This window comes from Erysipelatoclostridium sp. MSK.23.31 (assembly GCF_019125875.1).
Taxonomy (GTDB): Bacteria; Bacillota_I; Bacilli_A; order Erysipelotrichales; family Coprobacillaceae; genus Thomasclavelia; species Thomasclavelia ramosa.
In genome coordinates, this window is the sequence record NZ_JAHOCB010000034.1 from 1 (window position 1) to 40,384 (window position 40,384).

Annotated in this window: 44 protein-coding genes, 6 tRNA genes and 1 pseudogene; 43 read left to right on the forward strand and 8 right to left on the reverse strand. The window is 29.7% G+C overall.

Features of this window, described 5'->3' with window-relative positions; translation table 11 throughout:
- The first annotated feature begins 96 nt into the window (after positions 1-96).
- The 4 genes from ssb to KSU54_RS13635 all read left to right on the forward strand — a co-directional run bounded on the left by ssb (position 97) and on the right by KSU54_RS13635 (position 3,493).
- Positions 97-552, forward strand: coding sequence for a single-stranded DNA-binding protein (gene ssb, locus KSU54_RS13620; protein ID WP_117792056.1), 456 nt, complete (start codon positions 97-99; stop codon positions 550-552).
- A gap of 778 nt (positions 553-1,330) precedes the next feature.
- A complete protein-coding gene (locus tag KSU54_RS13625; protein WP_226814533.1) occupies positions 1,331-2,095 on the forward strand; it encodes a DNA adenine methylase in 765 nt (254 codons plus the stop codon).
- 122 nt (positions 2,096-2,217) lie between these two features.
- Positions 2,218-2,400 carry a helix-turn-helix domain-containing protein gene (locus tag KSU54_RS13630; RefSeq protein ID WP_233523610.1) on the forward strand — a complete coding sequence of 61 codons (183 nt, stop codon included), beginning with the start codon at positions 2,218-2,220 and terminating at the stop codon, positions 2,398-2,400.
- A 43-nt stretch (positions 2,401-2,443) separates the two neighbouring features.
- Positions 2,444-3,493, forward strand: a complete 1,050-nt coding sequence (locus KSU54_RS13635) for a tyrosine-type recombinase/integrase (protein ID WP_117792088.1) — start codon at positions 2,444-2,446, stop codon at positions 3,491-3,493.
- 239 nt (positions 3,494-3,732) lie between these two features.
- Here KSU54_RS13635 and KSU54_RS13640 read toward each other — a convergent pair whose 3' ends face one another.
- A complete protein-coding gene (locus KSU54_RS13640; protein WP_054322534.1) occupies positions 3,733-4,884 on the reverse strand; it encodes a DUF871 domain-containing protein in 1,152 nt (383 codons plus the stop codon).
- A 143-nt stretch (positions 4,885-5,027) separates the two neighbouring features.
- Between KSU54_RS13640 and KSU54_RS13645 the strand changes: the two genes are divergently transcribed.
- A complete protein-coding gene (locus tag KSU54_RS13645) occupies positions 5,028-6,674 on the forward strand; it encodes an MraY family glycosyltransferase (RefSeq protein WP_226814534.1) in 1,647 nt (548 codons plus the stop codon).
- Between the two features lie 58 nt (positions 6,675-6,732).
- Here the strand turns inward: KSU54_RS13645 and KSU54_RS13650 are convergent, their stop codons facing one another.
- Together KSU54_RS13650 and KSU54_RS13655 are read right to left on the reverse strand one after the other, a co-directional pair.
- Positions 6,733-7,482 carry a MurR/RpiR family transcriptional regulator gene (locus KSU54_RS13650; RefSeq protein WP_117792060.1) on the reverse strand — a complete coding sequence of 250 codons (750 nt, stop codon included), beginning with the start codon at positions 7,480-7,482 and terminating at the stop codon, positions 6,733-6,735.
- Positions 7,483-7,550: 68 nt separating this feature from the next.
- Positions 7,551-8,771, reverse strand: coding sequence for a neutral/alkaline non-lysosomal ceramidase N-terminal domain-containing protein (locus KSU54_RS13655; protein ID WP_117792062.1), 1,221 nt, complete (start codon positions 8,769-8,771; stop codon positions 7,551-7,553).
- Positions 8,772-8,936: 165 nt separating this feature from the next.
- Between KSU54_RS13655 and KSU54_RS13660 the strand changes: the two genes are divergently transcribed.
- The 5 genes from KSU54_RS13660 to KSU54_RS13680 are packed head-to-tail and all read left to right on the forward strand — an operon-like array spanning position 8,937 to position 13,596.
- Positions 8,937-10,280, forward strand: coding sequence for a PTS sugar transporter subunit IIC (locus KSU54_RS13660; protein ID WP_117792064.1), 1,344 nt, complete (start codon positions 8,937-8,939; stop codon positions 10,278-10,280).
- A 21-nt stretch (positions 10,281-10,301) separates the two neighbouring features.
- The gene (locus KSU54_RS13665; RefSeq protein WP_054322538.1) at positions 10,302-11,000 is read left to right on the forward strand and encodes a carbohydrate deacetylase; all 699 of its coding nucleotides are present in this window, start codon (positions 10,302-10,304) and stop codon (positions 10,998-11,000) included.
- Between the two features lie 9 nt (positions 11,001-11,009).
- Positions 11,010-12,359 carry an acyclic terpene utilization AtuA family protein gene (locus KSU54_RS13670; RefSeq protein ID WP_117792066.1) on the forward strand — a complete coding sequence of 450 codons (1,350 nt, stop codon included), beginning with the start codon at positions 11,010-11,012 and terminating at the stop codon, positions 12,357-12,359.
- 2 nt (positions 12,360-12,361) lie between these two features.
- Positions 12,362-12,661 carry an AtuA-related protein gene (locus KSU54_RS13675; protein WP_117792068.1) on the forward strand — a complete coding sequence of 100 codons (300 nt, stop codon included), beginning with the start codon at positions 12,362-12,364 and terminating at the stop codon, positions 12,659-12,661.
- Between the two features lie 2 nt (positions 12,662-12,663).
- Entirely contained in the window at positions 12,664-13,596 is a 933-nt protein-coding gene (locus KSU54_RS13680; RefSeq protein WP_054322529.1) for a 3-hydroxyacyl-CoA dehydrogenase family protein, read from the forward strand.
- Between the two features lie 135 nt (positions 13,597-13,731).
- Here KSU54_RS13680 and KSU54_RS13685 read toward each other — a convergent pair whose 3' ends face one another.
- Complete coding sequence (locus KSU54_RS13685) at positions 13,732-14,271, reverse strand: plasmid recombination protein (protein WP_158561786.1); 540 nt, start codon at positions 14,269-14,271, stop codon at positions 13,732-13,734.
- Between the two features lie 96 nt (positions 14,272-14,367).
- Positions 14,368-14,547, reverse strand: a complete 180-nt coding sequence (locus KSU54_RS19315) for a PF20097 family protein (protein ID WP_335755767.1) — start codon at positions 14,545-14,547, stop codon at positions 14,368-14,370.
- Positions 14,548-14,915: 368 nt separating this feature from the next.
- Here KSU54_RS19315 and KSU54_RS13690 point away from each other — a divergent pair, with 368 nt between their 5' ends.
- From KSU54_RS13690 to KSU54_RS13730, 9 genes are all read left to right on the forward strand, one after another.
- Entirely contained in the window at positions 14,916-15,791 is an 876-nt protein-coding gene (locus KSU54_RS13690; RefSeq protein ID WP_217749065.1) for a PRD domain-containing protein, read from the forward strand.
- 3 nt (positions 15,792-15,794) lie between these two features.
- Positions 15,795-17,180 (forward strand): PTS transporter subunit EIIC, encoded by a 1,386-nt coding sequence (locus KSU54_RS13695; protein ID WP_117792075.1) that lies wholly within the window; start codon positions 15,795-15,797, stop codon positions 17,178-17,180.
- A gap of 3 nt (positions 17,181-17,183) precedes the next feature.
- Positions 17,184-17,684, forward strand: coding sequence for a PTS sugar transporter subunit IIA (locus KSU54_RS13700; protein WP_117792090.1), 501 nt, complete (start codon positions 17,184-17,186; stop codon positions 17,682-17,684).
- Positions 17,685-17,689: 5 nt separating this feature from the next.
- The gene (locus KSU54_RS13705; RefSeq protein WP_117792077.1) at positions 17,690-19,132 is read left to right on the forward strand and encodes a glycoside hydrolase family 1 protein; all 1,443 of its coding nucleotides are present in this window, start codon (positions 17,690-17,692) and stop codon (positions 19,130-19,132) included.
- Positions 19,133-19,704: 572 nt separating this feature from the next.
- Positions 19,705-19,905, forward strand: coding sequence for a hypothetical protein (locus KSU54_RS13710; protein WP_117581849.1), 201 nt, complete (start codon positions 19,705-19,707; stop codon positions 19,903-19,905).
- 858 nt (positions 19,906-20,763) lie between these two features.
- A complete protein-coding gene (locus tag KSU54_RS13715) occupies positions 20,764-21,231 on the forward strand; it encodes a PTS sugar transporter subunit IIA (protein ID WP_003537226.1) in 468 nt (155 codons plus the stop codon).
- 15 nt (positions 21,232-21,246) lie between these two features.
- Complete coding sequence (locus tag KSU54_RS19320) at positions 21,247-22,116, forward strand: PRD domain-containing protein (protein WP_003537228.1); 870 nt, start codon at positions 21,247-21,249, stop codon at positions 22,114-22,116.
- An 81-nt stretch (positions 22,117-22,197) separates the two neighbouring features.
- Complete coding sequence (locus tag KSU54_RS13725; protein WP_003537230.1) at positions 22,198-23,589, forward strand: PTS transporter subunit EIIC; 1,392 nt, start codon at positions 22,198-22,200, stop codon at positions 23,587-23,589.
- A 3-nt stretch (positions 23,590-23,592) separates the two neighbouring features.
- Positions 23,593-25,071: a family 1 glycosylhydrolase gene (locus tag KSU54_RS13730; RefSeq protein WP_003537231.1), complete on the forward strand. Its 1,479-nt coding sequence runs from the start codon at positions 23,593-23,595 to the stop codon at positions 25,069-25,071.
- Positions 25,072-25,169: 98 nt separating this feature from the next.
- Here the strand turns inward: KSU54_RS13730 and KSU54_RS13735 are convergent.
- A tRNA-Lys gene (locus tag KSU54_RS13735) sits at positions 25,170-25,245 on the reverse strand.
- A gap of 177 nt (positions 25,246-25,422) precedes the next feature.
- Positions 25,423-26,283, reverse strand: coding sequence for an SPL family radical SAM protein (locus KSU54_RS13740; RefSeq protein WP_008791054.1), 861 nt, complete (start codon positions 26,281-26,283; stop codon positions 25,423-25,425).
- 131 nt (positions 26,284-26,414) lie between these two features.
- On the opposite strand from KSU54_RS13740, the gene KSU54_RS13745 reads away from it, so the two are divergent.
- The 24 genes from KSU54_RS13745 (at position 26,415) to KSU54_RS13860 (ending at position 39,726) form a co-directional block, all read left to right on the forward strand.
- Positions 26,415-27,281, forward strand: coding sequence for a hypothetical protein (locus KSU54_RS13745; RefSeq protein WP_217760791.1), 867 nt, complete (start codon positions 26,415-26,417; stop codon positions 27,279-27,281).
- A gap of 102 nt (positions 27,282-27,383) precedes the next feature.
- Positions 27,384-27,459: transfer RNA gene (locus KSU54_RS13750), tRNA-Asn, on the forward strand.
- A 1-nt stretch (position 27,460) separates the two neighbouring features.
- Positions 27,461-27,536 (forward strand) — tRNA-Glu (locus KSU54_RS13755).
- Positions 27,537-27,540: 4 nt separating this feature from the next.
- Positions 27,541-27,616: transfer RNA gene (locus tag KSU54_RS13760), tRNA-Val, on the forward strand.
- A 15-nt stretch (positions 27,617-27,631) separates the two neighbouring features.
- A tRNA-Thr gene (locus KSU54_RS13765) sits at positions 27,632-27,707 on the forward strand.
- An 8-nt stretch (positions 27,708-27,715) separates the two neighbouring features.
- Positions 27,716-27,799 (forward strand) — tRNA-Leu (locus KSU54_RS13770).
- 95 nt (positions 27,800-27,894) lie between these two features.
- Positions 27,895-28,212, forward strand: coding sequence for a transcriptional regulator (locus KSU54_RS13775; protein WP_008791056.1), 318 nt, complete (start codon positions 27,895-27,897; stop codon positions 28,210-28,212).
- Positions 28,213-28,560: 348 nt separating this feature from the next.
- Positions 28,561-29,967: a hypothetical protein gene (locus tag KSU54_RS13780; protein WP_217746573.1), complete on the forward strand. Its 1,407-nt coding sequence runs from the start codon at positions 28,561-28,563 to the stop codon at positions 29,965-29,967.
- Positions 29,968-30,441 (forward strand): hypothetical protein, encoded by a 474-nt coding sequence (locus KSU54_RS13785; protein ID WP_009009637.1) that lies wholly within the window; start codon positions 29,968-29,970, stop codon positions 30,439-30,441.
- Between the two features lie 182 nt (positions 30,442-30,623).
- Positions 30,624-31,319 (forward strand): hypothetical protein, encoded by a 696-nt coding sequence (locus KSU54_RS13790; RefSeq protein WP_117582735.1) that lies wholly within the window; start codon positions 30,624-30,626, stop codon positions 31,317-31,319.
- A gap of 129 nt (positions 31,320-31,448) precedes the next feature.
- On the forward strand, positions 31,449-32,336 hold the full coding sequence (locus KSU54_RS13795; protein WP_117582736.1) for a ParA family protein: 888 nt from the start codon (positions 31,449-31,451) through the stop codon (positions 32,334-32,336).
- A gap of 41 nt (positions 32,337-32,377) precedes the next feature.
- Positions 32,378-33,223: a ParB/RepB/Spo0J family partition protein gene (locus KSU54_RS13800; RefSeq protein WP_226814623.1), complete on the forward strand. Its 846-nt coding sequence runs from the start codon at positions 32,378-32,380 to the stop codon at positions 33,221-33,223.
- Positions 33,224-33,279: 56 nt separating this feature from the next.
- Entirely contained in the window at positions 33,280-33,516 is a 237-nt protein-coding gene (locus tag KSU54_RS13805; RefSeq protein ID WP_217746574.1) for a hypothetical protein, read from the forward strand.
- Between the two features lie 15 nt (positions 33,517-33,531).
- The gene (locus tag KSU54_RS13810; protein ID WP_217746575.1) at positions 33,532-33,696 is read left to right on the forward strand and encodes a hypothetical protein; all 165 of its coding nucleotides are present in this window, start codon (positions 33,532-33,534) and stop codon (positions 33,694-33,696) included.
- Between the two features lie 14 nt (positions 33,697-33,710).
- Positions 33,711-34,058 carry a hypothetical protein gene (locus KSU54_RS13815; protein ID WP_217749030.1) on the forward strand — a complete coding sequence of 116 codons (348 nt, stop codon included), beginning with the start codon at positions 33,711-33,713 and terminating at the stop codon, positions 34,056-34,058.
- Positions 34,059-34,077: 19 nt separating this feature from the next.
- Entirely contained in the window at positions 34,078-34,398 is a 321-nt protein-coding gene (locus KSU54_RS18975) for a hypothetical protein (RefSeq protein WP_226816626.1), read from the forward strand.
- Between the two features lie 274 nt (positions 34,399-34,672).
- Positions 34,673-34,879 carry a hypothetical protein gene (locus KSU54_RS13825; protein WP_201899534.1) on the forward strand — a complete coding sequence of 69 codons (207 nt, stop codon included), beginning with the start codon at positions 34,673-34,675 and terminating at the stop codon, positions 34,877-34,879.
- Positions 34,879-35,082: a hypothetical protein gene (locus tag KSU54_RS13830; protein WP_217746761.1), complete on the forward strand. Its 204-nt coding sequence runs from the start codon at positions 34,879-34,881 to the stop codon at positions 35,080-35,082. The genes KSU54_RS13825 and KSU54_RS13830 overlap by 1 nt, the downstream gene beginning before the upstream one ends.
- A 15-nt stretch (positions 35,083-35,097) precedes the next feature.
- Positions 35,098-35,256 (forward strand): hypothetical protein, encoded by a 159-nt coding sequence (locus tag KSU54_RS13835; protein ID WP_195992966.1) that lies wholly within the window; start codon positions 35,098-35,100, stop codon positions 35,254-35,256.
- Between the two features lie 36 nt (positions 35,257-35,292).
- Positions 35,293-35,589: a hypothetical protein gene (locus tag KSU54_RS13840; RefSeq protein ID WP_226814569.1), complete on the forward strand. Its 297-nt coding sequence runs from the start codon at positions 35,293-35,295 to the stop codon at positions 35,587-35,589.
- Between the two features lie 159 nt (positions 35,590-35,748).
- A complete protein-coding gene (locus KSU54_RS13845; protein ID WP_196004513.1) occupies positions 35,749-36,009 on the forward strand; it encodes a hypothetical protein in 261 nt (86 codons plus the stop codon).
- Between the two features lie 372 nt (positions 36,010-36,381).
- Positions 36,382-37,449, forward strand: coding sequence for a PHP domain-containing protein (locus KSU54_RS13850; protein ID WP_217746739.1), 1,068 nt, complete (start codon positions 36,382-36,384; stop codon positions 37,447-37,449).
- Between the two features lie 3 nt (positions 37,450-37,452).
- On the forward strand, positions 37,453-38,940 hold the full coding sequence (locus KSU54_RS18980; RefSeq protein ID WP_368735803.1) for a Spaf_1101 family AAA-like ATPase: 1,488 nt from the start codon (positions 37,453-37,455) through the stop codon (positions 38,938-38,940).
- A 12-nt stretch (positions 38,941-38,952) separates the two neighbouring features.
- The gene (locus tag KSU54_RS13860) at positions 38,953-39,726 is read left to right on the forward strand and encodes a hypothetical protein (RefSeq protein ID WP_217746738.1); all 774 of its coding nucleotides are present in this window, start codon (positions 38,953-38,955) and stop codon (positions 39,724-39,726) included.
- Positions 39,727-40,070: 344 nt separating this feature from the next.
- Here the strand turns inward: KSU54_RS13860 and KSU54_RS13865 are convergent.
- A pseudogene (locus KSU54_RS13865) lies at positions 40,071-40,384 on the reverse strand (DNA ligase); the annotation flags it as partial.

Consider the following 40,384-nt stretch of genomic DNA (forward strand, 5'->3'; position numbering starts at 1 on the left):
ATATTTGTTTTAACTCCTAAAGAAATAGATGCTTTATATGATGCAATAAGTCATGCATGTAAATGATGGAATAGTGCAGAATAAGAAAGGGATAAGATGGTTAATAGAGCAGTCCTGGTAGGACGAATGATGAGGGATCCTGAACTTAGAAGAACACTTCAAGGTGATGCGGTTACTTCTTTTACTTTAGCGGTAAATCGTAATTTTACAAGCAGAGATGGTCAACAACAGGCAGATTTTATTAATTGTGTTGTATGGCGTAAGTCTGCTGAAAATGTTGAAAGATATTGTTCTAAGGGAAGTTTAGTTGGTGTTGAAGGAAGAATACAGACACGCAGTTACGAAAATTCTCAAGGTCAAAAGAAATACATTGTAGAAGTTATTTGCGACGTAGTTCAATTTATGGAAACTAGAGCAGTAAATGAAGAACAGTCAAAAAAAGATATTTATCAAACTGATTATAATGAAAATAGTTTATTGCGTGACCTTGAAAAAGAATTTGATAATTCTTTAAATACTTTTGAAATATCAGAGGATGATTTGCCATTTTGATAATTTATAATAGTATTATTTTTTAAAAGACAGTAATTTCTGAATATAATGTTGTAATAAAAAAGCTAGGGAAATAGGTGAAAATCAACAATATTTTGGTTAGTAAAAGTAATGTTTATATCAAAATATTAGAAAATGAAAGTGAAAAAGATAAAATGATAAAAAAGAGGCAGTTTGCCTCTTTTTGTGATAAATATAGTAAAAAAATTGCACCTTTTAATTATAAAAACAGACATGCTATGCTTTTTATATAGTTCAACTCAATATGTATAAAGCAAATTGGAGAGCAGTCAAAAAAGACATTTATTAGTCTGATTATAAAGAGAATAATTTATCGCATGATCATGAAAAAAGTTTGGTATTTCTATAAATACTTTTGAAATAGTAGGATGATTTGCTACTAATAATTTATGATAGTATTATTAATGATTAAAAATAGCGCACCAAGGTTTATTTTAAACATATTAATATATTTCCGCTGCTGCAGTAGTATGGGGTGAATAATATTCAAAAAATACTCACTTTTTCGAAAAAAAATTGTGCCTTTTTGAAATGAAGGATATGTTAAAATTAGTATAGTTAAAATTATGTAAAGAGACAGGGAATGAGAATGTCTCTTTTTATTTTAACTGAAAATAATAAATGTTAAGGGGTGAGAACGTTGTATGGAATTAAGTTGATGCCATAATATATTTGATTTTTGTTACGTATATGGTTATAAAAAAACAATTTTACATTAAATTATATTTTAAATGTATAATTTATGTGTTCGGTGGAGGTGGTTTGTTTGAATTCGTTTATTCCATGGATAGGTGGAAAAAAATTGTTACGTAAAGAAATTATAAAACGTTTTCCAAATGATGGTTTTGCAAAATATGTTGAGGTATTTGGCGGAGCAGGATGGGTGCTTTTTGATAAAGACCAAAGTAAAAAACAACTTGAAGTGTTCAATGATATAGACAGTAATTTAATAAATTTATACAGGTGTATTAAGTTTCATGCTGATGCGGTACAAAAAGAACTTGACTGGATCTTATCATCCAGGGAGATATTCACAGATTATAAAACGATGATAGATAACAATATCGGTACAGATATTCAAAAAGCTGCAATGTATTTATATCTGGTGAAAGTATCATATGGTGCGGGTCGTAGAAGATATGGTGCAAAAACAGGGATAAATAATACTAAAGAGATTCTATTAGAAATACAAAAAAGATTGTCTGCAGTTATTATAGAAAATAAGAGTTATGAAAAAATTATAAAAAGCTATGACAGTGCTGATACACTATTTTATCTTGATCCGCCATATTACAAAGCAGAACGGCATTATGATTTACAATTTACTGTAGAAGATCATGAAAAGCTTGCAAAAATATTAAAGGAAATTAGAGGGAGGTTTATTTTATCGTATAATAATGATTCATACATTAAGAAATTATATAAAGGTTTATATATCGAAGAAATAGAAAGAAATAATAATCTTTCTAACAAAAATGGTAAATATAAAGAATTAATCATAAGAAATTATAAATGTCAATAAAAATTACGTAATACGTAATTTTTTTTCGTTTTTCTATCCTGGTATAAAATAATGATAGAATTATTCCAGGGTGCATATGGGTGATTAAAATCTATTTATCAAAACTGCTGGGTGAGAGAAAAATGAGTCAGGCAGAACTTGCTCGTAGAACAGGAATACGACCGGCTACAATAAATGAAATGTATTGGGAGTTTGCAAAGAGAGTAAATTTGGAACATATAGATCTTATCTGTAAAGCGTTAGGGTGTAGGATTGAGGATTTCATGGAAGTTGTATATGAAAATAATGATGAAAAAATTAATTGAATGTACTCTGGAAATGAGTACTTTTTTTGCAGGAGGTAAAGTAATGAATAAAATAAAATTTAACGAAATTATTAATGAGTATTTATCTTTTAAAAGGATGTATGTTAGACATAATACTATGATTAGCTATGAGGAAAGGATAAATAATTACATATTGCCCTATTTTGCTGATTGTGACATATTTTCAATAACCAAAGAAGATATCATAAATTGGCAAAAAGATTTGTTTGAAAAAGGTGTGTCTATTAAATACATAAATAAAATTCGACCAGTGCTGCATAATATATTTTCTTATTTATGTGATTATCATGGCTGCGATAATAATCCTGTTACTCATGTTCCTAGGTTGAGGGATAATTCACCGTATGAAGAGATGGATTTTTGGGAGTTTGAAGAATTTAAAAAATTTGCTAAATCAATTGATGATCCACTTTATTATAGGTTTTTTATGTTTTTGTACTATACAGGTGCTCGGAAAGGTGAGGCAAGGGCAATGACATGGAAACAAATAGATTTTAAAAATAATTTGATTACTATTTCCAGAAGTTTAGAACGAAGAAAAGATAAAAATGGAAATTATATAATTAATAGGCCTAAAAATGGTCATAGCAGGACTATAATGTTAAACTCTGAATTAAGAGATGTGCTATTAACGTATTATTCAGAACGGAAAAGACATTTTGATTTTGATGAAAAAGAGTATTTGTTCGGAATAAAAAAACCATTGGCGGACTCTACAATAGAAAACAGGAAGAATAAGTACTGTGATAAATCTGGTGTTAAGAAAATAAGGATACATGATTTCAGACATAGCAACGTTTCATTGCTTGTTTCGTTGGGGGCAGATATATGTGTTATCTGTTCTCGTCTGGGACATAAAGATAGAAATCAGACACTTAACAGATATTCGCATATGTTTCCTAGTAAAGAAGGAGAAATCGTGGATAAAATTGATAATCAAGCTAGTATATATAACTCATATTCCGTAACATTGGCAAATATTATAGTAGATTTTTTAGAGAAAGTAAATCAATTGAAAAATCTTGAAGAAAAAGATATAATTATGATAAGGCAAATAAAGAAAATTATATAACATGTTTTAGTACATAACATGATGGAATAGGTGTACCACATTCTTGATCGGAAGTTTTGCTTTGATATGATATAAAGTAAATAATAATACCAGATAAAATGATTAAACATGCAATAATATAAATCTTAGATTTTTTCATAATGGGAAAACACCTCCTCTTTATTTTATTGTACATGATTTAAGATAAAATATATAGAAAAAGGTATAATCCTTAGAAAAAAGATTATACCTTATGTCAATTATTTTAATAATTTAAAATGGTGTCCTGGAGCTACAAAATCTAATAACATTAATTCTTCTGGTTTGATAGTTGCAACTAAGTTACGTTCACCATCATTAGGAATTTCAGTTAAAACAATTTCTAATTCTCCACGATAGTGAGCTAAATTATCATTAACAACTAATACATCTCCACGAGTAAAGAATTTTTTACCTGGATCTCTATAAGGAATAGATTGAGATGTAATATCTTTTTTCATACCAGGAGCAATAGAAGCATCTTGTACACTCTTTTGAGCTTTGAACCAAACACGTGGCATAGAAGAACGTAACATAAATGTAGAATGATCATAACGATCCCAATGAGGTGCATAATCATACATAATCATTTTTTCATTATCACTGATTCCTTCAGCTTCATCAACTTTAAGTTCAATAGCTTGTAAGTTAACATTTGCTAAAGCTTCAAGTTCTTCATCACTAGCAGGGTAGTTACCAATTAAGATGTCATCAACATCACCAGTTGCTAATAAATAACGAGCTTGTAAATCAATTGGTAAACCTCTCATGATTTCTACAGTTGGTAAACCACAGAATACTTGCCATGGCCCAATAGTATTTTCATTATTACTAGAAACAAAGGCAGCAGTATGTAAGTTTAATTCTTTCCAATAACGGTTATACTCCATAAATAAATCAAAATCTAAACCAGTATAACGTTCTGGGAAGAAATTATGGCACATAACCATTTGATCCTTGTTTCCACCTCTATTAATTAATAATTCAACACCCATATCCATACTTGCATTAAATTCAATTTTAATACCATATGGGTTACGAGTTAATTGGATATCACCTTGAGTACCAAAGTTACCATCCATTCTAATAATATCCAGTCCCAAATCAGCAAAAGGTTTTAAGTTATCAGGTGTAGCACCAATAATCTTGAATACTTCAGGATTAGTATCAGCGGCAACTTCAAAACCTAATTCATGAGCTTTAGTCATAAAACCTTTAAATTCAACTAAGTATTCTTCTCTCTTATCTTCAGGAATAGATAAGAAACATGTGAAAATTCTGCTGTATCCTAACTTAGCAGCTTTTTCCATGTATGTGTATACCTCTTCCATTGGTGATTTATCAGGGTATACTGAAATTCCAAATTTGTGCATATTCGTTTTCCTCCCTATTCACATTCATATTATAACAGTAATACTAGAAATAATTAAGTAAAAAAAGGTTTTCTATAAATTTCTTTGTATTTGTAATATAATACACTAAAGGAAGGAGCATTGATATAAGTTTAGTTATATGTTTGTCGTTTATTGTCACATTTATATTAAGTCTTATTCTTGTTCCAATAGTCAGTAAAGTTACTAAAAATCTTGGAATTATAGCTCATACAAATAAACAAACAATTCATAAAGGAGTTATTGCAAGAACTGGTGGTTATGCAATTTATGTCAGTTTTCTTATAGGTGCAATGATTTTCTTAAAAACAGATATTAAAATTAATTCTATATTAATAGGTGGATTTATTATCTTTTTAACAGGATTCTATGATGATATTCATGATATATCACCAAAACTAAAAATGCTTGGACAAATTATTGCAGCTTTAGTAGTTATTTTTTATGGTGGGATTTCTTTAAAAGGATTTACGTTACCATTTTTACCTGATACAGTATCTTATATTATTGCAATTATCATAACAATTGCTTGGATTGTTGGTATTACCAATGCAGTTAATTTAATTGATGGATTAGATGGATTATGTGGTGGTATTTCTATCATTGTGTTAGTAACAATCTCATTAACATCTTTAACATATGGAAGAACAGATATTTCATCGTTATCATTATTATTAGCAGGAGCTATTGGTGGTTTCTTAGTTTATAATTTCCATCCTGCATCGGTATTTTTAGGTGATTGTGGAGCTTTGTTTATTGGATATATGATAGCTGTTATTTCTTTACTTGGATTTGGTTATAAGAGTTCTTCATTTTTTACACTAGGAGCACCAATTATTGTGTTAATGGTTCCTATTATGGATACAATTATTGCAATTGTACGTCGTAAAGTTCATCATAAGAGTTTTAGTGAAGCAGATCGAGGACATTTACATCATAAATTAATGTTTTCATTAGAATTGGGACAAACAAAAAGTGTTCTCATCTTATACTTCGTGACTTTCTTATTTTTACTTTGTTCTTATTTATACTTATATGATCGTATAGCAGCATCTATTCTATTTATAACTTTGATGGTATTATTTGAAATATTTGTTGAAGCAACAAGTATGATAGGTCGTAAATATAAACCTTTATTAACAATCGCAAATATTTTTATTAAAAGTGAATATTTGCCATCTATTAAAGATAGTAAACCATATCGTAGAGTGATTAAAAAAGTAAAAAAACAATACTTAGCTATTATTGTTTTAATATTTGCGATTGTTTTTTCATTAATCTTTATTATTGATAATAATCGTACTTCAAATATTAAACAAACTCCACCAAAGATTGTTTATGAAGCAAGTGAAAATGAAACAAAACTAATGAGTAATATTTACAATCAATTAACAACTGCTATTAACTCAAATGACAGAGAAAATATAGGAGAATTAGTTGGAACTTATTTTGTTTGTGATTATTATACTTTAACAAATAAGTCACTAGATCAAATTGGTGGTGTTAATTATTTCTATAGTGATAAAAAAGATGATTTTGAAACATATGCAAAAAATGATTATTACAAAGAAGTTAATACATATATAAATAATAAAGAAAATACTCAAGAAGTTAAGAGTTATAATATTATTTCATATGAACAATCATCTAAAGCTTTGAAAGGATTAGATGATTATAATTATTATGATTTAACAATTGAAATCAATTTTGGAGAATATAACTCAATTATTAAAAGTGAAACATTAACAACGACAGTATCACTAATAGAATAACAACAACGTTTTAGTGTTGTTGCATTAGAATAATAAAAGATGACGCATTGTCATCTTTTTAAATATGTTCAGTTATCTCAGATGTTAATAAATCAACATATAAGAAGAAAATAATTTGATTTTCTAAATAAACTCCAAAACCTTGGTTAGTTGATGAAGGAAGCCATACGTAATTATCAGATAATTTCTTTAAAGATAATTTATCATTCATTGTAATAATTGATAAATTGAATTGTTTCTCTTGTTTTTCAGATTTAATTTCATTTTTGATTGCTTCTAAACCATTACCATCATTTGAAAATGCGATAAGAATATCATTTTCTTGGATAATATTAGGAAGTTCATGAATTTCATCTTGACTTATATACATTGCTTTTTTATGAATTTTAAATAAGTTAAATTGTAGCATCTTTGAAGGTAAAGCACTTTTATGATACCCAATAATAATAATAGATTGAGCATTAATGATATCATGAGCTAATTTAGCAAGTTGAGAATAATCAAGAGAGTGTTTGATGATTTGAAAAATTTTAATATACATATCAATAGAAGAAACATTGTTTTCTTGTTTATCAATAACTTGTTTTTCATTTCTAAAAACATCAAACTTAAATTCATTAAAACCATCATAACCTAGTTTTTGACAAAAACGTGTAATTGTAGATTGAGATACATGATGATTAGTAGATAAATCAGTGGCTGACCTTCTTAAAATAAGATCAGGATTATTATAAAGTAAATTGTATATAACCAATTCTTTTTTTGTAAATGTTTCTTTTTTTAACTTCATTTTATCGAAAGGATTCATTTTTATCACACTCCATTAATCATTATTATAAAGAAAAAAACTCTTTCATGAAAGAGAAATAGAGTTTTTTAAATTAATTTCTTTGTTTCATTAATAACCCCTTGAATAAAAAGATCAGCATTTCCTTTTTCTAAACGAGAAATATATGTTTCGAAATATTGACCATAATCTTCTTTACATACAAAATAATTAGAATAATTTTCACAATAACCCAAAATAATAACAAGATGATTTGGAAAAGCTTCACGTATTCTCTTACCTAAGATTGCTGTTATATCGCCAGGTAAAGATATAAAAATAAGTGAACCAAGATGAATAATATGACTTGTTAAAGTTAATGTCATAGGACTTTTTTGAATTTTATATTCTAGATTGTGTAGTAAAGAACTGGCTATTTTTACAGATTGAGCATCTTTATTTTCATGAATTGTTTGTTTTAAAGATGGAATAATATTTCTTAAAAAATCATCATCTCCATGATATGTATAATCTGCTTGAAAAATCGAAGAATCAAAATGATTGATTTCAACCTCAAGTATTTCATTATGCATCATTTGTTTTATAATATCATTTGATACTCTATAAAGTTCATCAATACTACTTAATTCTCTATAAAAACGTGTTGAAACATCACCACAGCATCCATTAATAATCATACAAGGATATTCATAAAGTTCTTGATATTTTTTTCTAATTTGTCCTAGTAAATCTGCTGATAATAAGAAATCACTGCCATTTAATATTGTAGGATGACAAGCTAGAGAAATTAATGAAAAAATATTTATATTAGTTTTAGAATTAATAAAATCCATAACATAGATACTCTTATCTGAATAGCCATTCATTGTATTTCGATTACCATAAAGACCTTGAATATATGTTTTTTTAATCTTTAAAGTTGCATCTGTTAGAGTATGTAAAGCTTCTTCAATACTAGAAATGAATTGTGGGATAAGTTGATCATGTAACTCTTTTTCAACATTTGTTTTTTCAAAAAAAGATTGAAAATAAGCAGGTGCTGAATGTGTATGTATACAGCCAATTATTATATTATTTAAGGGTATATTATATTTCTTTGAAATAGCATTTTTTACTGGGATAATCACACTATTTTCAATAATTAAAGAATCTAATATTGACATAATCATGATTTGATTATCAAAAGATAAAACCGTTGTATTTATTTCAATGGGATCTAAGACTCCTTCTGATTTTTTTTTGCGACTATATCCAGCTATTGTTACACTATGAGTAGGTGTAATATCTTTTTTATTGTATCCTATTTTCATTGTCATCGACCTCCACACATAATATAACACATATTCTCAAAAAAATGAACGATTATTCAAAAAATACTTTTTTCTCTTGCATAACCATTCATTTTATGATACGCTATATTTGCTAAATGAAACCGGTTAACAAAAAAAGACATTCGAAGCGAGAGGAGAAAAATTATGGATACGAATTCAAAAGGATTTATGGCTAAATTTCAAGCAGTATTAGAAAAGTATGTCGTTCCTGTTGCAACAAAGATTTCACAACAAAGACATCTTGCAGCAGTACGTGATGGTTTAACAGTCTTAGTTCCAGTAACAATTATTGGAGGATTTGCAGTATTATTAGCAGCACCACCAGTAAGTGCAAGCATGGAACCAACAAATTTCTTATTTCAATTTTTATGTGCATGGCGTGATTGGGCAGCAGCTAATTCAGCTTTACTTATGACACCTTATAACTTAACAATTGGTTGTATATCAGTTTATGTTGTATTGGGTGTCGCATATCAACTATGTAAAACATATAAAATGGATCCAATTTCAAACTTGATTTCAACATTACTTGTATTCTTATGTATTTCAGGTGTTCCACAAGCATATGTAAGTGGTGAAGCTTCAGTAACAGCTATCCCATTAACAAACTTAGGAGCTGCAGGGATGTTTACAGCTATTATTATTGCATTAGCAGTTATTGAAATTACACATTTATTTATTGCTAAAAAATGGGTTATTAAGTTACCTGATTCTGTACCACCAAATGTTGCAGCACCATTTAACGTATTAATTCCAGGTATTGTGAATTTATTATTATTTATGTTTTTAGATAATATATGTGTTTCAAGTTTAGACACAAATATTCCAGGGCTAGTATATACAATGTTCCAACCATTGATTTCAGCAACAGGATCTTTACCTTCAATTTTATTAATCAATGTATTAATGACAATTTTCTGGTTCTTTGGAATCCATGGGGGTAATATGGTTGGTGTAGTTGTTACACCACTAACAACTTTAGGATTAACTTTAAATGCTGAAGCATATGCAGCAGGTGAAGAATTACCAAGTATTTTTGCGGGAGCAGTTAATGGTGTTTATGGTGGATGGATTTCATATTTTGCAGTTGTTATTGTTATCTTATTATTCTGTAAGTCTTCACAGGCTAAATCAATTGCAAAAATTGCGTCTGTACCATCATTCTTTAATATTAATGAACCATTAATATTCGGTTTACCAACAGTTTTAAATCCATTTACATTAATAACTTTCTTAATTTGTAATAATCTTAACTTTACGATTGTTTATTTATTAATGGATAGTGGGTTCTTAGGAAGATTCTTTGTTCAATTGCCTTTTACAGTGCCAGGACCATTACAAGCATGGTTGGCATCAATGGATGCAAAATCAATTCTTGTTTGGTTAGCTTTATTAGCATTAGATATTGTTATTGCACTACCATTTATTAAAGCATATGATAAACAATTATTAGCATCAGAAAGTGCTGGAGAAATGAGTGCAGAATAATCTGCACTCTCTTTGTTTATCATGAAAGTTATTATTAATGCTGATGATTTTGGTTATACAAAGGCAGTAACTGAAGGAATCGTTGAAGGATATAAAAAAGGAATTGTCAGATCAACTACAGCTTTATGTAATATGGAATATGTTGAATACGGAAAAGATTTAATCAAAGACTTACCGGATCTTGCTGTAGGGGTACATCTTACATTAACTTTAGGTAAATCATTAACACAAAATAAAACATTAACAGATGAAGATGGTAATTTTTATAAACCTGCACAATTAATTCATCATGTTTTTGATATTGAAGAAGTGTATCAAGAGTTTAAAGCTCAAATAGAAAGATATATAGAGATTTTTGGACATCTACCTAGTCATTTAGATAGTCATCATGGTATGCATGATTTTAAAGAAAACTATATTGCGACAAATAGACTCGCTAAAGAATATCAACTACCAGTAAGAAGATATAGTGATTATCTTTTTATAAATGAATTTATAAATGATAATGTTTCAATTGAAGGTTTGATTCAAATACTTGAAAAATATCAAAATCAAGATATTGAAATCATGACTCATCCAGGAAATTGTGATTTAGAGCTTTATCAAAAAAGTTCATATTCATTAGATAGAGTTAAAGAATTATCTATATTATGTAGTCCAGGAATAAAAAAATATATAAAAGATAAAGATATAACAATAACAAACTATATACAAAATTGAGGTGTAAAAATGAAAAAAATAAGAATTGGATCAGGAGCAGGATATGCTGGAGATAGAATTGAACCAGCTATTGATTTAATAGAAAGAGGAAATCTTGATTATATTATTTTTGAATGTTTAGCTGAAAGAACAATTTCTTTAGCACAAAAAGCAAAACAAAAAGATTCTCAGTTAGGATATAATGATTTGTTTGAGTATCGTTTTGGTAAAATCTTAGATGCTTTAAAACAACATTCAGTTAAGGTTGTGACAAATATGGGAGCAGCTAATCCAAAAGCAGCTGCATATAAATGTCAAACCATGGCTCAAGAAAAAGGTTTGAGCCATCTTAAAATTGCTTATGTTGAAGGTGATGATATTGGTGATAAACTCAATAAATATTTTGATTATCAAGTTATCGAAACAGGAAAAACTTTAAATGATATTGATGGAGAGATATTGTCAGCTAATGGTTATATTGGTATTCAAGGAATTGTTGAAGCATTGAATAATGGTGCAGATATCATCATTACAGGTCGAGTGGCTGATCCTTCACTTGCATTAGGACCACTTGTCTATGAATTTAATTGGGCAATGGATGATTATGAAAAACTTGGCAAAGGAACTTGGATTGGACATTTATTAGAGTGCGCAGGACAAGTAACAGGTGGATATTTTGCTGATCCTGGATATAAAGATGTTCCAGAACTTTGGAATCTTGGTTTCCCAATTATTGAAGTTGAAGAAAGTGGCGATGCTATTGTAACAAAATTACCAAATACAGGGGGAATCGTTACTACTGAAACTGTAAAAGAACAAACTTTATATGAAATTCAAAATCCTAAGGAATATTTTACTCCAGATGTTATTGCGGATTTTTCTAAAGTACAGGTACATCAATTAGAAAAAGATGTTGTTCAAATTAGTCATGCAACTGGACATAAAGCAAATGGATATTATAAAACAAGTGTCGGATATCATGATTGCTATATTGGAGAAGGCCAAATCAGTTATGGTGGATTAAATGCACTTGCTAAAGCAAAATTAGCTAAAGAAGTTTTAGAACATCGTTTTGAAATGATTGGATTAAAATATGAAGAAGTGAGATTTGATTTTATAGGAATGAATTCTCTATATAAAGATAGTATTTCTAGCTGTATTAATGAGTATACACCAACAGAAGTCAGATTAAGAGTTGCTGCAAGAGTCAAAGATATCAAACAAGCAGAATTGGTAGGAAATGAAGTCGAAGCATTATATACTAATGGACCATCTGGTGGAGGAGGAGCAGTTAAGAATATTAAAGATATTATCAGCATTGCTTCTATTTTAGTGCCAGTAGAAGATTTTCATATTACAGTAGGATATTTGGAGGTGTAAACATGAAACTAAAAGAAATTGCACATTCAAGAACAGGAGATAAAGGGAATATATCTGTTATATCTGTTATTGCTTATGATGAAAAAGATTATGAATATATTAAAAAAAATGTCACATCAACAAAATTAAAAGAATACTTTAAAGACATTGTTCATGGAACAATCACTAGATATGAAATTGACAGTATTGCAGCTTTGAATTTTGTTATGGAAGATGCATTGGGTGGCGGAGTCACAAGATCTCTTGCTATTGATATGCATGGAAAAACTTTAGGCAGTGCATTATTAGAAATGGAGATTTAAGTATGAATATAAATAAGATAGTTATTGCTGGTGCAGGAACTATGGGATATTCTATGGCACAAATCTTTGCTCAATTTCATTATCAAGTCATGATTTATGATTTTAGTGATAAAGCTATAGAAAATGCTAAAAAACGTATCAGTGAAAATATAGATATATTAATAGATGAAAAAGAAATCACAAGTCAACAAGGTCAAGAGATAATGAGTTATTTATCATATACCACAAGTAAAGATTGTTTTAAAGATTGTGATTTGGTTGTTGAAAACATTATAGAAAATGTAGATATAAAAAAATCATTTTATAAAGACATATCTCAAATTGTCTCTGAGAATTGTATACTTGCTACAAATACATCAGGTATTTCTATTAATGAACTTGCTAGTTCAGTGAATAAACCAGAAAGATTTATTGGGATGCATTGGTTTAATCCTTGTCATTTGATTTTATTAATTGAAATCATAAAGGGAGATAATACGAGAGACGATATCGCACAAACAATCTATCAATTAAGTTTAGATATTCATAAAAAACCAGTTATTGTTCAAAAAGATGTTTTAGGTTTTGCTGCTAATCGTATACAGTTTGCTGTTTTAAGAGAAGCATTATTCCTAGTAGAACAAGGTGTTATATCTAAAGAAGGTATAGATGATGTGATGAAATATGGTCTTGGCTTCAGATATGCTTGTTTAGGTCCTTTGGAAGTTGCAGATCTTGGAGGATTAGATACTTTTTATCATATTAGTGATTATTTGATGCAAGATTTATGTGATAGTCATAAAATACCAAGAAGCTTAAAAGAACATTTTGATAAAGAAGAATACGGTGTAAAAGCTAAAAAAGGTTTTTATGATTATCAAGATGGAAACGATTTAGAAGTTGTACAACAAAGAGATGAAAAACTTCTTAAAGTTTTTGAAGCGTTATATAAATAGAAAACACAATAATAAGAACTTATGCTTTTTTCATCGTATTTTTTCCTTCCTATAAAGATGAAGAAAGCTAACTATATATAAATCGTCCTGGCGTATTGTAATTGATTTATTTAACTGTCGATTATACATATTTTTTTAGTCTGAATTTATGTCTGCCCAGTTTCTGTATCCCGTTTGCTCGATTGCTTTATCGTTGGATACACGAATTTCTAATCCTCGTTTGTTGACTATGGAAAACGGGACATAATCAAGGTGCATATGAACAGTGCCTATTTCATCATGATGAATATACGCCCCGAATACTTTCATTTGAGGATTACTGTCGATAAATTTTTTTAAAAATTCAGTATAGATTTCATTGGAAATATCACCTCTGATAGCATTGCTGATATTTCCAATCGATACTACGAGTTCATGAAATAGCTTTTCCTGTTTTGAGTTTGCTATCTTTGAGTAGTAGTCTTTTATTTTTCGATCGTTACGTTTCTGCTTGGCGTTGTATTTTTTGAGTGATGAATCAAAAAGCATGTGATAGATACTTCGAATATCTTCATCAAGCAGCGTAACATTTAAAAACGTCAGATCATGGTTGACGTTTTTTGTCGTTTCCTTTTGTGTTCGATTGTTGTGTTTTTGATTACCTAAGCCTTTTGTAATCGACATAGAAAATTCCATATTCATTCCTCCTTTATTAATAGTAATTTTTTTATTCTGCAATGAAACGATAAGGTAGAACATCAACGATTCGATTTTAGCATAATGGAATTTATACTAACAATCATCTTCATTTATAATTATAACTCTACAATCCGCACATCTATATGCTGTTAATTGTAGTATATTCCATCCTTTTTTTAAAAGAACTTCATATTCTTTTGGGTGATTTCTCCACATATGGGTTTTTTTGCCTTCCGGAGTCCATGTATAATCCCATTTTGTTAAATAATACAAAGATAAATTGTTACAAGATAGTATTGTTATTTCAAAGAGTATAAAGGTTTCTGGAAGCTCGGAAAATAAAGAAAAGGCGGATGATAAATATCTGAAATCTATTCTTGAGGACTTTTTGAAAAACAGTTTAGAACAGTAGAATGAATTATAAGGAAAGGAGATTTACAGCCTTTCACTTGTGAATTGAAAAAATATTTTCTTGACAAAAGAAACCGTTTACGATAATATTAAGTTGTAAACAGAAGAATTATATAGACTTGTTACTTAATCTATGTTATTAAGGCAAATTCTAGTATGGGTTATATGAAAAATTAACCTGTATTTGAATTTGCTTTTTTCTGTTTTATAAGGTGAAAGGGGTGTTAGCTATGAAATATGAAGATAAACAAATTTTAGTTGTTAAAAGTATTATTAATAATAATATTGTAATTGTTAGGGACTTCAACGGCCGAGAAGTCATAGCAATAGGCAAGGGATTGGGATTTAAAAAACATAAAAATGAGTTTGTTTATCCTCATGAAGTCATGAAAACATACGTTTTAGTTGGTAAGACAGTCAATGGGATGTTTACTTTGTTTGAAGAAGTACCATTCGATGTTATAGAAATAGCCCAAAAAATAATTGATTATGCCTCAAATCAGCTTGGAATCACATTTAATGTGAATTTATTAAGTGGTTTAGCAGATCATATTAACTTTAGTATAATGCAATACAAAAAAGGATTACAGACCTCTAAACTTGTGAATGAGGAAGTCAAAAGATTTTATAAGGAAGAATATCTTATAGGAATATATGCAGTTAATTTAATTAATGAAAAATTTGATATTCAGTTACCAAAAGGTGAAGCAACATCTATTGCTTTTCATTTAATAACTGCTACTGAGAATAAATCGAACCATCAAGCATTAGTAATTATGCAAGGTGTATCAGATATTATTAAAATAGTTGAAAAGCATTTAGGAAGTCAATTGAATGAAGATACATTTATTTATTCAAGGTTTGTCATTCATTTAAAATTCTTTTTAGGAAGTATTCTCAGTAACCAAATTGAAAATATAAATCTTGAACTTAATTCTATTTTTGTTCGGTTAAATACAAAGTATAAAGAAGTTAGAATATGCATTCAAGAAATCACAAAATATATTTTAGAGCATTTTCATTATCATTGTAGAGATGAAGATTGCATTTATTTAATGATTCATATCGTAAGACTATATGAAAGAAAAGGCTATAAGGAGGATTAGCAAATGAGTAGAATTAATTACGATGAATTAGCATCAAATATTATAAAAAATATTGGCGGTGAAGAAAATGTAAAAATGGTGACACATTGTGTAACAAGATTACGTTTTTATTTGAAAAATATAGATACTGCAAAAGATGAAGAAATTAAACAATTACCAGGTGTTTTAGGAGTTGTGTTTGGAAATGGGCAATATCAAGTGATTTTAGGAGAACATTTATTTCCGGTTTTTGATGCAATTATAACAAAATATGCTATAGAAACTGAAGAGCCAATTAATGAGAATCTTGATGGTGATCTTATAAATGAAAAAAGAAATTTAAAATATTACTTTGAAAAAGTGATTACTTTTATGTCACAAGCATTGACACCATTTATCACAGTGGTTTATGGTGCTGGGATGTTAAGAGTTGTATTATCTTTAATATCGTTTTTTGCTCCTGAAGTGGACAAAAGTTCAACATATCAATTATTTAATTATATGGCATTAACTCCATTTTATTTTATGCCTATATTAGTTGCATATGGAACTTCAAAAGTCTTAAAATCAAACCCAGCATTTGCTATTGCTATGGCAGCTTCATTATTGTATCCAGATTTTAATTCTTTGATGGCAGCAGGTGAGCCGATTTCAATGTTTAGTATACCTGTTCATTTAGGAACATATGGAAATACTTTATTGCCAGGTATTTTTGCAGCAATTTTGTGTGCATATCTTGAAAAGTGGTTTTATCGTATTATTCCCGGTATGCTAAAATCTGTATTTGCACCATTGTGTATATTTTTGGTTGGTTTTCCAATTACAGTTCTTGTGTTAGGACCAGCTGGTTCAGTGGTTGGATCTTGGATTGTTACTGGAATTGTATGGTTACAAGCACATGCCGGTGGTATGGCTCCTGGTATTATTGCTGCAACTCACCCATTCCTGGTTATGATGGGAGTTAATATGTTAATGGTAGGACCAATGACAGAGTTATTGGCACGTGTTGGTTTTGACAGTGTATTTAGACCAGGTTGGATCATTCATAACGTTGCTGAAGGTGGAGCATGTATGGCAGTTGCTTTAAGAACAAAAAATAGTGACTTGCGTACAACTGCAATTTCTGCAGGTGTAGGAGCATTTTTGTCAGGGGTAAGTGAGCCGGCATTATACGGTATTAATTTACGATTAAAGAAACCAATGATTGGGTTAGTTTTAGGTGGATTTGTAGGTGGTAGTGTCGCAGGTATTATGGGTGCAAAAGCATTCTCTATGGGATATTCAAGCGTATTGGGAGTTGTTATTTTTGAACAAACAATTTTTGCTATTATTGCTGGAATTGCAGCAGCATTTCTTGTTTCATTCTTTATCACACTTGTCTTATATAACGGTAAAGAGAAAGGTGAGTAAATGATGTTCTGTTTTCAAAGAAAAAAAGAATATTTTCCTAATCATAGCATTGCTGCTGTGACTACTGGGCAACTCATTCCTTTAAGTGAGGTTAAAGATCAGGTTTTTTCACAAAGAATGATGGGAGATGGTATAGCAATTATTCCAGATGGTGATTATATTGTTGCTCCATGTGATGGTGTAATAAAAATGATTTATCCTACTTTGCATGCATTTGGAATTGAAAATAATGATGGATTGGAAATACTTGTTCATATTGGAATAGATACCGTTAACTTAAAAGGACAAGGATTTAAAAAATATGTTAAAGAGGGACAAAGAGTCTCATTAGGGGATAAAGTCATATCTGTTAATAATTATCAGTTAAAAAATAATGGTATAGATTTAACTACAATGATGTTATTTCCAAACAATAAGTTTCCTTTAAAGTTTGTTTGTAAAGGTAAAGTAAAAAAAGCAAAGACAATAGTAGCAATGTATGAAGTAAAAGAGAAAAGAGGGTAAAAAAGATGAGTAAAAGATTAAATAAAAAAGTTCCAACTGGCTTTCCAAATCATTTCTTATGGGGAGGAGCAGTGGCTGCTAACCAATGCGAAGGTGCATATTTAACTGACGGGAAACAAATGTCAACTGCAGATATAAAAGCAAGAGGTTTTTTTGGTGGAATAAGACGTGATGCTGATTATTATCCAACACATAATGCAATTGATTTTTATCACACATACAGAGAGGATTTAAAATTAATGTCTGATGCCAATTTCAACATTTTTAGAACGTCGATCAACTGGACTCGTATTTATCCAACTGGTGTTGAAAATGAACCAAATATGAAAGGGATTGAATTTTATAAAGATATGTTTGAATATTGTCATCAATTAGGAATGAAAGTCATGGTAACAATCTCTCATTATGAAACACCATTATACCTAGTTGATAATTATGGGGGGTGGGACAATCGTATATTTATCGATTTTTATATGAAGTTTGTAAGAACAATTGTAAATTATTTAGGTGATGTTGTTGATTATTGGTTAACTTTTAATGAAATAGGAAATGCTGCAGTTAAGCCAATTTGCTGGGATGCTGCTTGTATTCATCCTGATAGCCAAAATTTACTTCAAAGAATGTATCAAGCGGCACATCATCAATTTGTTGCTAGTGCTTTGGCTGTTAAATATATTCATGAGCATGCATCAAAAGCGCAAGTAGGAGCTATGATTGCATATAAAACCGTTTATCCATATACTTGCAAGCCTGAAGATGTTATTGCGGCAGAAAAGGAAAAAAGAAAAGAATTTTTCTTCTCAGATGTTCAGGTGAGAGGTCATTATCCAGATTACATATGGAAATATTTTGAAGAAAATAATATTACAATACAATTTGAAGAAGGTGATGAAGAAATCATAGCATCATATCCAGTAGATTTCATTACATTTAGTTATTATAGAAGCAGAGTTGTATCGGCGGAAGAAACAGAAGCTGCAGAAAAGATTATTGATACCAATACATTAGAAGGTATTGAGAATCCTTATCTTCCAAAAACGGATTGGGGCTGGACAATTGATCCAGATGGTTTGATGTTAGCACTTCAGGAATTAGCAGATCGATATGAAAAACCACTGTTCATTTCAGAAAATGGATTGGGTGCAATTGATACTGTTGGAGAAAATCATACAATTAATGATATATATCGTATTCAATACATGAAGGGCCATATCGAAGCTATGAAACGTGCTATTGAAAATGGTGTAAATTTATTTGGATATACAATGTGGGGACCAATTGACATTGTGTCAAATGGGACTGGACAAATGTCTAAACGTTATGGAATCATTTATGTAGATTTAGACGATAATGGACATGGAACAGGAAAACGTTACAAAAAGAGAAGTTATGATTGGTATAAGAAAGTGATTGCTTCAAATGGTGAAGAATTAAGTATAGAAAAATAAACCATTACTAAATATCCTGGTCAAATTGACTAGGATATTTTTAAATGCAATTCATTCTAAAGGAGAAAATAACATTTAGTTAAGTTATAGAATTTGTACGTAAATTTTTGGAAATATTAGTATAAAGAAGTCAAGTGATAAGCTAGGTATTTCAGAAGAAAAAATTAAACAATATGAAAATAATATAATTTTTCTATTAATCGAGGACACTTTCAGACATAAAAAATGTTTAGTAAGTTCAGTGGTCTTGAAAGAATCGTATACTTTTAGATTTATATATTGAATCATGGAAAGGGTTAGAGGGGAATATTTCACATTAGAAAATTCATGAAGTTCCTTTGTGAAATGTATAATTGCACTATCTCTGACTGCTAGAATCTGGGCTAAGTTTTTTTGTGATTCTACTTTTCTTATATAAAAATCTCTAAGTCTTATTGTATCAATTATATCTTTTCCAACATGTATTGCCAAGGAATAGAATTTTCTAAGTACTATAATAGTATAAGATAATAAAGTAAATTGTCTTTCAAGAAATATTTGTGCCGCCCAATGAAATGTGGGGAATGGAGGAAATGATTAATAATATGAATTTTAGTGAAATTGTTAATGACTATTTCCTGGCAAAAGAGAGAATTGTAGTAATAATTGACAATCAAGCTAGTATCTATAACTCATATTCCGTAACATCGGAAAATGTTATAGTGTATTTTTTAGAGAAAATAAATCAATTGAAAAATTTTGAAGAAAAAGATATAATTATAAGAGAAAAATAAAAAAATATATGATTTTAAGCGGATATTGCAAAACACAAAAGTGTATGCTATAATATCCGGTGTAGTAGAAGTATTTATACATTTGTATATTGGTACTATAAATAGCAATAATAATTAGTAATTTAAATTATTGAGTGTGATTTTAGAAGATTTTAAATAAAACACAGATTCCAGTTGCCGGCACCATAATTTTATTTCAATAACTTTATCTGATTATTTAGAAAAGTTATGAATGTCTATATATGAAGCGATAAACTGTATTCAATTTGTCGCTTTTTCGTTTTATCATATTTTAAAAGAAAGCAGAAAATTAATAAATGTAATATAAAGTTGTAATCGATTTTATAAATTCAAACATTTAATTATAGATTGATTTTTTAATTACATGAAGAATATGTGAAGAAGTAGATTATGATTATTATATATATCTAATTTTATTTGATGATGAAATTAAGAATATTATACAGGATTTTAAAATAAATGATGGTTCTACGTATACAGATGCAAGTTCTTTGACAGAGGGAATGATGGACTAAAGAATTAACAACTATAGAAAAAGCTTTTAGGTTTGATTAGATAAAATGTGTATATGCTCAAATTTTACTAGAATATCATCTGATTAAAAATGATATTTCAAGATATATAAATATTTTATGTACATTAGCTGATTTTAAATGTATACGATAATTTAAAAATTAATAATATCATTGATAGTTATCATATATTATTGACAATAGGTTAAATAATTGTTATTATATTGGTGTAAAATTGAACAGAAGGATTGTAACTCTTTGAGGCATGACCTATTATTTAGGATAATGAATCAAAGAGTTTTTTTGTATAAAAGGAGGAGTTAATATGTTTAAATTTATGAATAAACAAGATGGAGGAATTGTTTCACCAATAGATGGAAAATGTATAAATATAGAGGATGTTCCAGATAAAGTATTTTCAACAAGAATGATGGGTGATGGCTTTGCAATTATTCCATCAGATAATATTGTTGTTTCACCTGTTGATGGAATAATTGTTATGATACCAAATAGTAAACATGCATTTGGAATTAAAACTAGAAGTGGGGTTGAAATATTAGTACACGTTGGTTTGGATACTGTAAACTTAAAAGGTAGAGGATTTGAGATATTTGTCAAAGTTGGCGATAAGGTAAAGAAGAATATGCCTATATTAAAATTTGATGATAATATTATGGATGAAATGAATATAGATAAAACAACTATGGTTATATTTACAGCAGGTTATAATCAAAGTATAAAATTAGAATGTTATGATAGGGAAGTTCATAGAGGAGATACTTTGATTAAATAGAAGGAGGAATACTTCGTGAAAGTCATCAAAAAAATAAATAATAATATAGCAATTGCAGTTGATGGGGAAAACAATGAAGTTATTGTATTTGCTAAAGGAATTGGATATGGAAATATTCCCTATGAAATAAAAGATCTCTCTGTTATTGAGCGAACCTTCTATGATGTTGACAATAGATATTATGGTCTACTTAAGGAAATACCAAATAACATTTTTAACTTAGTTACAAAAATGGTGGATGTTGCAAAAAAGAATATTGAAGATGAATTAAGTCCTAATTTAGTGTTTATTTTAGCTGATCATATTAATTTTGCTGTTATTAGGGAGAAAAATGGTATGGATATTTCGTTACCATATTCTTATGAATTAGAGTATGAATATCCACTATTAACAAAAATATCAAAGTGGATGGTAAAAAAAACTAATGAGGAATTAGATACTCATTTACCAAAAGGTGAAGTTACAAGTATAACTATGCATTTTATTAATGCACTTGAAGGTACAAATACGAAAATGCATGAAGGTAATATTGAAAATAAGATATCAAAGGTTATCTTTAATGTTACTAACATAGTAGAAAAACATTTTAATTTTAATATAGACAAGAAGAGTTTTAATTACTTTAGGTTTAAAAATCATCTAAAATATTTTGTTCAAAGAAAAGAAGCTAGAGAAATGTTCACAGATAACAATCGTGAATTATATGAGAGCATGATAGAAAAGTATCCAGATACCTATGATTGTATCAGTAAGATAGATAACTATTTTTATCAGGAATATAAAGAAAAATGTACGACCGAGGAACTATTATATTTATTAGTCCATGTTAATAGATTGTATATAAAAGAGGATTGTCACCGAAAGGGCATCACCCCAGAAAAGTAATACTTTGATGGGGTTTTATTTTACTCATTACATTATTTGGCGCGCAAGATAATGTTTTGTATATAAAAAGGAGGAGAAAAAATGGCAAAGAAATATGAAAAACTTGCTAAAACGATTTTAGATTCAATCGGTGGAAAAGAAAATATTACATATTTTCAACATTGTACAACCAGATTGCGTTTTAATTTAAAGGACAGGAGTATTGTGAAGATATCTGATATAGAAAATGTAGATCAGGTATTAGGAAGTCAATGGTCCAATGATGAATTGCAGATCATTATTGGACCCGCAGTTGCTGATGCTTATGCGGAAATTTGTGAGTTTGGCAATCTCCAAAGAGAAGAAGCAATTGATGAAGATCTTGATGGAAATGCAGAAAAGAAAAAAGTCGCTTTAAAATCTGTACTTATGGGAATTATGGATGGGATATCAGGATGTATCACGCCGATTATTCCAATGATGATTGGTGGAGGAATGATCAAAGTATTCTATATGCTTGCGAATATGGTAGGAATCTTGCCTGAAACAAGCTCAACATATCAAATTTTATATTGGTTGGGGGATGCTTTTATCTATTTCTTTCCCGTTTTTTTAGGCGCAACAGCTGCTAAAAAATTTGGAGCAAACCAAGGTGTAGGAATGTTGTTAGGTGCATTGCTTATTTATCCAAGTTTTATTGCAATGGCAACTGAAGGAGCTGCTATGTCAATTTTTGGATTACCGGTTTATGTTGCAAATTATTCAACTACCGTTATTCCAATTATTTTAACTGTTTATATTTTAAGTAAAGTTGAGAAACTAATTAATCGATATTGTCCAGATATTTTAAAATCATTTGTTGTCCCTACAGGTTCTTTATTAGTCATGTTACCAATTATGTTAGTAGTAACGGCACCGTTGGGATACTATATTGGAACTTATGTGGCAGAAGCGGTTATTTGGATTTATGAAACAATTGGTTTCTTAGGGGTTTCTATTTTGTGTGCATTGTTACCTTTAATGGTTATGACTGGTATGCATACAATGATGACACCATATTGGACTTCGGCCTTCGCCTCTTTAGGATATGATCCTTTCTTTTTACCAGCTATGATTCTTTCTAATATGAATCAATTTGCAGCGACTTTAGCAGTATCATTAAAAGCTAAGACAAAAAAAGTAAAATCTACTGCCATGTCGTGTGCGGTTACTGCAATTGTTGGTGGGGTAACAGAACCGGCTATGTTCGGGATTACTTTTAAGTATAAAAAACCATTGTATGCAGCGATGATTGGAAATGCAGCTGGAGGATTAATTGCTGGACTATTAAAAGTTGCCTGTTATGCATTTCCAGGATCAGGAGGTATGTTTGCAGTAGTTACTTTTGCGGGTCCAGGAAATAATTTGATATTCTTTTTAATTGCTGCATTGGTAGGAATGATTATTACATTTATATTAACTTATATTTTAGGAATAGATGAGAAAGAGGTGTAGGGAGTGGCTTTTCCAAAGAATTTTTTATGGGGTGGCGCAACGGCTGCTAATCAATTTGAAGGTGGTTGGAATGAAGATGGTAAATTAGATTCAACTGCTGATCACTTTACATTAGGCTCAAGAACAGAGCCAAGGTTATTCACTGAAAAAATAGATGAGGATAAATATTTTTATCCATCACATAAGGCGAGTGATTTCTACCATCGTTATCAAGAAGATATTGCTTTACTGGGTGAAATGGGATTTAAGGTTTATAGAATGTCAATTAATTGGAGCCGTATTTTCCCGCATGGTGATGATGAGGAACCAAATCAAAAGGGAATTGAATTTTATAGGAATGTATTTTTAGAATTGAAAAAGTATAATATTGAACCACTTGTGACAATTTCACATTATGAAATGCCTTATCATTTAGCAGAAAAATATGATGGCTGGTATGCACGTGAAACAATAGATTTTTATTTAAAATATTGTCAAACACTTTTCAATGAATACAAAGGACTTGTTAAATATTGGCTAACGTTTAATGAAATTAATAGTTTGATTCTTGGAGGTAATGGATATTTCTCTGGTGGAATTCTTTCGTCATCAAAAAAGGACATGGGAGCTGGCGTTATTGAAGATTTAGATACGTTATCAACAGTAGAACAACATAATGATATTGTGAAACAATATCAAGCATTACATCATCAACTTGTTGCTAGTGCATTGGCGACCAGAATGGCTCATGAAATTAGTGGTGAATACCAAATAGGATGCATGATTGCTGGAATTACACAATATCCATATTCTTGTCGACCTGAAGATATGTTATTAGTACAGAAAGAACGTAGAAATATTTTCTATTATTGTCCTGATATTCAAATAAATGGAGCATATCCTCGCTATGCACATCGTTATTTGAAGGAAAACGATATTCATATCAACTTTGGGGAGAATGACGAAGATATTTTAAAAAGCGGAACAGTTGATTTCTTTACCTTTTCATATTATTCAACTGGTTGTGTAACAACAGATAAAAATTTAGAAAAAACAAATGGTAATTTAATATTTGGAGTTGCTAATCCATATCTAGAAAAGAGTCAGTGGGGTTGGCAGATTGATCCTTTGGGGTTACGTTATTTTTTAAATGAAATATACGACCGTTATCATATTCCTATTATGGTTGTTGAAAATGGATTAGGACAAGATGATAAATTAGAAATAGATAAAACGGTTCATGATGATTATCGTATTGAATATATGAAACAACATATTCAGGCCATGTCTGAAGCTGTTGATGATGGTGTTGAACTTGTTGGTTATACACCATGGGGATGTATTGATTTAGTGGCTGCATCTACTGGCGAGATGATTAAAAGATATGGTTTTGTTTATGTTGATGTAGATAATTTGGGGAATGGAACATATAATAGATATAAAAAAGATTCATTTTACTGGTATAAAAAAGTAATTGCTTCAAACGGAAGAAAATTAGATTAAGTTAATATTCTGTTTATTCATTTATAAAGTTCATTGATTCTTTAAATTGGAATTAACCATAAAAAAAGATGAACAAAAGTTCATCTTAGTGTTTCAAATGGTGACCCGCAGGCGATTCGAACGCCTGACCCTCTGATTAAAAGTCAGATGCTCTACCGGCTGAGCTAGCGGGTCATAGACACTTAACAGTGCCATATAAAAATAACATAGTTTTGAAATAATGTAAAGCTATTTTGGGAAAAAATAAATTAATTTAGCAATGTTTTTCTTATAATGATGAAAATTGTTATAATTATTCAGCATAAAGAGAACATGAATTAGTAAAAGAACTAGCTGATATAATAAATAGTCCTAAAGATTTTGATCTTTAGGACTTCTTTTTGCTTGGGCGGGAAGGTCATATATTTTTCGTAGCTCTGAGATCGTTTGATAGATTTTAGGTTTATAAGTTTTTAAAGCATTTTTTTGATAATATAGAGAAGCAATTTTTTGATATAAATCATAATTATATTTTTTTATACAATTAAGGAAATAGGGTTTAGTTTGCCCTCGTAAATAGAGAGTACCGGGTAACACATAATCAGCGTTTACTTTTTTTGCCATTTTATATAATCCATTTAAGTTTCCGGGTTGATCAGTGAGATAAGGGATAATTGGCATAATGTGAATACCAGCATGAGCTTTAGTTTCCTTTTTGATTTGGTCAATTACTTTAAATCGTTCAATAATGGGTGAACTTCCTGGTTCGATGATTTTACGTAAGTCATCATCAACAGTAATAATAGTACAAGCAATATTAACATAGGTTATTTTTGATAATTCATTGATTAGTTCAATATCACGAAGGATTAATGATGATTTGGTAGAAATAATAATAGGTGTTTTATACTTAATCATTAATTTTAAAATTTCTGGCATTATTTGTAATTGTTCTTCTAAAGGCTGATAACTATCACAAACACCCCCAATATTAACTAATTCGTGTTTCCATTTAGGTGATGATAATTCTTTTTCTAAACAAGATAAAATATTCTCTTTATAATAGATCGTGCCAAAATAATCATTGTTGTCAAGGTATTTATGACTGTAAATGGCATAACAATAAATACAACCATGTTGACAGCCGCGATAGATATTTAAATCCCACTTAAAGGGAAATCGCCCACTAACTTTATTTAAGGCGCTTTTAGATTCTAATGGTTGATATTTCATTTTATCACCTTCTGATTTAATCATAACATATTGCTTGAAATATGTATGTAAAGAATCGTTGTTGGGAATATTAATTCTACATAATTCTAATAATTGTTATGATTAAATAAAAATAAAAAGGATGAATGGTGATGAAGACTAAATATGTGCTAGTATTGATGGCAATGATGTTTGTTATTAGAGGCTGTAGGGAAGAGGTAACAAAGGAAGTAGGAGATACAACGATTAATATTGCAGAACTAAATGGCAAAAGAGAAATTGATAAAAACGATAAAATATTTGCGAATAATGATCAGGGTAAGCATGATTTATTAATGTTGATGGCTAATAGTGTGGATCATTATAATTTAATTAGTGGAACAATGCTTTCAACGTTAAGCTATCAAGGACAAAAAAGTGAAAGCAAGTATATTTTTCAAGTTAATGTTCCAGAATATCAGTCATATATTTATTTAGTTCCTTCAAAAAATGAAGAAAGCCAAGTAACTTTTAGAGATAGTGAAAGAATGTATTTTTTTGTTGGAGATTTAGTGAGTTTAAATAATAACTTAGATGAATTAATCAATAAGCAAATGATGACAGTTGAGGATGTAAGTAAAGATGATAGCTTATTTAAATATAAAGATTTGACACTTGAGGAAAGGGTTGAAAATATGGATATTAGTCGAGTAGCTAATGATTTGTTTGGCGATGTAGCACCATATTTATTACCTGAAGATATTGCACTCAGACAAATAGGTACTGCTTATAATAATTATGAAATAAAGGGAGAAGAAAAATATCTTAATCGAGATACTTATAGAGTAGAGGGGAAAATAAATGATAGTCTCTATAATAGTGATAGCACTTTTTCTATGTTGGTCGATAAACAAACTGGAATTGTTCTTAAATATACTAGGACTACAAAAGATAGTCTGGTAGAGATGAAGATGGAAGGTATTTCGATTGATGAAATGAATGAAGAGAATATGTATGCTAAATATCTTAGTCAAAAGTAGAATTTTTACTACTTTTTTCTTTTTTGATAAAAAAATAAATTTTTTTCATAAAAAGGGTTGCATCATTCTAGGGATAATGATATTATATTAGGGCACTAAGTTGCTTGAATAGCTCAGTTGGTAGAGCAATCGGCTGTTAACCGATCGGTCGTAGGTTCGAGTCCTACTTCAAGCGCCATGGCCTGTTGGAGAAACGGTTAACTCACATGCCTTTCACGCATGCATTCACGGGTTCGAATCCCGTACAGGTCACCATTATGGAGGTTTAGCTCAGTTGGGAGAGCATCTGCCTTACAAGCAGAGGGTCAGCGGTTCGAGCCCGTTAACCTCCACCATTTAAATTGTTATAAGCCGGCTTAGCTCAATTGGTAGAGCAACTGACTTGTAATCAGTAGGTTGAGGGTTCAAGTCCTTTAGCCGGCACCATTAAATATGCGGGTGTGGCGGAACTGGCAGACGCACTAGACTTAGGATCTAGCGCCTTCGGCGTGCAGGTTCGATTCCTGTCACCCGCACCATTATTTATAAAATTTACTCAAGTGGGTAAGTTATCGTTCGATAGCTTACCCACTTTTTTTCGTTTTTAAATGATATTTCAAGGAGGTGAGATAAAATGATAGTCGATACTAAAAAAAGCGATACGGTGGAAGAAAACAACCGTAGAGCAGAGCGTTTGTTTGAATTGATGAAAGTTAATCTTATTCCGTGGATACGGGATCTGTTAAAAGAAAATGAAATGCAGCCCAGCGACATTGAAAAAATGTTTGATAAAAAGAAAAGGATGATTTCTAATGCTATGAGAGGTGATTATCAGCCGTCAATTCAGTTTTATATAAAAATGGGAATAGTTTTAGATAAATCTCCAGGAGAGGTTCTTGACAGTGTTATCCTTTACGAACAAAAAAATAATATAAAAAAGAAAAAAACTTAAATTAATAATAACTCTGTTTGGCGACAAGGGCTATTAATTTAAGTTTAAGCAAAAACACGAATACCCGGATTGTATCAAATTTCAAAATAGAAACCGTTAGAAACCGTTAGAAACCGTTAGAAACCGTTAGAAACCGTTAGAAACCATTCAATCAACACAACCGTATAACCTGTATAACAAACTGTGTGGCAAACCGTGTTTTGTAAAAAAAATGTATTTAATTAATACAAGATGATTATAGCAAGATTAATAGACTATTTCAATGATTTCAGTACTGAAAATACGATCTGAAATAAAAAAAAACATTAAAGCAGAGCTTTAATGTCTATTTAGGAGGATAACGAGCAGATGATTACCAATAACACTTACGTGTCTTACGATACATGCGGTTCCAGAGATGATATCAACAGCTGGCTTAACACCGGTCATGATATCTTCAGCAACCGTTCAGACTACAAGACGGTGATAGCACATCAGTGTGATTATAAGGACATGCATTCTTATACCTATGGCAGAAAGAAGAATAAAAAGGTTTACTCTAACATCTATGCCCATCAGATGGAGGTTATGATTCCAGTTGCTATGACGGATTCACTTAAACATGATTTTATCAAAAAATTCATGTGTGCAGTAAATCCGCTTTACAAACTGAACAGTTTTCTGTACTGCTATAAATTTATCACTAAAGGTAAAGGAAGTTATATTAGTGTCCTATGTTTTACAAGAAAGTATTTCAAAAGACAGCGGTTAATGACTGTTACCTATGAAAAGGATTATATTTACAGCAGTAAGACAAAAAGGCTGTGTAAAAAAGATGATCCGGATGCAGTACTTGTTCATAAGAAAGGTGATATAAAAAAAGATGAAAACGGCTCTCCTGTAAAAGAAACTTTCTTTGTTTCTAAAACAGAGCAGGAAATATTTAAATATACTTCTTTTATCCGATTTCATAAGCGTCTTTTAAAAAATGCCGAATATGCAGCTATGCTGTTAGACCGGGATTTCTGGAATAAAAAAATAAAATATTTTTCACGGATAACAATAAAAAAATCTGGTTTTAAAAATAAAGAAAAGATACATATAAAAAATCAGCTGATAATCAGGCTGAATTCCCGTATTAATTCTATGCAGACTGCATTACAGGAAGGCAGGTACTGGAACAATTCTCTGCATATTGACAAAGCCTTTCATAAGATGATTCATCGTATTAACGGTCTGTTGTATCTAACAAGATGGACCGACCCGGTGAGTGGCAGTTCGATCTATCTCGGAACAAAACAGTCTGTCACATGTTTAAAAGACAATATTTCTTTAATAGAGGAGCATATAGAACAGCTTCTAACGCAGTGGTGGGCTGATGAGGTATACAGCGATGATGATTTTACAGCTGTTCAATATATGAAGCATGAAGCTGATTCGGTTATATCTTTAATTGAAACCGATAAATACTGGAAAGATTTCAACAACAATAAGTGGAGCAAGAACCGTTACAGCTATGAGGAGGCTCTTGAGTATTCAAGAACTCTTGTAAACTGCAGGAACTGCATCAACTGCCTTGACTGCCGAAACTGTAAAAACTGCACTGACTGCATAGACTGCAGCTGCTGCACTGGATGCTGTAACTGTTTTGGATGTGTTTTCTGTATCAGGGCAACTGATCAGCACCATTATATGGAGAAACCTTCAAATAATGGATACTGGGACGACAGCTTAATAAATACATATCTAAATTTGAAAGAAAGAGAGGCGGCTTAAATGAAAAAACTGCAATGCTATGTTGCATCAAGTTTTGATGAACTGAACAAAAAATGTGGATATGGAGTAATTATGAAAGAAGAATGCAGACCAATTGATATTATAAGCGGTTTTACAGAAGAATCATGGCAGATAAAGAGCTATCAGGTTGGAGGATATCTGATAGGGGTTTTGAAAGGAATTCAATATGCGATAGATAATAATTATGATGAAGTTACGATTTTTTACAACTTTGAGGGAGCAGACAAGTATACAAAAATAAGAAACAGTGAAGGATTATCGGATGTGGTAAAAACATATCTTTCAGGTTTTAAAAATCTGGAACAGAAGATTGATATAAAGTTTGAAAAGGCTAATATGAACCTGTTTATTCCAAGAACAAATTTACAGCGAGCATATAAGATATCCAGAAAAGCAACGCAGGAAGAATTTGATGAATTCCATATTCTAAACAAGAAAAATTTCAAGCCTTAAAATAGGATGTTTCTATAACGGAATAGATAAATATACTGTACAGAATATTAAAAAAACAGAAAAGGTGAAATGTCTCAATTGGTACAAATTAGATTATAAGAGCATTAACATACAAAAATCATATTATATCGTTAGAATAACTGACACAATGATTAGAGTTTACTGGAGAGGGGTAATGATCGATGCTAAATGATAATGACAAATCTAATAACTGCAAAAGAAAAGTAAATATAAAACTATCTATTGAAAATGTTAAAGTTGTTTTAAACAGAGTAAGTGAGCTGATGCTCGATCATGCCTATTCAGTAGGTGCAAATATTTCATCATTTTCTGCCTCTGTAATAAGGATGTCTGACGGCAGTTTAGAAAGCGGTGATTATAAGTTTATTAAAAGTGTATGCAAGTCAAATAGTAACGAAGATTATATATGCAGAATTCTTGAAGCTGTAAATATGTTGAAAAATGAAAAACAGAAAAATGTAATTATTCTTCGCTATTTCTATAACGCTACATTTAATGAGATACGTTATGGTTATTATGATCCAGTAGATGATGTTGAGTTTGAACCTATCTGGCAGGTATATAAGCTTCGTGATAATGCGTTGGCAGAGCTTATTTATCTGATTGATGACGTACTGGTCTATGAAGATGAAAATATAAGGAGCAAGAACACAAAAACTGTAAAAGAAAGTAAAAGTAAAGAGCGAATCCCAGTTAACTATGTGGCTAAGAATGGAATGCACGGGACTATACGTTTAAAAGATTATGAAGATTTTTTAAACTGGTCAAAGCGTATGAAGATATTCAAAGAAGTAGAATTGACTGATGAAACTATTAAGAATGTCAAAGCAGTGTTCGGGGTAAAGGGTGCCACGTAGATGTTTAACATCAGATATTCGAATTTCATTTTGTAAAATGAGTTGATCTTATTAATTTATGAACATTTTTGCTATTGAGAGTAATATGAAAAATCGATATTTAATAAAAGAAAAAAGGAGAATAGAGAGATGAAAGTTATAAGTATTATCAATGAAAAGGGCGGGGTTGGAAAAACTACTGCATCAGTAAATATAAGTTACGGGTTAGTGGAAAGATTAATGAACGACGGAAAAAGAATTTTGTTAATCGATGCAGATGCGCAGGGCAATGCTACTAAATTTTTTCTGCCGGAGTTTAAATCAATTACACTAGAAGAGTTTAATATGCTGGAGGTACCGGAAAACTGCGATATTAGAAGTTCAACTAAGTTTATAAAAAATTCACTAATTAGTATGCTTGGCGAAAGAAATGATTTAAATAAACTTCTGCTTGAGGGCAAAGGGGTTATTAGGGAGTGTATTCATCAAACACAGTATCAGCAGTTGGATATTATTCCTTCAATCGGTACTGAACTTATTGCTACAGACAAGTTGCTTGGCGCATCGACAGGTCAACGGCATGTGATTTTAAAAAGGGCTTTGAGAGAAATTAGAAATGATTATGATATCGTGATTATAGATCATGCACCAACATTTAATAATATTACTGTAAATGGTCTATTCTGTTCGAATGAAATTATAATTCCTCTTAAACCAGGTGGATTTGAATTAAAGGGACTGATTGATACACTTGAGGAACTGTTTGATATTGAAGACGATTATGAATGTGAATATAAAATAAGAATATTGATGAATATGATTCCTCGTGGTGTTAGACCCGCTTACATCAGTTTTATCAATAAAATCAGAGAATTCTATGGCGATACTATTTTACAGACAACGGTAGGCTATCAGGATGCAGTTGCGTCAAGATCGACTATGAGCGGTAAATTACTGTATAACAGTAAAACTGGTGTTGGTGAGGATTATCGTAATCTTGTAGATGAATTAATTAAAGAGTTTGATAATGAAATTTAAATCCTGGTAAATTTACCAGGATTATGAGGAGGAGTAAAGGTATGGCACTTACAAATTTAATCAATGCCGATAAAGTTAGCAAGATGAATAAGAAACCTGTAGGACTAAAAACTATTGATATTGATGATATAGAAGTGAATCGGCATAATCAGTTTGATATTAATGGAATTGATGAGCTTAAATCATCAATCCTGGAATATGGATTAAGGAAACCGTTGGATGTTTATAAAATAGGTGATAGATACAGGATAAGTGATGGTGAACGTAGGTATACAGCACTTAAGGAATTAGTTGATGAGGGAAAGATAGAACCGGAAGTATACTGTATCATTTATGAAGCACCGGAAAGCGAATTAAATGATCGTTTGCGTTTGATTTTAGGGAATGGAACAAGAATAATGTCGGAACTAGATAAAATAAAAATTGTTGCTGAACTGTTAGATATATATAAACAATTGGATCCTAAACCTAAAGGTAATAAAAGAGACTGGATTGCACCTTTTATTGGTGCAAAATCTGGTAAAACGGTACAAAAATATATAAATGCAATTGAAAAGAAAGAAGAATGTATCGATATAGGAATGTATGATGAAGATAAAAAAGATAGCTGTAAAAATAAAGAGTATGGATTAAGTGAACTCTTTTCAGATTACAATAAGCTGTTAAAGCAGATCGATAAGATTAATAAAAAAGTTGAGAATACTTCTATATATCATAAAAAGATTGCAGAATCTGATGATAGGGATATTACTGTCGAAGATTCTCTAATAAATATTCATAATGTGATTGGTAAATTTAGTAGATGTATTCAAATATCAATTGAGATAGATGAACAAAATAATGATGAAAATGTTTTAGATGGTCAGATGAGCATAGATGAAATATGAGTATAAAGCAATTACAACGCTGGTAAATTTACCAGCGTTGGCAAAGGAGGGGTAATATGGGGGATTTGGTGCTTAGAGATGAGGATGATTTTTTTAAATTATCATTTTTAAAAAGATTTTTACTTGGAACAAATGGAATTATTGCAGGCGGTTGTTTCAAAAATATTTTTAATGGAGAGCGTGTCAAGGATATAGATATATTCTTTAGAGATAAAAGAGACCTTAATGATGACAACAAAAAGTATCAAGATAATTCTGATTTTACCTTATTAAAGAATTTTATGATCGTATGAAACACGATTATAAAAATGTTGAATATTTTGAAATTATTTTTGATTAATTTAATTGAGATGAAATGGAACGAAGAAAAACGACAAGCCTGGCTGGAAAAAAACAGCAATAAAATAGATAAAGCATTTAATGCTGCTATGGTTGTTTATCATGTTAGTGAACTCTATGATGAGGCTGAATAAAAAGAGGAATTGAAATGAATAAAATCGAGAAACTTAGAACTGAACTGGAAAAATATGAAGAAAAATATGCATTATTAATAAAAGAGCATATTCAAGAGGAAATTAACAAAATTGATTCAGACATTGAAATAAGCATATACAGCAATGATATAGATCGTATATATGTCACATATAAAGAGTTTAAATTTGAATTCACGTATTATTATTCAATAACAAGCAGGAAATTGTGTTTTCGTGGTTATGGAAAAACCAATACTTATGGTTATTCTTATGACAGATATACAAGAGAAGAACAGAAGGAACGTGAGAGAGCATATGGTTATGTGCGTCCGATATTAAAAAGTGTTTTAGAAGATAGTTAGGAAAAGAGGTGGAATGAAAATGTATGTAATCAAATATGATAGTGATATTTATGCAGGAACATATAGTGATATGGACGGCACATATCTTTATCCAAACAGCTATTTTAATATGCAAAAACCAAAAGTTTTTAAAACACTAAAAGGCGCAGAAAAGCATCTTAATAATTTAAAAAATAAAGTTGTTTTTAGAAAAAATGCTGATGTATACAATTTTAAGATTATTGAATGGTCTGAAAATGATTTAGAATCACATTTGATGTTTATTGGAGTTAAAATACCTAAAAAAATACAAATGATAATTTACAAAACAGTAATAGTCTATCGACAAATAAAAAGTTAGAGAAATATTGGAAAAGAGTTTTTAAACCATTAAATAATTAGGAGATTGAAATTACAAACATTAATGTAGTTAATAATGTTTGTACAATTAATTATTTGATGCCTTATTGCACTAGCAGCGAAGAATATATATTCCAAGCTGACCTAGATCAAGAAGAAGCGATCGATGGATTTTGTAACAAAGTAGAAGAAAAAGCAAATGAAATGATTGTTATGATTAGAGAGTGCAGCAATATAAGAAGGAAGTCTATTTTAGTTAGAGAGGTGGTTAAAAGATGTTAATGAAACAAAAAGAATTAGAACAGCTTATTAAAAAGCATACAATAGCACAAGAAGAAGCTAATTCCCTATATAGTAAAATTATAAATGAAATAGATAATAGAGGTTTAGCAGATAGATTGGATGTTCTATCGTGCTTAAACAATACAGAACCACTTATATGGGAAGAATTAGTATTAAAACTAGTTAAAGGAGAAGATTAATGTTAAGTAAAAAAGGAAGATTACTGTATGCTTTACATACAGTAAAAAAATTATTTAGAGATGCAGGTATTGAAAATGCCAAGGTAGAAGTAGAATTAAAGGATGGAACTGTTGAGACAATTGACTGTATAGAAGAAATAGAATTATTTATTACGGATTACATAAATGAAGATAATAATTTTATTCCATCTGAAGAAGATTAGATTGAGGTGTTCTATATGGGAAGATTTTATAAAGCTTCAAGCGGACGCATCCTATGCATTGAAAATGATGAGAAATTAACACAGGAAGAAGTTGATCGTGCTGATGAACTACAACAAATTGCATTTCCAGATGAATGGAAAGATCAAAATCCTAATGATAAAAAAGAGGACTAGACTTGATCTTGTTTATGCAATGGGGGATAAATTTAAATGATAAAGGAAAAAGAATTGTTAAAGGATATTAATAGCTATATAGATCAATATAGGAGCGAATTGGCTAAACAGCAGGCAAAAAGCATTTTGGATAATCTATCTTTTATTTATTATAAAACAAAAAGTCTAATAATAGAACTTGAAGGTATGGAAAACAGCCACGAAAAGACGATTACAATAATTAAGAATTATCTCAAATACCTGAAAGATTTTAGATTGCCAGATATGAATGAATCTAAAGGCTACTGGAAACCAATAGGAAAATCTGTCTGGTGGATAGGACAATGGCAATAATTGAAATTACGATAGCATTAATTGGCGTGAACAAGTTATTTACTACACTTATGATTATAAAACTTTTTCAAACAGTCACATTCACATATTTCAATTTACGAATTAAATAGACCGCAATCAACCACGGGTATATAGGGTTGATAGAAAGGAATATAAAAAATGAGCAATAAATTAAGACTACAAATTACAGAAAGATATAAACGAAATGTATTTATAAATGTAGTTGTTCCAGAGGGGAGATTATATGAATTTGATTGTATTTTAGATAACTATGAAAATTCATACAACGATTACCAAACACTGATTGAAGAATTATCTGATAAAGGTTTTAAAATATTATTTGTTGATGATAACAAAATATTTGAATTTGAAGAAACACATGACATTGACTACTCGTTTATCAATGAATGTGCTAAATAAGATTTATAGATGGTTAAAGGACTGTCAAATATTAAAATTGGTTTTTAAAATAATAAGCGAGAGTACGATTGGATAATCTTTTGGAAAACTAAATGAGAATTTTTTTCGAGCAAATCAAGAAATAACACATATGCTGGAATTACAAATTACTTGCCGAGATTTAGAAATGTTTAAGCATCAAATCATAAAGAACAAATTAGTATGATTTGCACACTAACTCTTTCAGAAGATTATTCTTGTGTTAAACGTTGGTCATTGAAGAGATGTGTGTAAGTGATATATTACTCATATACATCTCTTTTTATATTGAAATATGTTATAATTATGATAAACAGTTTTAGTGTTCATTATAATTATTGGGAGGTATTTAATGTGGGGAAAATAAACAATTTAGACGCAAAAAATGCATATTATAAAATCAAGGGATTCAAAGATAAATCCGGAAAATATTACAAAACATTATTTCATTTACATACTCCTGAATCATATGATTATGAGCTTTTTAAAGGAAGAGAGGGTTTTTCATATCAACAAGCAGGACATGATGATTTATATAATATCTGTGTAGAAAAGGGAATCTTGCCTAGTGATAGTAATTATGCTTCTTTTAATAAGGTTGGAGTAGATGAAGGCATTTATAACACTTATAAAGAGGCCTTTTCGTTTCTTTTGCTTGTTAATGAGTTGGCAATTTCAAATATAGATATTGCAGTAATAACTGATCATAATACTATAGATGGATATAATAAAATGGATAGGGCGATAGCTAACTTAAAACACCTTAAAGGGAAATACTACCGATATCCGACAATATTATTAGGTATCGAAGTTTCTTGTGCAGACAACAATCATGTTGTTGGTATTTTTGATAAAAGTAATGAAAAATGTATAGATAAACTTCGCCGTTGGCTAGATTTTAATGTCTATAGTTTTGAAGCAGGAACCGTATTAACCAGTATGGAGGTAATGAAATTTTTTTATTCAATTGGTGCATTTACATATATAGCACACCTAAATAGTGCTGATATGATACAAAAAAGCCATTATTTAAGTGGTGCATACAAGAAAGAAATATTAAATTCAAAGTATTGCAAAATAGTAGGATGTTCCTCAATAGATAAAATAGATAAATTAAAAAGCGATTTATGGAAGTATTCCCCAAAAAAAGAGTATAAATTTATAATCGATAATGATTCACATTGTTTAGAAGACGTTAATAAAAACCAAATGTGGTTGAAAGGTTCTTCAAAAAATCTTCAAATGTTAAAAGAAGCTTTATTCAATTACGATATATCTGTTTCTTTAGATTTTGAGTATAATATTCATAAGCGACAATACATAAGCGGAATGTATATTCAAAACAATGATGCATTTTTAGTTACTAAAAAAGGCCAAAAAAAGGATGGATTTGTAATTAAGTATTCCCCATTTTTAAATTGACTAATTGGTGGACGTGGTACAGGTAAAAGCACTGTTATTAAATTTATGGAATATATATTGAATCAAAATTGTGAATCTTTAGAAATGCTGAATTTTATATGTTCACATGGTCATATGTGGTTACTATATGTGTATGAGGAAGAAGAGTATATTATTGAAATGCAGAATCCTACTAAAGAGAAGGAATTTACTTCTAATTCTGACATTTTAAGTTATTTTGACATTAACAGGAGAGAATATTATTCATATAAACCTTCAGATTTTAAAGATAATATAGTAAAAAAATATGCATATGAAAAAAACTTAAGTATATATAGAGTAAATAAAAAGAATAACAATATTATTTTGATATCAGTTGACCATAAGAAAAAATATCTTGATAAATTTTTTGATACTTCTTATTCTGTAAATCAATTAGTTAATACAGCTTCCAGTGAGAAGATGAACTCATTTATTTTTTCAGTAATGTTTAATAACAATAAACTAAAAAACGCAAATAATATTATCCGCATTAGAAGTGTTAATGGATTAGCAAAATTAATGATAGAGGCAGAAAATATTTTAAGAGAAAGAAAAAAACAAGTAATGCAGGTAATAGATGAATTTAATAAAAAAATGAACAAGAAAAATGAAATTTTACGAATTGTTTATGATCAAAATCAATTTGTTACATTTCCAGAATTCGCAATATGGCTTGGTATTTCTGAAAATAGACTAAATTCGATGTATAAAATTAATAATGTTAGATACAACATAAAAAATAAAAACGTGATTGATTTTCTTGAAATGTTATTTGACAAATATGGGTTATTTGAATTCTTCAATAAAATGATTGATGGTACAATTAGTGAGGATAGTATCTTGGATTATACTGAAGAAAAAAGTTTTGAGACAATTAATAGTGGTTATACAACAGTAACTCGAGAAAATGAAAAAGATTTACTCTCATTGATCTCCAATAAAATAATCAGAACTAGTAATATAACAAATATAAGGAACTATTTAAGAAATTATATTGAAAATAAAGAATCTTTCAGCATTGAGTTTAATATCAACAGTAAGACAGGTATTCAAGGTGTTAATTTTAAGGATATTAGAGTATTATCACTGGGACAAAAAGTTGTTGCAATGATTGATTTTATCCTAGGATATAGTGAATATTCTGGTGATTTTAGACCATTGATAATCGATCAGCCCGAAGACAATTTAGATAATCAGTACATTTATATTAATCTTGTTAAGCAGTTTAGAGATACAAAAGAAAAACGTCAAATAATAATAGCTACGCATAGTTCAACTATAGTAACAAACTCAATGTCTGACTTGGTCTGTGTTATGGATTCAAATGGTGAAAATGGTTGGATAAGAAAATATGGATACCCAGGAAACAAAGTAATAAAAAAAGAGATTATTAATTGTTTGGAGGGGGGATTAGAGTCATTTGAGCATAAGTTAGAAATTTACAAAGAAGTTTTAAATATAAATATATGAAGGACATGTGATATGATAAAAATATTTGATGAAAGTACATATCCAAATGATATTCTACAAATTAGAGATCAAGTTTATGCATTACCAATTAATATAAAAAATGAAATAATGGAAACAGAACATATTAGAGATTATATCTATAGGGAAATTAATAAAGTATCTATTATCCAAAATATTTACAAAACTTTGATAGTAAAATTAGATTCTTATTGTTTAATGCTTTACCATAATACAAGAGTATTGGATTGCAGCACTTTTAGAGACAATGGAATAATATTTTCTAATAATAAACGTCTTAATATTTTAAAAGGTAGTATGGAGAAATTAAATATTGACTCAGATTCTATTAATAAAATTATGGATTTAATTGTTCAGGAAATTAATAGGCATGGCAGTAATGGTGATAATAGTAGAGTGAATGAAATATGTTTTTATTTTGATATTAATGCTTTCAAAGAGTTTGATAAATATTTAGCTTTATTTGGTGGAGAGCTTCTAATATACGCGTTAGATGGCAAAATAGATAAAGAATTATATAAAAGGATCATGAAAATAGGATTGCCCTATATTATTGTATTTAGTTTACCCTTCAAATCACTTGGCAAATATATCAAAGAAGATATAGCAAGATATATGATTGAGGACTGGATACATTTAAATATACTAAAAGATGAAACAAATCATTTATACAGTGGAAAATCTGAAATAGAGATACCATCAAAAGATATTATTGAGATATGCGAAATTAAAGATTCTTTTAAAGAAATTGATGATTATTATTTTTGAAAAAATTAGAAATTTCTAGTTTTTTTAATTTTTATGATTTCAAAAGGATTTAGCAATATAACGTTTTTATTGATTGCACTTTATATCAGAAAATATGGAATTATATAAAAATGGTGACAGGGATAAAATAATTAAAAATTATTCTAATGGTGATTATACTAATAGTACTAGCCCCTTTAAGAGTAAAAAGTGAAGAGAAGCAATTGGGGTGATAAGAAATATTTAAATATTTAATTTACTAATACAAAAAAAGAGGCAAAAATGAATTGAATTTTCAGTAATGGGGTCCAACTTTAGAAAGCCTCTTTTACATTTTTTAATTGAAAGTTGTAAATAAGAATATACTATTCTCTGCACTCTTTTGTTTCTTTGTCTTCTCTAATACCTTTGCAAACAGGTTGACGCATACCTTCTTTGTTAGAAGGCATATATTGTACTATACATACTAAATTAGGTTCTATCCAAACTGCATTATCATTTCCTATGGGTAGATCACAATTAAATGGATGATGCTTTATGATAGTGTAATTGTATTGATCTAATGTTCTTATACTCGCACCCAAAGTGACATGTCCATAGTATTTTAAATTATTACTTGAATCGTATTTACCTAATATAAAACTTGTCATATTGTTGTCTTTTTGAATATATCCGCAGA

What these genes read in the sequence shown, in the direction of transcription:
- KSU54_RS13725 (WP_003537230.1), top strand. Translation starts at nt 22,198, where the DNA reads ATGGCAAAGAAATATGAAAAACTTGCTAAAACGATTTTAGATTCAATC.
- KSU54_RS13705 (WP_117792077.1), top strand. Translation starts at nt 17,690, where the DNA reads ATGAGTAAAAGATTAAATAAAAAAGTTCCAACTGGCTTTCCAAATCAT.
- KSU54_RS13680 (WP_054322529.1), top strand. Translation starts at nt 12,664, where the DNA reads ATGAATATAAATAAGATAGTTATTGCTGGTGCAGGAACTATGGGATAT.
- KSU54_RS18975 (WP_226816626.1), top strand. Translation starts at nt 34,078, where the DNA reads ATGTATGTAATCAAATATGATAGTGATATTTATGCAGGAACATATAGT.
- KSU54_RS13795 (WP_117582736.1), top strand. Translation starts at nt 31,449, where the DNA reads ATGAAAGTTATAAGTATTATCAATGAAAAGGGCGGGGTTGGAAAAACT.
- KSU54_RS13635 (WP_117792088.1), top strand. Translation starts at nt 2,444, where the DNA reads ATGAATAAAATAAAATTTAACGAAATTATTAATGAGTATTTATCTTTT.
- KSU54_RS13630 (WP_233523610.1), top strand. Translation starts at nt 2,218, where the DNA reads ATGAGTCAGGCAGAACTTGCTCGTAGAACAGGAATACGACCGGCTACA.
- KSU54_RS13860 (WP_217746738.1), top strand. Translation starts at nt 38,953, where the DNA reads ATGATAAAAATATTTGATGAAAGTACATATCCAAATGATATTCTACAA.
- KSU54_RS13675 (WP_117792068.1), top strand. Translation starts at nt 12,362, where the DNA reads ATGAAACTAAAAGAAATTGCACATTCAAGAACAGGAGATAAAGGGAAT.
- KSU54_RS13695 (WP_117792075.1), top strand. Translation starts at nt 15,795, where the DNA reads ATGAGTAGAATTAATTACGATGAATTAGCATCAAATATTATAAAAAAT.
- KSU54_RS13790 (WP_117582735.1), top strand. Translation starts at nt 30,624, where the DNA reads ATGCTAAATGATAATGACAAATCTAATAACTGCAAAAGAAAAGTAAAT.
- KSU54_RS13840 (WP_226814569.1), top strand. Translation starts at nt 35,293, where the DNA reads ATGATAAAGGAAAAAGAATTGTTAAAGGATATTAATAGCTATATAGAT.
- KSU54_RS13715 (WP_003537226.1), top strand. Translation starts at nt 20,764, where the DNA reads ATGTTTAAATTTATGAATAAACAAGATGGAGGAATTGTTTCACCAATA.
- KSU54_RS13815 (WP_217749030.1), top strand. Translation starts at nt 33,711, where the DNA reads ATGAATAAAATCGAGAAACTTAGAACTGAACTGGAAAAATATGAAGAA.
- ssb (WP_117792056.1), top strand. Translation starts at nt 97, where the DNA reads ATGGTTAATAGAGCAGTCCTGGTAGGACGAATGATGAGGGATCCTGAA.
- KSU54_RS13655 (WP_117792062.1), bottom strand. Translation starts at nt 8,771, where the DNA reads ATGAAAATAGGATACAATAAAAAAGATATTACACCTACTCATAGTGTA.
- KSU54_RS13690 (WP_217749065.1), top strand. Translation starts at nt 14,916, where the DNA reads ATGAAATATGAAGATAAACAAATTTTAGTTGTTAAAAGTATTATTAAT.
- KSU54_RS13640 (WP_054322534.1), bottom strand. Translation starts at nt 4,884, where the DNA reads ATGCACAAATTTGGAATTTCAGTATACCCTGATAAATCACCAATGGAA.
- KSU54_RS13700 (WP_117792090.1), top strand. Translation starts at nt 17,184, where the DNA reads ATGTTCTGTTTTCAAAGAAAAAAAGAATATTTTCCTAATCATAGCATT.
- KSU54_RS13740 (WP_008791054.1), bottom strand. Translation starts at nt 26,283, where the DNA reads ATGAAATATCAACCATTAGAATCTAAAAGCGCCTTAAATAAAGTTAGT.
- KSU54_RS13745 (WP_217760791.1), top strand. Translation starts at nt 26,415, where the DNA reads ATGAAGACTAAATATGTGCTAGTATTGATGGCAATGATGTTTGTTATT.
- KSU54_RS13845 (WP_196004513.1), top strand. Translation starts at nt 35,749, where the DNA reads ATGAGCAATAAATTAAGACTACAAATTACAGAAAGATATAAACGAAAT.
- KSU54_RS13835 (WP_195992966.1), top strand. Translation starts at nt 35,098, where the DNA reads ATGGGAAGATTTTATAAAGCTTCAAGCGGACGCATCCTATGCATTGAA.
- KSU54_RS13660 (WP_117792064.1), top strand. Translation starts at nt 8,937, where the DNA reads ATGGATACGAATTCAAAAGGATTTATGGCTAAATTTCAAGCAGTATTA.
- KSU54_RS13825 (WP_201899534.1), top strand. Translation starts at nt 34,673, where the DNA reads ATGTTAATGAAACAAAAAGAATTAGAACAGCTTATTAAAAAGCATACA.
- KSU54_RS13800 (WP_226814623.1), top strand. Translation starts at nt 32,378, where the DNA reads ATGGCACTTACAAATTTAATCAATGCCGATAAAGTTAGCAAGATGAAT.
- KSU54_RS13665 (WP_054322538.1), top strand. Translation starts at nt 10,302, where the DNA reads ATGAAAGTTATTATTAATGCTGATGATTTTGGTTATACAAAGGCAGTA.
- KSU54_RS13650 (WP_117792060.1), bottom strand. Translation starts at nt 7,482, where the DNA reads ATGAATCCTTTCGATAAAATGAAGTTAAAAAAAGAAACATTTACAAAA.
- KSU54_RS13710 (WP_117581849.1), top strand. Translation starts at nt 19,705, where the DNA reads ATGATTAATAATATGAATTTTAGTGAAATTGTTAATGACTATTTCCTG.
- KSU54_RS13810 (WP_217746575.1), top strand. Translation starts at nt 33,532, where the DNA reads ATGTTGAATATTTTGAAATTATTTTTGATTAATTTAATTGAGATGAAA.
- KSU54_RS13685 (WP_158561786.1), bottom strand. Translation starts at nt 14,271, where the DNA reads ATGGAATTTTCTATGTCGATTACAAAAGGCTTAGGTAATCAAAAACAC.
- KSU54_RS13670 (WP_117792066.1), top strand. Translation starts at nt 11,010, where the DNA reads ATGAAAAAAATAAGAATTGGATCAGGAGCAGGATATGCTGGAGATAGA.
- KSU54_RS13805 (WP_217746574.1), top strand. Translation starts at nt 33,280, where the DNA reads ATGGGGGATTTGGTGCTTAGAGATGAGGATGATTTTTTTAAATTATCA.
- KSU54_RS13830 (WP_217746761.1), top strand. Translation starts at nt 34,879, where the DNA reads ATGTTAAGTAAAAAAGGAAGATTACTGTATGCTTTACATACAGTAAAA.
- KSU54_RS13785 (WP_009009637.1), top strand. Translation starts at nt 29,968, where the DNA reads ATGAAAAAACTGCAATGCTATGTTGCATCAAGTTTTGATGAACTGAAC.
- KSU54_RS13780 (WP_217746573.1), top strand. Translation starts at nt 28,561, where the DNA reads ATGATTACCAATAACACTTACGTGTCTTACGATACATGCGGTTCCAGA.
- KSU54_RS13775 (WP_008791056.1), top strand. Translation starts at nt 27,895, where the DNA reads ATGATAGTCGATACTAAAAAAAGCGATACGGTGGAAGAAAACAACCGT.